Below are 55,674 nucleotides of genomic sequence, written 5' to 3' on the forward strand. Positions count from 1 at the left end.
ACACGCTGCACATCCTGCTGCTGCCGGGGATCATGCTGGCGCTGGTCGGGGTGCACCTGGCGCTGGTGTGGTACCAGAAGCACACCCAGTTCCCGGGGGTGCGGCGCAAGGAGACCAACGTCGTCGGGGTGCGGATCATGCCGTACTTCGCGCTCAAGGGCGGCGCGTTCTTCACCCTGGTCATCGGGGTCCTGGCACTGATGTCGGGGCTGTTCCAGATCAACCCGGTGTGGAACTTCGGGCCCTACAACCCCACCCAGGTCTCCGCCGGATCCCAGCCGGACTGGTACATGGGCTGGGCCGACGGGCTCCTGCGCGTGTGGCCGCCGTGGGAGCTCTACCTCGGCGACCACACGGTGCCGCCGGTGTTCTTCGCCGGTGCCATCGGCATCGCCGTCCTGGTGACGCTGCTGCTGAGCTACCCGTTCATCGAGCGGAAGCTGTCCAAGGACACCGCGCACCACAACCTCCTGCAGCGCCCGAGGGACGCCCCCGTCCGCACGTCCATCGGGGCGATGGCGATCACCTTCTTCGCCGTGCTCACGCTGTCCAGCTTCAACGACATCCTCGCCGTCCAGTTCGACCTCTCGCTCAACGCGATGACCTGGGCGGGCCGGATCGGGCTCCTCGTCGGGCCGCCGCTGGTGTACTTCGTCACCTACCGGCTGTGCGTCGGGCTGCAGCGGGCCGACCGCGAGGTGCTCGAGCACGGCGTCGAGACGGGCATCATCAAACGGTTGCCGCACGGTGAGTTCATCGAGATCCACCAGCCGCTGGCCCGGGTTCCGCTGGACTACCAGGGCGCCCCGGTGCCGAAGAAGATGAACAAGCTGGGCTCGGCCGGGCACGCCGTGCCGGGTTCGCTGCTCAGCCCGGACCCGCCCGAGGAGACCCGGGCCCTGGACCGGGGCCGTCGATGACCGCGACCCTGCCGCGGACCGCCACGGCGACCCGCCTGACGCACCGGTTCGCGCAGGCGTGCGCGGTCGCGGCCGCGGTGCTGTCCGCGGTCGCCACGACGGTCAGCCTCACGTGGTCGCCCCTGGAGTCGGTGCTGCCGGCCGCGTGCGTGGCCCTGACCGTCCACGCCGGACTGAACCTGACCATTGTGGACAGCCGCGACGCGCGCCTGCGCGGCACGGCGATCGTGGTCGGCCGCGCGCTGGCCGCTCTCCTGGTCGCCGGGTCGCTCTGGGCCGCCACCCGGCACTTTCCCGGGCAGCCCCTGGCGATCCTGAGCTGCGTCCTGACCACCACGGTCGGCCCGCTCGCCGTGCTCGCCGTCCACCCACCACCCGGGAGGACTCCTTCGTGAGCCGCGACCGCAGCCCCGTCCTCATCACCACGGCCGCCCCCTCGGCCGACGACCAGCTGGCCCGGCGCCGCCGCAAGTACGTCCTGATGATGGCCTGCCGGATCCCCTGCCTCGTGCTCGCCGGGCTCACCGCGCACATCTGGTGGCTGGCCCTCGCCTTCCTGGCGATCTCCGTCCCGCTGCCGTGGGCGGCGGTGCTGATCGCCAACGACGTCCCGCCCCGCCGCAGCGACCACGCGAACGGCTACCGGCCCCGGGAGACGCGGCGGCGGCTGACGCGGTCAGCCGCCGAAGCCGGCCAGGGACGCGGTGAATGACGGCGGCAACGGCTCGCCCACGGTCGGCAGGCCCCGCCAGCCCGGTCCGGCCGGGCGGACCGGCACGCCGTCGCCGTGCAGGGCGCGCAGGATCCGCACGTCCGCGGACGGCGACGTCATCGACCACACCACCACCTCGCTCGGGGTGAACCGGGCCGTGACCACGCGCAGGACGTCGAGCGACACCAGGCCGCCGAGGAACATCGCCGGCGCGCCGACGTCGCTCAGGGCGGCGCTGAGCATCTTGACCGGCAGCTCGTGGCGTTCCGCCGGACCGCACACGAAGATCACCGGTGCCCGGCCCGTCCGGGCCGGCGCGGGCGCCGGGTACCGGTCGAGCGCTCCCGACGCCGCGGTGGCGAGCGCCCATTCCGCGGCCATCGCGGTGCGGTCGCCCAGCTGCGCCCAGCGTTCCCCGATCGCGCGCAGCACCGGGGAGACGACCTCGGTCCACGCCGTCGCCACGCCGAGGGTGCCGAGCGCGTCGTCGACCAGACCGCCCATCGTGGCCAGGTCGAGCAGCTCCGCCGTCTCGGCGAGCCGTTGCCGCCGCTGCCCGGAAGTCACTTCGGCGGCGGACCGGTCGAGCACCAGCCGGGCGGCGTCGCGCGCGCTCGTCCCCTGTGCCTGCAAGGCCCGCATCCGGCGCAGCCGTTCGACGTCCTCCGGCGTGTACCGCCGCCGGCCGTTGGCCTCCCGCTCCGCGGCGCCGATCCCGTAGCGCTGCTCCCAGGTGCGCAGCGTCACCTGGGACACGCCCAGCATCCGCGCCACCTCATTGGAACCGAGCGACCGCGCGCCCGCGGTACTGCCCATCCGGCCTCCTCGCTTGAACCCGTATTGAAACACGGAGCCGGAGACGGGTCGCGGTTCGTGACAGCAGGCTCGACGCATCGATCGGACGGCTCACGTGAGCGCGTCGGCCACCAGGTAGACCGCGGCCGAAACCGCGGCCGCCGCCGGGAACGTCAGGACCCAGCCCAGCACGATGTCGCGGGCGATGCCCCACCGGACCGCCGACAGGCGGCGGGTCGCGCCGACGCCCATGATCGCCGCCGTGATCACGTGGGTCGTCGAGATCGGGGCCTTCACCGCGAACGCCGTCACGTACAGCACCGACGACGCCACCGACTCCGCGACGAACCCGTGCGGCGGGTCGAGCGGGAACACCCGGCGGCCCAGCGTCCGCATGATCCGCAGGCCGCCCGAGTAGGTGCCCAGGGACAGCGCCGCCGCGCACAGCAGCGTGACCCACAACGGCACCGCGAACGTCGCCTGCTGCCCGGCCGCCACCAGGGCCAGCACGATGACGCCCATGCCCTTCTGCGCGTCCTGCAGGCCGTGGCCGAGCGCGAGCGCCGACGCCGAAAGGATCTGGAACCGGCGGAACACCCGGCCGCTGCGGTGCGGGTTCGCGCGGCGCAGCAGCCACAGCGTGCCGACCATCGCGAGGTAGCCCAGACCCAACCCGAGCAGCGGCGACGCGACCATCGGGATCAGCACCTTCTCGGCGATCCCGGCCCAGTGCACGGTGCTCGCCGCCGCCAGGGCCGCGCCGACCATCCCGCCGATCAGCGAGTGCGAAGACGACGACGGGAGCCCGAAGTACCACGTCACGAGGTTCCAGGTGATCGCCCCGGCGAGCGCGGCGAAGACGACCGTGAGCGCGTCCGGCCCGGCCGGGACGTCGATGATGCCCTTCGCCACGGTCGCGGCGATGCCGGTGGACAGCAGCGCGCCGGCCAGGTTCATCACCGCCGCCAGCACGAGCGCCGCGCGCAGGGTCAGCGCGCGCGTCGACACCGCGCTCGCGATCGCGTTCGCCGCGTCGTGGAAGCCGTTGGTGTAGTCGAAGAACAGCGTCAGGACGATCACCACGACCAGGGCGGCCGTGCCGCTCACTACGACTCCTTGACCGCGATGGTCTGCACCACGTCGGCGACGTGCTCGAAGGCGTCCGCGGCCAGCTCGAACTGCTCCACGACCTCCTTGGTCTTGAGCACTTCGAGGGCGTCGCCGCCCGGCTCGAACAGGTGCGCCAGGATCCGGCGGTAGATCCGGTCGGCCTCGTTCTCCAGCTCGTTGATCTCGATCCAGTACGGCTCGAGCTCCCCGACCTTGGCCAGGCCGGGCATCGAGTTCGCGGTGAGCTCGGAGGCGCGGCACAGCACCCGGACCATCAGGTCGGTGCCGGGCGGGAAGGCGTCGATCCGGTACAGGACGGCCAGGTCCGCCGCGGTGTCCATGAAGTCGAGCACGTCGTCGATCTTCGCGGCCAGCGCCTGGATGTCCTCGCGGTCGAACGGCGTCACGAACGAGCTGTTCAGCTCCACCATAATCGTGTGCGTGAGCTCGTCGCCGCGGTGCTCGACCTCGTGCAGGCGCTTGGCCAGGGCCTCCCGGTCGCCGGGCTCGGCGGTGGTGAGCTCACGCAGCAGCGCGGCCGCGGCCACCAGGTTTCCCGCCGCGTCGGTGAGCAGGTCGAAGAACCGGGTACCCCGTGGGGTGAAGCGCATGGATGGACGTCCCTTCGTCGGCGCGCGCCCACCTCTTACCCCGCCTCACGGCGCGTCAACCAGCGCGCTACTCCTTTCGGGTGAGTCTCTTGCGCCGGACGAGTGTGGCGCGGGCCACGGGGTATGCGGGCGGGACCTTCGATCCCGTCAGGGGGCTCCACCGTGCCCAACCGAGTCATGATCAGCCGCGACAGCAGGCCCATCCCGTGCGAGGAGTGCGGGCTGCCCGCGTTGCACGTCGCCCGGCTGGTGGCCGGGGACGGCACGCTGCTGGGCCAGACGGTGGTGTGCACGGCCTGCCGCCGCCACCGCTCCGAAGCGGAGGCCGTCCCGCTGCCGTAGCTCAGGTCGGCTGGTCCGCCATCGCGTGCAACGGGCGGACCGTGGCGTCCGGGTGGCGGGTCAACGGCTGCAGCGGCAGGTCCGGCGAGTCGGCGACCCGTTCCAGGTGGCGCAACAGGATCCCTTCCCGCAGCGCCCACGGGCAGACCTCCACAGTGGACACGTCCAATGCGGACAGCGTCGCTTCGGCTCCCAGCGCTCCGGCCACCACCTGACGCGCGCGCGGGCGCGAGATGCCGGGGAGCCCGGCACGTTCGGCCGCGGGGACGCGGGCCAGCCGCGGGATCCACTTGCGCAGGTCGGCCGTCGCCAGCTCGCGCGCGACGAACGGGCCCTTGCGCTGCGGGGCCGCGCCGGCCAGGCGGGCCAGCTGCTTGAACGTCTTCGACGTCGCGACCACCCGCCGCGCCGGGCCCTCCCAGCGCAACCGGTCCAAGACCTCGGACAGGGTGTCGCGCACGTGCCGGCGCACCGCCTTGAGCTGCTTGCCCGTGGGCGGATCGGCCGTCAGGAACTCGCGGGTGAGCCGGCCCGCGCCCAGCGGCAGCGAAATCGCCAGCTCGGGTTCCTCGTCGCGGCCCAGGACCAGCTCCATCGACCCGCCGCCGATGTCCACGAGCAGCAGCCGGCCCGCCGACCAGCCGTACCAGCGACGGGCGGCGAAGTACGTCAACCGCGCCTCTTCCTCACCGGACAGGTACTGCGGCCGCAGCCCGGAATCCGCCTGGATGCGGTCGATGACCTCTTCGCGGTTCGCCGCGTCGCGCACGGCCGCGGTGACGAAGGGGTACAGGTGGTCGACGCCGAGCCGCACCGCCGCGTCGACCGACCGGCCCACCGCGGCGGCCACCCGCTCGATCCCGGTTTCGCTCAGCGCGCCGTCGGGCAGCAGCTCTTCGGCCAGCAGGGTCGGTTCCTTCACCGCGTGCGCCGGCAGCGGCGGCGCCCCGGCGGAGACGTCGACCACCTGCAGCTGGGCCGAGTTCGACCCGATGTCCAGTACAGCCAATCTCATCGGGACGGGGTACCCCCGGCTCCCCGCGTTTAGTCCCGGCGCGATCCGCGTCGACCGGCCCGCCGGTGGGTACGCGGACGTGATGAGCACCGGCCGGACCTCGATCGCCCTGTTCACCCGCGACCTCCGGGTGCACGACAACCCCGTGCTGCACGCCGCGGCCACGGCCGAGCGGTGCATCCCGTTGTTCGTGGTCGACGACGCCATCGGCCGCGCGTTCGGCAGGCCCAACCGGACCGCGTTCCTGGCCGGCTGCCTCGAAGACCTCGACCGCGGCGGCGCCTTGGTGGTGCGCAAAGGGAACCCGCTCGACGAGGTCCTCGCGGTCGTCCGCCGGCAAGTACGCCCGGCAGCGCGAAGACGCCCTGGCGGAGCACCTCGGCGAGCTCGGCGTCGACCTGCACGTCCACGACACGGTCACCACCGCCGTGGCTCCGCTGTCCCTCACCCCCACCGGCGGCAAAGACCACTTCGCCGTCTTCACGCCCTACTTCCGCAAGTGGGCGTCGGTCCCGCGCCGAGCAGCTGTGCCCCGGCCGGACGTCCCCGGAGCTGCCCGTGGGTGGCGAAAAAGCCGCCCGCAAGCTCGTGACGTCGTGGCTGCGTGACGGCCTCGACGACTACGCCGCCCAGCACGACGCGCTCGCCGGCGACGGCACCTCGCGGTTGTCGCCGCACCTGCACTTCGGCACGATTTCGGTCACCGAACTCCTCGACCGTGCCGGCGACGGCTCGGAGGGGACGCGGGCGTTCGCGCGGCAGCTGGCGTGGCGGGACTTCCACCACCAGGTGCTCGCCGCGCGCCCGGACTGCGCCCGCGAGGACTACCGGCCCCACGGCGACCGGTGGCGCCGCTCGGACCGCGACCTCGCGGCCTGGCGCGACGGCCGGACCGGCTACCCGATCGTCGACGCCGCCATGCGCCAGCTCGCCCGCGAAGGCTGGCTGCACAACCGGGCCCGGCTCATCGCGGCGAGCTTCCTGGCCAAGACGCTCTACGTGGACTGGCGCCTCGGCGCCCGGCACTTCGCCGACCTCCTGGTCGACGGCGACGTCGCGAACAACCAGCTGAACTGGCAGTGGGTCGCCGGGACCGGCCCCGACACCCGGCCCAACCGCGTCCTCAACCCGCTGGCCCAGGCCCACCGCTACGACCCGGACGGCGACTACGTCCGGCGCTACGTCCCCGTGCTCGCCGGCGTCCCGGGCGGCGCCGTCCACGAGCCCTGGAAGCTCGACGACGTCGGCTACCCCGGCCCCATCGTCGACCTGCGCGACGGCGCGCGGCGCTTCAAGGCCGCGCGGGACAAGGGCTGACCGCCCGCCGGGCCCCGGCTTGACGCGTCACCAGCCGAGTGCCGCGACCATCGCTTTCTCCAGCACCGGCGAGAGCGTGGTCATGAAGCTCGCGGTGACGTGGTTGTCGTCCATGTACACCAGGACGTTCCCGACGACCGGGCGGCACAGGCTGTGCCCGCAGAAGTAGTCGCTGAAGTCGAGCACGGACACCGACGGCGGGATGCCGGCCACCGCGGCGTACGGCGGCGGCTCGGCCAGCAGGGTCTTGCGCGGCACGCTGCACTCGGGCGCCTTGGTGCCGCGGGTGTCGATGCACGTCGTCGGGGAGAAGCCCAGCCGCGGGTTGTCGCGGACCGCGACGACCGGGATGCCCGCCCGGTCCAGCACCTTCCACTGGTCGACGAAACCCTGCGGCGTCCGTTCGGTCAGGCCCGGCCGCACGTCGCGGCTGGCGAGCGTCAGCACCGCGTCCGGGTGCAGCGCGAGGATCTCCCGCTGGGCCGCCGAGTTCCACGCGAGGCAGCCCGGATCGTCCGGCATCGCCTCCGACCGGGTCGAAAACGGGCACGCGCCCTTGAGCATGAACGTGATCTCGTAGCCGTTCTTCTCGGCCATCGGCTTGAGCGCGGCCAGGTACTGCTGGATGTGCGAGTCGCCGACCGCGACGATCCGCTTCACCGGTGTCCCTTCGGGGCGCGCCGTGCACACCTCGAGGATCTTGTCGAAGCGCGACGGGACGCACGTCGCGCCCGGGATGCCGCCCCAGTCGTTCGGCACGGCGATCAGCGGCGGCACGACGTTCTTGCCGGGCAACGTCTTCTTCGGCGAGTCCGGGTCGCGGGCGAGCGCGCCCGGGTGGTCGTCGTCGTCCAGCGCGATCGAGAAGGCGGCCTTCTTCGTGCTCACGACCTGCCAGCTGAACGCGACCAGCAGGACGGGCAGCAGCGCGAGCACGCCGAACCGGTAGGCGCCCCAGCGCGTCCGGTCGCCCACCTTCGAAGCCCGCACCGGCTGTTCGACGAGGTGGTGCGTCGCGGCGGCGAGCAGCACCGACAGGCCGATCACGACCGCGCCGCCGAGCGGTCCGACGGCTTCGCGGTGCCGGGCGATCAGGTAGAACAACAGGACCGGCCAGTGCCACAGGTACAGCGCGTAGCTGAGGTTGCCCAGGTACTCCAGCGGCCGCGAGGACAGCAGCCGGTCGGCGCCCGCGCGGCTGCCGGTGGCGCCCGCCAGGATCACCAGCACCGCCGACAGGGTCGGCCAGAGCGCCGCCCAGCCCGGGAACACCTCGCCGACGTTCAGCACGATCCCGCAGGTCACCAGGCCGGCGAGGCCGGCCCAGCCCAGCAGGACCCGCAGCACGCGCGGCAGCACGACCCGGTCGACGACCAGCACGAGCAGGCCGCCGAGCGCGAACTCCCACACCCGCGTCAGCGAGTGGAAGTAGGCCAGCGGCTGGTTGACCGCGGTCAGGTGCACCGAATACGCCAGCGACCCGGCGAACAGAACTCCGAGCGCGACCGCCACGGACGCGGTCAGCGAGCGGCGCAGCCGGGCTGCGACCAGGGCGACGAGCGCGATGAGCAACGGCCACGCGACGTAGAACTGGCCCTGGATCGACAGCGACCAGTAGTGCTGGACGACGCTGGCGGTGTTGTGCTGCGCGAAGTAGTCCACCGAGTCCGCCGCCAAGCGCCAGTTCTCGACGTACAGCGCCGAGGCGAACACTTCCTTGATGGTCTGGAACCACCGGTCCTGCGGCAGCAGGACCATCCCCGCCACCAGCACCGCGAACAGCACGGTCAGCGCGGCCGGGAAGAGCCGCTTGATCATCCGGCCCCACATCGGCGCGAAGGCGATCCGCCCCCGCCCGGCGGCCCGGACCAGCTGCCCGGTGATCAGGAAGCCCGAGATCAGGAAGAACACGTCGACGCCGCCGGAGATCCGGCCCAGCCACACGTGGTAGACGACGACCAGCAGCGCGGCGACCGCGCGCAGCCCCTGCAGCTCCGGCCGGTACCGCCGCGCTTCCCGCGGCCGGGCCACGTCGGTCGATGGCATGCGCAGTCCTCACGAGACGACCTTGTCCGGACAAATCGTGCGAACCGGATGAAGGTCGCAGATTTGTTCACAGCCTAGATCGTTACGGAGTGCAAGTATCCGCCGGGCGGCGCATCACTCCGCTTCGCCGGCCGAGGCCAGGAACGCCGAGAGGTCGTCAGTGAAGCGCAGGAGCAGGGAATAGAAGGTTTCGCGGTCCTTCGCCGACCACCCGGACAGCGCGTCGCCGAACCAGCCGAGCAGCGTCGTGACGTACCGGCCGGCCAGCTCGGCACCTTCCGGAGTCAGCTCGACCAGGCGGGCCCGGCGGTCGTCGGGGTCGGCCAGGCCGTGCACGAGCCGGCGGCGTTCGAGCACGTGCAGGTGGCGCGTGACGTGCGGCCCGGCGACCTGCATCCGGTCCGCGATCTCGCCGACCCGCATCGCCTTCCCGGTCATGTGCAAGGCGAGGATGATCGACAACCCGGGCCGGTCGAGGTCGGCGCCGATGCTCTTCAACGCCCGCTCCCCCAGGCCACTGCGGTTCAGCAGGTTGCCCAGCTGGATGATCCGCGGCAGCACGGACCGCAGGTCCGCCGCGTCGCCGGTGACCGCCATCACACCCCTTAGATAGCTAACTTAGGTATATATTTGACCCTGTCGCCGGAGCGAACCCGGGCATTGTCGCATCCGGCAAACAGATACCTAACTTAGCTATCGGAGGTTGCGATGACCACCCGAGTTCTGATCTCCGGCGCGAGCATCGCCGGCCCCGCGCTCGCCTACTGGCTGCGGCGGTCCGGGTACGCCGTGACGGTCGTGGAGAAGGCGCCGGAACTGCGCGCGAGCGGCTACCCGATCGACATCCGCGGCACCGCCCTCGAGGCCGTGCGTCGGATGGGGATCCTGCCCGCCCTGCGGGACCTGCACATCTCGACCCGCCGGCTGACCTTCCTCGACGTCGACGGCAGCGAAGTGGCGTCGCTGGGTCCCGAAGAGGTCGCCGGCGGAGTCGAAGGCCAGGACGTCGAGATCCGCCGTGGCGACCTCACGCGGACGCTCTACGACCTGGTGTGCGACGACGTCGCCTTCCGGTTCGGCGAGAGCGTGGAAACCCTGGCGCAACACGAAGGCGGCGTCGACGTCACCTTCCGCGGCGGCCGGCAGGAGACCTACGACCTGGTGTTCGGCGCGGACGGCCTGCACTCGCACACCCGCGGCCTGGTCTTCGGCGACGAGCGGCCGTTCCACCACTACCTCGGCTACTGCTTCGCCGGGTTCACCCTGCCGAACGACTTCGGGCTCCACCGCGAAGGGCTCGTGTGGAGCACGCCCGGCAAGGGCGCGGCGCTCTACGCGGTGCGCGACAGCCCGGAGATCCACGGGTTCCTGGTCTTCGCCCGCCCGGACGCGCCGATCGAGGCGTTCCGGAACCCCGAGGCACAACGCGACCTCGTCGCGCGCACGTTCGCGGGCGAGGGCTGGGAAATCCCGCGCCTGGTCCGGGCGATGACCGTGGCCGACGACCTCTTCTTCGACGTCGTCAGCCAGATCCACCTGCCACAGTGGACGAACGGCCGGGTCGCCTTGGTCGGCGACGCCGCGTACGCGCCGTCGTTCCTGACCGGACAGGGCACCAGCCTCGCTCTCGTCGGCGCCTACATGCTGGGCCACGCCCTGGCCACCGTCCCGGACCACACGGCGGCCTTCGCGGCCTACGAAACCGGCGTGCGGGACTTCGTCGAACGCAACCAGGCCACCGTCGGCGCAGGCCGGGCCACGTTGTTCCCCACCACGGCGGAAGCCCTCGCCCAGCGCAACTCCGCGCTCCGGCAGCGCGCCGCGGCGCCCTCGGCCAAGCCACGCCCCGAGCACTCGGCGCTGACGCTACCGTTGACCGCGTGACTTTCGGACGAGTGCTGGTGATCGGTCTCGACCCGGCCAAGCTCGAGGGCTGGGATCCCGAGCCGGTCCAAGCGGCGGTGGCACGCGGCCGGGCCCGGTTCGACGGCCACGGCATCGACGCGGACTACTGCCTGCTGACCGTCGACGAGCACCCCGAAGCGGATGTCGTCGAAGCCTTGCGGGGCAACGACTACGCCTGCGTCGTGATCGGCGGCGGCATCCGCGCGCACGAACCGCTGCTCGGGCTCTTCGAACGGGTCGTCAACGACGTCCGGCGGTACGCGCCGAACGCGGCGATCGCGTTCAACACCAGCCCCGAGGACTGCGCCGACGCGGCCCTGCGGTGGTTGCGCTAGGTCCTGGCGGCGGCCCACGGCATGAGCTTTTCGGCGAGCGCCCGGCTGTACGGGCGGACCAGCGTCTGCAGTTCGACGCAGGCGGACTCGCCGATGTGGGCGTAGGGCGCGACGCTGTTTTCGTCGGTCGCCTGCTCGATTTGCGCGCGGCGGGCGGCGCCGGCGGGCGTGAACGCCGGGTCGGCGTCGCCGGTGAGCCAGTCCCGCTCGCGCAGGCCGCTGACGGCCCGGTTCCAGTCGTCTTCCGACCAGGACCGCGAAGTGCGCAGGGTTTCGGCGGGGACGGCCCCGGAGGCGGCGTGGGTGACGAGGGCTTCGATCCCGCTCAAGCCGGCCGTCAGCAGGGCGGCGACGTGCGCGTCACCGCGGTACTCCCGGAGCAGGGTCTGCGCGTGCCACAGGATCAGGTGGGGCTCGGCCGGCCACGGCAGGGCGGCGTGGGCGGCGAAGAGGGGACGGCCGGTGACGTCTTCGACGACCGTCTCCGCGGCCTCCCGCAGGAGCGCGGCGGCGCGGCGCATCTCGGGCGAGGTGACCGCGTCGCCGAGGATGCCGCGCAGGGCCTGGTCGGCCGCGGCGTAGCGGGCCTCGAGGACGGCGGCGGGTTCGGTCGCGGACCAGGCCGCGGCGATCGACTCCCCGACGAGGGCGGGGTTGAAGTTGTAGAAGGTCGCCACGACCACGGACGCCGGAACGGCACCGAGGGCGGCCGACCGGGAGGCGAAGTACCCGGCACGGCCGGTGACCCCGAGTTCCCGGTACGCGGCGGCGGCTTCCGGGGCGAAGTAGATCATTCCGTGGTACGGCTCGAGGTAGCGCCAGGTCCGGCGCGCCACTGCGATCACGGCGTCAACATACCATCCGGTCGGTACGGCGTGGATGATCCGGCAATGCCTTGACGGGCAAGGATCTTCGGGACGCCACGGAGCGATGAGCAGCCCGGACCCGGACGCGCCGGCCGCCGAACGGCTCGACACCGCTTCGCCCGGCTGGAAGACCGGCTCAGCCCGGACTACGCGGGCGTCCCTCCCCTGGCTGCACGTAGTCCCGAAAACGCCGTACAAGGCCACCTTCGGCGCTATACGGTGAGCCCATGCACGTGACGCCCCCTGTCGCCCGCCCGGCTGCCGCGCCCGTGTGGTGGCAGGTGATCGGCCCCGGGTTCGCCGCGCTGATCGGGTTGTTCCTGCTGACCGTGATCTACCGGTTCGACGGCGTGTCGGAGATCCAGCGCGCGCTGCACCTGTCCACCCACAGCCTGCTCCTGGGCGGGTTGGTCGCCTACCTCGCCGGGATGGCGCTCACGCTGCCCGCAGGGCTCCTGCTCGGCGCCCGCTTCCCCACCGCGGTGACCCTCCCCGCGCTCGGGTTCCTGCTGGTCGGCGTCCTGCTGGCCGCCTTCGCCGACGGCGGCGGCCTCCTGGCGGCCGGCCGCGTCTTCGCCGGACTCGGCACGGGCGCGGCCGCCGGCGCGACGGTCGCCCTGATCCTGAAGGTCCGCGAAAAGCGCGGCCTCATCGCCGGGGTGCTCGGCGCGCTGGCGGTGCTCGCCTTGGTGCTCGCGCCGGTCATCGGCCAGCTGGTCTCCGAGGCGATGGGGTTCCGGGTGATCCAGATGATCGCGGTGCTGTTCGTGCTCATCGCCCTCGTCGTCGCGGGCGTCCTCGGCATCGTCCGGCTCACCGCGGCCAAGCGCCCGGTCCCGTACGGCATGCCCTACCCGCCGGCCTGATCCGGGTCAGGCGGGCGGCAGCACCGGGTCCCGCCGGAGCTCCGCCTTCGCGATCGACCGCAGGTGGACCTCGTCCGGGCCGTCGAACAGCCGCATCGCGCGGTGCCACGCGTACATCGCCGCCAGCGGGGTCACGTCCGTGACGCCCGCGCCGCCGTGGACCTGGATCGCGCGGTCGATCACGCGGGTCGCCGCGCGGGGGAACGCCACCTTCGCCATCGCGACCAGGTCGCGGGCGGCCTTGTTGCCCGAGACGTCGATGACGTGACTCGCCCGCCGGCACAGCATCCGCGCCTGCTCGATCTCCAGCCGGGACTCGGCGATCTGCTGCTGCACCACACCCTGATCGGCCAGCGGACCGCCGAAGGCGACGCGGTCCCGCGCCCGCGAAACCATGAGCGCCAGCGCGCGTTCGGCCGCGCCGAGGGCACGCATGCAGTGGTGGATCCGGCCGGGGCCGAGGCGGGCCTGCGCGGCCGCGAACCCGCCGCCCTCTTCGCCGATCACGTTCTCCACCGGCACGCGGACGTCGTCGAAGCGGACTTCGGCGTGGCCGTGCCGGTCGTGGTGGCCGAACACCGGGAGGTCCCGCACGACCGTGACGCCGGGGGTGTCGCGCGGGACGAGCACCATCGTCTGCTGCCGGTGCGTCGCGGCTTCGGGGTCGGTCTTGCCCATCACGATGAAGAACGCGCACCGCGGGTCCATCGCCCCGCTGGTCCACCACTTGCGGCCGGTGATCACGTAGGTCTCGCCGTCGCGCACGATGCGGGTGGCGATGTTCGTGGCGTCGCTGCTGGCGACGTCCGGCTCGGTCATCGCGAACGCCGACCGGATCTCCCCCGCCAGCAACGGCGCGAGCCAGTCCCGCTTCTGCGCTTCACTGCCGAGCAGGTGCAGCCGCTCCATGTTCCCGGTGTCGGGCGCCTGGCCGTTGATGGCTTCGGGCGCCAGGTCGAGGCTCCAGCCCGACAGCTCCGCGATCGCCGCGTACTCCAGCTGCGTCAGCCCGGATTCGGCCGGGAGGAACAGGGTTCCACAGCTCCTGGGCGCGCGCCTCCGTCTTCAGCCGCTCGACGACCGGCGGGACGACGTGGTCGTCCGGGCCCGCGGCGCGGCGGTGCGCCAGGTACTCGGCCTCCGCCGGGAGGACCCGGTCCCGCACGAACGCCAGCATCCGCTCCTGCAGCTCGCGGGCGCGCGGCGACGGGGCGGGAAGATCGTAATCGAACACGCGTCACTCCTGAACAGGACCGGGCAATGGGCCGGACCGAGGTGCGGCTGCCTCACGTCATGAGCTCGCGTCGTGCGACGCTTGGCTTCCGGGTCGAGGGCGGCCCAGGTCGCGACGAAACGCCGAAGTTCCACTGACTGGAGAGCACGACATGACAGGACCGTTGACGGGGCTGCGCGTGGTCGAACTGGCCGGCATCGGCCCGGCCCCGCACGCGGCCATGGTCCTCGCCGACCTCGGCGCGGACGTCGTCCGGATCGAACGCCCCCAGGGCACCCTCGACCTGACCGGCGGCCGGCCCGACCACCTGCTGCGGGGCCGGCGCTCGGTGGCCGCGGACCTCAAGTCCGACGACGGACGCGCCTTGACGCGCCGCCTGATCGCCAAGGCCGACGTGCTGCTCGAAGGCTTCCGGCCGGGCGTCGCCGAACGGCTCGGCGTCGGCCCGGACGCGTGCCGGGAGCTGAACCCGCGGCTCGTCTACGCGCGGATGACCGGCTGGGGCCAGGAGGGGCCGCTGGCCCAGCGGGCCGGCCACGACCTCAACTACATCGGCCTCACCGGAGCGCTGCACGCCATCGGCCGCGCCGGCGAGCGCCCGGTGCCGCCGCTGAACCTGGTCGGCGACTTCGGCGGCGGCTCGATGTTCCTCCTCACCGGCATCCTCGCCGCCCTGTGGGAGCGCGAACGCTCGGGCGAAGGCCAGGTCGTCGACGCGGCGATGGTCGACGGCACCAGCGTTCTGCTGCAGATGCTGTGGACCATGCGCGGGCAGGGCACGTGGTCGGACGACCGCGGCGCGAACCTGCTCGACGGCGGCGCCCCGTTCTACGACACCTACACCTGCGCGGACGGCCGCTGGGTGGCGGTCGGCGCGATCGAACCGCAGTTCTACCGCGCCCTCCTCGACGGCCTCGGCCTCGACCCGGCCACGCTCCCCGGCCAGCTCGACCGCGCCGGCTGGCCGCGGCTGCGCGACCGCATCGCCGGCGTCTTCCGCACCCGCCCCCGCGACGAATGGGCCGAGGTCTTCGCCGGCACGGACGCCTGCGTGACGCCGGTGCTGGCCCCCGAAGAGGTGCCCGCCCACCCGCACCTGGCCCACCGGGAAACGATCATCGAGGTCGACGGCGTCCCGCAGGCCGCGCCGGCACCGCGCTTCTCCCGCACGGCCGCGGCCCGTCCGGCCTCCCCGCCCCGGCCGGGCGCGGACACCGACGCCGTCATCGCCGACTGGGAGGCCTGAGGGCAGCAGTGCGCGCGTTTGGTGCTCCGTTCGCCGGGTAGCCATGGAGCTGATGGCGCACCGCGACCGGAAGGAGCCGTCATGCCCGCACGGACCGCGGATGGCCCGGCTTTGCTGCCCGAGACCGAAGAACTCGCCACGGGCAAGAACTTCGCCGCCGTCACGACGGTGCTGCCGAGCGGACGGCTGCAGACCCAGATGGTCTGGGTGCACGTCGAAGACGGCGAACTGGTGCTCAACACCGAGGCCCACCGGGCGAAGAGCCGCAACGTCGCCCGCGACCCGCGGATCACGGTGCTCATCCGCGACGAACAGGACCCGTACCGCTACGCGGAGGTCCGCGGCAAGGTGACCGGCGTCGAGAACGGCGAACGCGCCCGCCGCCAGGTCGACGAACTGGCCCGCAAGTACACCGGCGGCGACTACCCGCCCGAGGCGATCAAGTCCGAGCGCGTGATCCTGCGCGTCACGCCCGAACGGCAGACCTTCATCGACCAGAGCAACGGCGTGGCCGACTGACGAACCGAGGAGCCCGACATGGTCGACGTGACCCGTACCTTCACCGTGGCCACCGCGCCGCGGGAAACCTTGGACTACCTCAAGGACTTCGCCAACGCCAAGGAGTGGGACCCCGGCACGCAGTCCTGTGAACGGCTCGACGGCGGGCCGGTCGCCGTCGGGTCGCGCTGGCGCAACGTGTCGAAGATCGCCGGCATCGAGACCGAGCTGACCTACGAGCTGACCCGGCTCGAGCCCGGCCGGGTGGTGTTCGTCGGCCGCAACGACACGGCGACGTCCACCGACGACATCAGCCTGACCGCGGACGGCGAGGCCACCAAGCTCACCTACCACGCCACGATCGAGTTCCACGGCGCGGCGCGGCTCGCCGCACCGCTGGCCAAGGCCGTGTTCGAGAAGGTCGGCGCCGACACGGAGAAGAGCCTCACCCGGATCCTCGGCGCCACGTCCTAGCCGCGGGATGAACTCGTAGCGAGGGGACGCGCGTCACTCTTACGAACATGTTCGTTGCGAACATGTTCGTCGCCAGCTATGGTGAACGAACATGTTCGTCATCGGCCCCGGCCTGCGTCGCCGATGACGAACGGCTCGACCCGCAGCTGCGCAGGTGAGCCCCTTCGCGCACACCGAAAAGGACCGGACCATGACCACCCACCACCCGATCGCCATCATCGGCGGGGGCCTCGGCGGGCTGACCGCCGCGCGCGTCCTGCACGTGCACGGGATCCCCGCGACCGTCTTCGAGCTCGAACCCGGCCGTGACGCCCGCGTGCAGGGCGGCATGCTCGACATCCACGAGTACAACGGCCAGCGCGCGATCCGCGCCGGCGAGCTGTGGGACGAGTTCGCCGGCATCATCCACCCGGGCGGCGAGGCCACCCGCGTCCTGGACTCCCGGGGCACCGTGCTGTTCGACGAGCACGACGACGGCGAGCTCCAGCGCCCCGAGGTCGACCGCGGCCAGCTGCGCGACATCCTCATCGACTCGCTTCCCGCAGGCACCATCCGGTGGGGGCGGCGGGTCGTCGACGTCGCCGCCGGAGAAGGCCGCTGGACGGTCCGCTTCGACGACGGCGAGACGATCACCACCGACCTGCTCATCGGCGCCGACGGCGCGTGGTCACGCGTGCGCCGCGTGCTGACCGACGCCTGGCCCGCCTACACCGGCATTTCCTTCGTCGAGGCCGACCTGCACGACGCCGCCACCCGGCACCCCGCCGAGGCCGAAGCCATGGGCGCCGGCGCGCTGTTCGCCCTCCACGGCGAAACCGGCATCCTCGGCCATCTCGAAACCGACGGCAGCCTGCACGTCTACCTCGGCCTGCGCGTGCCCGAGGACTGGATCGACACGGTCGACTGGGACGACGCCGAAGCCGCCAAGCGGGAGATGCTGGCCCGCCTCGAAGGCTGGGACGACGCGCTGCGCGGGATGATCGCCCACGCCGACACCGGCCTGACCCCGCGGCGCATCAACGCCCTGCCCGTCGGTGTCTCCTGGGACCGCGTCCCGGGCGTGACGCTGCTCGGCGACGCCGCCCACCTCATGTCCCCGTTCGCCGGCGAAGGCGCGAACCTGGCGATGTACGACGGAATGGCGCTGGCGCTGGCCATCGCCGATCACCCCGGCGACACCGAGGCGGCGCTGCTCGCCTACGAAACCGAACTGTTCCCCCGCTCCGCGGAATCCGCCGGCGAATCCGCGCGGAGCCTGGAGATCCTCTTCCGCGAGGACTCCCCTCAGGGACTGCTCGACATGTTCGCCTCCTTCGCCGCCGAAACGCGGTAACGGCTGAATCGCCCGCCCACGGCACGAGGACAGCCGAGCAGCTCACCCCGAGCGAATCGGAAGGTCGCCGGATTCGGCGAACTCGAGCCGTTTCGCGACGGAAACGGCTTGGTCCGCGAACCGTTCGTAAAACCTCGCCAGGAGCGCCAGGCTGGTGGCGGCCTGCACGCCGTGCGGCCATTCGTCCTTGGTGATCCGGCGCAGCACGTCGGCGTGCAGCGCGTCGACGACGTGATCGGTTTCGTCCAGCTCGTCGAACGCGCCGGCCGCGTCACCGGAAATCCGGTCCGCGAGCTGGTCGGCCATCCGCGCGGCGGTGGCACTCATGTCGGCGAACACGGGGTGCAGCTCGGCCGGGACGGCGCGGCCGGGATGGGTGAAGCGCGTGGTGTCGGCGATGTGCGCGGCGAGGTCCCCCATGCGCTCGAACTTCTCCGCGCAGTAGATCACGGCTAGGACGGTGCGCAGATCCCCGGCGACGGGCGCCTGCAGCGCCAGCAGCGAATGGGCGTGCGACTCGCATTCGACCCGCGCCCGGTCCAGGTCGTCGTCGGCACCGAGGACCCGCTCGGCCAGCGCGAGATCGGCGGTCAGCAGCGCGGTGCTGGCCCGGCGCATGGATTCCGCCGCCAGCCGGCACATCCGCGTCAGCTCTTCGCCGAGTTCAGCCAATTCACCGTGGAATTTCTCGCGCATCCGGACAGTATAGGACCGATTCCCCGGCACTATCGCCGCGTATGTTCACCGCTTTTCCGAACAATTCGCCGTCGCGACGCGCAATGACCATTCAATCGAGTGCGCCGGGCCGCCCGAACTCAGCAGAAGCCCGCGCGCACCTTCTCCCGGCCCACCCCCGACCCGTACTCGGCCGGCTGGCAGGTGGTTTCCAGCACCGACATCCACAGGTCGCCGTCGGGGTCGACCTGGTTGCGGCGGCTCGTCATCAGGGACAGCGGGACGTGCACGAAGCGGCGCCGCCAGCGGGCGACCGCCGCCTCCGTGTGGCCGGCCATCGCCGCGTGGACCGCGGCGTGGGCCAGCCGCAGGCAGTAGACGCTGTCGTAGGCGTTGGCGGCGATGCTGCGGACCGCGTAGCTCGGGTCGATGTACCGCATCGTGGGCACCAGCCCGGCCGCGGTCAGGTGCACCGTGATGCGCTCCTTGAGCAGCTCCCCGATGTTGCCGAGCTTGACGTTGCCCGAGGCGTCGGTGCCGCGGCCGTTGTGCTGCGGCAGGCCGTGCTCCTCGACGAGGTCCTGGCCCGCGCCCTCGGCGAGGACGATCACCACGTGGCCCTTGGCCCGCACGTGCTGCTCGATGTGGGCCAGCAGGCCGTCCGCTCCCCCGAGGGCGAACGGGATCTCGGGGATCAGGACGATGTCCGCGGCGGCCGCGGCCAACGCCGCATAGGCGGCGATGAACCCCGAGTGCCGCCCCATCAGCTTCACGATCCCGACGCCGTTCGGGCTCGCCGCGGCTTCGACGGAGACCGCCGAGATGAAGTCGGTGGCCCGCGCGAACGCGCTCTGGAACCCGAACGACTGGTCGGTGAAGGGCAGGTCGTTGTCGATCGTCTTCGGCACCCCGATGACCGCGATGTCGAGCCCGCGCGCCCGGATCGCCTCGCCCAGGAAGGTCGCGGCGCGCATCCCGCCGTCGCCGCCGATGACGAACAGGATGTCGACGCCGCGCGCGACGAGGGTGTCGACCATCTCGCCGGCGTCCTGGCCGCCGCGAGAGCTGCCCAGGATGGTGCCACCGGCGTTGTGGATGTCGCGGACGCTCTCGGGTGTCAGCTCGACGGTGTCGTACCGGTTCTCCGCGGTCAGCCCCCGGAGGCCGTTCCGGAAGCCCAGCACCCGCTTCACCCGGTAGTGCACGGAAAGTTCCTGGACGAGCCCGCGGATGACGTTGTTGAGACCGGGGCACAGGCCGCCGCAGGTGACGACGCCGGCGGTCACGTTCGCGGGGTCGAAGTAGATCTTCCGGCGCGGTCCGGCGGCTTCGAAGCTCGGCACCAGGCCCGCCGGGAGACCGTGCCCGGCCAGCATGGACACGGTGTCCTCGAGCAGGACGCGGTCGCCCTCCGCCACGTAGTGCGGCGAAGTCTCCTTGGTGGAGAGCGCCTCGGAGAACGGCGAATCGAAGCGGCACTCGCCGAGGCGGCGAACGCGGAGGTCGTCGAGGTGCAGCGTCACCGGATCTCCTCAGTCGAACGTCGTGTGCGTGATGTGCCGGACCTGACCCCGGGAGATCAGCAGCGACTCGGCGACCGTCGTGCCGCCGCCGCCGCGGCGCGGCCGGCCGAGCAGCGGTCCGCCGTTGACCCCGGTGGCGACGAAGAACGCTTCGCCGGACACGAGCTCGTCACAGTCGTAGATGCGGTCGAGGGACAGGCCGGCCGCGCGGAGGGCGTCGGCTTCCTCGTCGCGCTGCGGGGCCAGGCGGCCCAGCATGCCGCCGCCCAGCGCCCGGACCGCCGCCGCGGTCAGCACCCCTTCCGGCGTGCCGCCGACGCCGAGGAGCAGGTCGACGTCGAGGGTCGGCAGCAGCACCGCGAGACTCCCGCCGACGTCGCCACCCGCCGGTGTCTGCACCGAGGCGCCCGCCCGCAGCACGCGGTCGATCAGCTCCTTGTGGCGCGGCTTGTCCATGATCATGACGCGCAGGTCGCCGACCTGCTTGCCGAGCGCCTTGGCGACCCGCTCCAGCGTCCGCTCGGGCGGGTCGTCGAGGTCGATGACGTCCCTCGCCCGCGGCGGCACCACGATCTTGTCCATGTAGAACCCCGGGCCGGGCGACCACAGGGTGCCGGATTCGCCGAACGCGATCGTGGCCAGCGAACCCGGCAGGTCCCGCGCGCAGAACGACGTCCCTTCCAGGGGGTCGACGGCGATGTCGAAGTCCGGCCCGTACCCGGTGCCGACCACTTCGCCGTTGAACAGCATCGGGGCGTCGTCCTTTTCGCCCTCCCCGATGACCACGGTCCCCCGTCCCGGCGCGCCGGCCAGCGCCGCGCGCATGGCCGCGGTCGCCGCCGCGTCCGCGGCCTTCTGGTCGTCGCGGCCCACCCAGGCGTGGCTGGCCACCGCGGCGCTGCGCGTAGCGGCCAGCGCGACCGCTTCCAACGTGCTGATATCGGTGGCCGGCATCGGCGCTCCTCGGGGCAGAAGGGGTGTCGGGACGGGGGAATCCGCGGTGGTCACTCGAGGTTCGCGTGCAGGCGCCACAGCTCGCGGGCCTGGCTGCCGCCGGTCTTCCACAGCGTGTGGAACAGGGCGTCGGTGATCAGCAGGACGGACTGTTCGAACAGGCTGCCGGCGTACTGGACGGAGGCGGTCCCGTCGAAGTCCTGCTTGTCCGCGGCCGGGACGACGAGCGCCTCGGTCGCGATCTCCGCCAGCGGTGATCCGGGCGCTGTCGTCAGGGCGATCACGTCAGCGCCCTGGTCGTGGGCCGTCTGCGCGGCCCGCACCACCCGGCCCGTCGTCCCCGAGCCCGACGCCGCGACGAGGACGTCCCCCGCGCCGATGGCCGGCGCGGTCACCTCGCCGACGACGTGGGTGGGCAGCCCGAGGTGCATGAACCGCATCGCGGCCATCTGCAGCGCGAGCCCGCTGCGCCCGGTGCCGACGGTGAACACCTTCGGCGCGCCGAGCAGCAGTTCCCCGGCCCGCACCCAGGCCTCGGACCGGACCCCGGCCCGGACCCGGTCGACCTCGCCCACGACCGCGCGTGTCGCGTCCGAGAACAGACCGGCGTCGAGCTCCTTCTCGATCGACTTCGTCACCGCGACTTCCTCTCGCTGCGCCGGGCCGCTTCGACCACGGCCTCGGTGGTGATCCCGAACTCGCTGAACAGGGTCTTGAAGTCCGCCGAAGCACCGAAGTGCTCCAGCGACACGATTTCGCCCGCGTCGCCGGCGAACCGGTGCCACGGCTGGGCCACGCCCGCTTCGACGACCACCCGGGCCCGCACCGACGGCGGCAGCACCCGGTCCCGGTATGTCCGGTCCTGCCGGTCGAACCACTCGACGCACGGCATCGACACCACGCGGGTGGCGATGCCCTCGGCTTCGAGGACCGTCCGGGCCGCCACCGCCAGCTGGACCTCGGAGCCGGTGCCGATCAGCACCACCTCCGGGCGGCCCGACGAAGCCTCGGCGAGCACGTAACCGCCGCGGGAAACACCTTCGGCGGACGTGCCTTCCAGCGTCGGCACGTTCTGGCGGGTCAGCGCCAGCCCGGCCGGGCCGCCGGTGTCCTCCAGCACGGCCTTCCAGGCGTGCGCGGTCTCGTTCGCGTCCGCCGGGCGGACCACGGACAGGCCCGGGATCGCCCGCAGCGACGCCAGCTGCTCGACCGGCTGGTGGGTCGGGCCGTCCTCGCCGAGACCGATCGAGTCGTGCGTCCAGACGTAGACGACCGGCAGCCGCATCAGCGCGGCCAGGCGCACCGCCGGGCGCATGTAGTCGCTGAAGATGAGGAACGTGCCGCCGTACGGGCGGGTCCCGCCGTGCAGCGCGATCCCGTTGAGGATCGAGCCCATCGCGTGCTCGCGGATGCCGAAGTGCAGCGTCCGGCCGTACGGCTGGGCCGTCCAGGCGCCGGTCGAGATCGCGGCCGGGCCGAAGGAGTCCGCGCCCTCGATCGTGGTGTTGTTGCTCTCGGCCAGGTCCGCCGACCCGCCCCAGAGCTCGGGCAGCACCGGGCCCAGCGCGGCGAGCACCGCGGCCGACGCCTTGCGCGTCGCGACGCCCTTGCCGTCCGGCTCCCACTTCGGCAGGTTGCCGGCGAAGCCCGCCGGCAGCTCGCGTTCGGCGAGCCGGTCCAGCAGTGCCTTGCGCTCCGGGTTCGCCCGCGCCCAGGCGTCGAACTCGAGCTGCCACTTTTCGTGGTCGGCCCGGCCGCGCTCGGCGGCCTCGCGGGTGTGCCGCAGGACCTCGTCCTCGACCTGGAAGCTGCGTTCCGGGTCGAACCCGACGGCCCGCTTGACCCCGGCGAGCTCCTCGGCACCCAGCGCGGCGCCGTGCGCCTTGCCAGAGTTCATCTTCGTCGGCGCCGGGAAGCCGATCACCGTGCGGAGCACGATCAGCGTCGGGCGGGCGGTCTCGGCCTTGGCCCGCCCGACCGCGTCCAGGAACCCCGCGACGTCCTCACCGCCGTGGACCGTGAGGACCTGCCACCCGTAGGCTTCGTACCGCTTGGCGGTGTCTTCGGACAGCGCGATGCGGGTGTCGTCCTCGATGGAGATCTCGTTGCTGTCGTAGACCACCGTGAGGTTGCCGAGCTGCTGGGTGCCGGCCAGCGACGAGGCCTCCGACGTGACACCCTCTTCGATGTCGCCGTCGGAGGCGATCACGTAGACGTGGTGGTCGAACACGCTCTTGCCCGGTTCGGCGTCCGGGTCGAAGAGGCCGCGCTCGCGGCGGGCGGCCATCGCCATCCCGACCGCGTTCGCCAGGCCCTGCCCGAGCGGGCCGGTCGTGGTCTCCACGCCCGTGGTGTGCCCGTACTCGGGGTGGCCCGGCGTCCGCGAATCCCACGTGCGCAACGCCTTCAGGTCCGCCACCTCCAAGCCGTACCCCGCGAGGAACAGCTGGATGTACAGCGTGAGGCTCGAATGCCCGGCCGAGAGCACGAACCGGTCGCGCCCGAGCCACCGCGCGTCACCCGGGTCGTGCCGCATGACCCGCTGGAACAACGCGTAGGCGACGGGCGCGAGGCTCATCGCGGTGCCGGGGTGGCCGCTCCCGCAGTGCTCGACCGCGTCCGCGGCCAGCACCCGGGCGGTGTCGACCGCGCGCTGGTCCACATCGGACCAGTCTTCGGGAAGCCGCCGGGTGGTCAGGCGGACGACCTCGTCGGCGGAGTGGTTCGGTGCCATGGACACGCGCTCCTCGGGTGGTTTCGGTCAGCGGGTCGCGTGCTTCTTGAGTTCGGCCGCGGCCGCACCCGGGTCGGTGGCGTTGTAGATCGCACCACCCGCGACCGCCACGACGGCACCGGCTTCCCGCACCGAGCCGATCGTGCCGGCCTTCACGCCCCCGGCGATCGAAAACGGCACCCCCGCGAGACGGCCGTCCTCCAGCAGCTGCTCGATCGAGTAACCCGGACGCGCCTGCTCGTCCAGTCCCGCGTGGATCTCCACAAAGGACACTCCGAGCTTGGCGACCTCGCGGATCCGGGCCACCCGGCCGTCGACGACGCCGATCATGTCCGCCACGACCTGCTTGCCGTACTTGCGGCCGGCCGCGACCGCGCCGCGGACGGTGTCGTCGTCGACCGACCCCATCACCGTCACCAGGTCGGCACCGGCCTCGAAGGCCAGCGCGGCTTCCAGCTCCCCGGCGTCGGCGGTCTTGAGGTCCGCGAAGACCAGCTTGTCCGGGTGCGCGGCCTTGATCGCGGTCACCGCCGCGATCCCCGCCGACTTCACCAACGGCGTGCCCAGCTCCAGGATGTCCACGTGCTCGGACACCTGGTGGGCCAGGGTCAACGCCGAAGGAAGGTCCAGGACGTCCAACGCCACCTGCAACTGCACGGCACTCTCCTCATCGGTACGGGAACTGCGAAGTCCCCCCAACCATCGCCCGGCCTCGCGAGCCGCGGCAATACACCGGCACATGCGAAACGGCAATCCCCCGATACACAGCACCGATAACCGCGCACCGGCCGAGGCTCCTACGCTCGAAACGTGACGAACCAGCCGTTGATCGCCCCGTCCATCCTCTCCGCCGACTTCGCCCGGCTCGCCGAGGAAGTCGCCGCCGTGCAGGGAAACCGCGGCGCGGACTGGCTGCACGTGGACGTCATGGACGCGCACTTCGTGCCGAACCTGACCCTGGGCCTGCCGGTCGTGCGTTCACTGCTGGCGACCACCGACCTGCCGGTGGACTGCCACCTGATGATCGAGAAGCCGGACCACTGGGCGATCGGCTACGCGGAAGCGGGTTCCTACAACGTCACCGTGCACGTCGAGGCCGCCGAAGACCCGGTCATGCTCGCGAAGAACCTGCGGGCCGCGGGCGCGAAGGCGGGGCTGGCCATCAAGCCGGGCACGCCGCTGGCGCCCTACCTCGACGTGCTCAAGCACTACGACACCCTGCTGGTGATGTCGGTGGAACCCGGGTTCGGCGGGCAGAAGTTCATCGCCGACGTCCTCGGGAAGGTGCGCGAGGCCCGCCGGCTCGTCGACACCGGCCACCTGAACCTGGTGGTGGAGATCGACGGCGGCATCAACGCCGGCACGATCGAGCAGGCGGCCGAGGCCGGCGTCGACTGCTTCGTCGCCGGTTCGGCCGTCTACGCGGCCGCGGATCCGGCGCAGGCCGTGGAAGGCCTGCGCCGGCAGGTGGAAGCCCTGTCCCGCTGACTCACACCCCGAGCATGCGCCGCAGATCCGGGGCGTGGCGCCGGGAAACGGGCACGAACTCGTGGGCCCGGGAGTCCATGATCAGGAACAGCTCCCCCTTGATGCCCCGCTCGATCTCCGCCACCCGGCGCAGGTTGACCAGGAACCGCCGGTGCACCCGGCGGAACCCGTAGGACGTCAGCGATCGTTCGACGTTGTCCAGGCCGCGGGTCGCCGCCTGGATCCGGCCGCGTTCGGTGACGAGCCAGACGACGTTCCGGTCGGCCTCGGCGTAGCGGATCTCTGACGGGGCCAGCAGGACGAGCCGGTCGTTGCGCATCCCGATGACGCACCGCGGCAGCGGGCCGACCGCGTCGTCGGAATTCCCTTCGTAGGGCTCGCCTTCCTGCACGCCGAACGCGCACAGCATGCCCACCACGTGGTTCGAGTCGACGACCGAGCGCATGGTCAGCGACGTGGGCTCTTCGCCCGGGCACACCGGCAGGCGCGCGTAGCCGCTCCACTCCGCGCTGCCCTGCGCCCGTTCCTTGGCCCACCGCAGCACTTCCGGCAGACCGGCGATGTCCGGGGTCCAGCGCTCGGCGGGCTCCGTCGCGCCCGCGACGATCGGGGTTTCGCCGGCCAGGCCGAGCATCGCGACGGCCGCCTCGTTCGCGGCGATCACGTTCCCGCCGCGGTCCATCGCCATGAACGAGCCGCTGGCCTGCAGGCACTTCCGGGTGAATTCGGCGATCACCTTGTCGGCTTCGTAGATGGCCCGCCGGTAGATCTCCTGCTCCACGCACGCGACCGCTTTCGTCAGCCACGGCGGTACGAGCTTGGACAACGACGCGTTCCAGCGCGAGATGTTGATCGACGCGACCGGCGAGCCGGTCACGACGTCGCGGATGGAGATACCCGCGCACGCCCACTGGTGGAACGCTTCGCACCAATGTTCCGGGCCGGTCACGGTCACCGGGCCGGACACCTCGAGCGACGTGCCCATCCCGTTCGTGCCGGTGCACTCCTCCGACCACGACGACCAGGGCGCGAGGTTGTGCAGCTCGGCGCGCCGCTGCGCGGCCGGATCGCCCCACGCGCCCAGGACACGCCCGTCGCCGTCCGTCACGGTGACGACGGCGCCGTCGCGTTCGACTTCCCGGCCGGCCAGTGCGCCCAGGCCGCCGAGCGCGGTGAAGATGACGCCGTTGTCGATCCGCTGGGCCTCGTCGCCCCGGGCGCCCGGCGCGACGTCGAGTGTCCGGTCGACGTCGTAGCGATCCCGGCACCGGTACCACGACGCCAGGATCTCGGGCCGGACGCCGGTTTCGACGTCTTCGCCCGCGGCGAAGTTCTCCCACGCGCGAGCCACTTCCTTCGCCGACGAGGTGGCCACCAGGGAGCCGCCGGGCGCGCGGTCACGTCCACCGGGCCGGCTCGGTGCGATCACCAGCGGCGGCACTCTCCCGGTCATCGCGACCTCCTTGTCGCCGGGTGCGCCGGGGGCTTTCCGTCACCGCCGGGCACTGAAAGTCGTCACAAAGTAACTCGCTGCGGCAACGCTTTTCAAGACATGTTCACGTCGTTCGGCCGCATCGCTGTAGAACTACCCGATCGGACAGGTAGCCCGGCAGCACCACCGTTCCGGTTTACCAGCAAGGGCGTTCGCCCGCGCCACCCGACCGCTGGTGGGCGCCCGGGCGCCGCCGGTCCTCGCTTCACGACCGTTCGTCAGGTGTCCGCCGACCGTCATCCCACTCTCCTTGCCCTCGGTCCGGCCCGGGTTTTAGCTTGCGACGAAGGCGAATCACCACGTCCCGCCCCACGGACCAAAGGCGGTCTCCCATGCCCCAGGTACACCGGCTCGACCCGGGCTCCCGCGGCCGCGGCGAGGCGACCGTGTACCAGGCGTGGGAGCGCTTCGCGCGCGGCGAGGACGACCTCCGCGGCGTCCGGCCCGAGATCGCGATCTCCTGGCACCGGTGCCGGGACCAGTACGGGGTCGACCCGGGCCTGACCGCGGCCCCGGCGGCGGTCGCGGAGGTCGGCCACGCACTGGAGCACGACGTCGTGTTCGCCGAACTCGGCTTCCGCGCCGCCTCCCTGGCGCGCGAGGTCGGCACCCACGGCGGCATCGTGACCCTCACCGACGGCACCGGCCGGGTGCTCGCCCAGTGGGGCGACCAGGCCACCAGCGCCGTCGCCGCCGAAGCCAACCTCGCCCGGTGGTTCTGCTGGGCCGAAGGCGCCACCGGGACGAACGGCATGGGCACCGCGCTCATGTCCTACGCCCCCGTGCTGATCCGCGGCGCCGAGCACTGGTGCCAGGCCTTCCACGACTGGACCTGCGCCGGCGTGGCGGTCCGGGACGTCGTGACCCGGGAACCGGTCGCGGTGCTCAACATCTCGTGCTGGCGCGGCGACCTCCCCGCGACCGTGGGGGCCTGGCTCGGCAACGCCGCCACGATGACGCAGCGCATCCTGCGCCGGCGCGCCAAGGACGACGGCGCCGAGCTGATGGCCGCCTTCAACCACGCCCGGTCGGGCACGAGCGCGCCGCTCGCGGCCGTCGACGCCGCGGGCCGGGTCGTGCTCGCCGACGACACGGCGGGCGTGCTCCTGGGCATCCCGGGCTCCACGCCGGCCCCCGATCCCGCGGTGCGGTGGAAACCGGAACTGCCGGAGTTCATCCGGGCCGCCAAGTACGCCGCCGGGCAGGCGACCCGCAACCACGACTGGTCCGGCTCGACCCAGATCCTCACGCGCCTGGCCAACGAACCGACGTCGATCAGCTTCCGGCCGGTGTTCCTGACCGGGCACCTGGTCGGCAACGTCGTCACGTTCGGCGTCTCCGAAGGCGATCCGCTGCCCCGGGCGAGCGAGGATTCGCCGCTGCGCACGCAGCCGCACCGGATGGTCGCGACGCGCGAGAACCGCATGGTCCTGTTGCGGCTGCCCGAAGTCTCCTTCGCGCAGTCCGACGGCAACGACGTGTGGCTGTCCACCGACCAGGGCCTGCTGCGCTCGGCCTCGCCGGGTCTCGACCGGCTCGAAACCGAGCTGACCGACGCCGGGTTCCTCCGGGTCCACCGCCAGTACGTGGTGAACCTCAGCCGGATCCGGGAGGTCGAGCGCCGGAACAGGAGCGAGCTGGTCCTGGTCATGGACGACCCGGACCAGACGATGGTGCCGGTCTCCCGGCGGAACACGCCGACCGTGCGCCGGGCGCTGGAGATCTGACCCGGCCCGTCAGCCACGGTACTGGTGCACGTCGCAGACGCAGTACATCAGCCGGCATTCGAAGCACGCGGGCTTGCCCACGCACGTGATGCAGGGCCCGCACGCGACCGGTTCCGTGTGCCGCGCGACCTCGTCGGGCCCGTAACGTTCCCCGCAGTACAGGCACGGCAGGCGCTCCTGCTGCGGTGCGGACGGCTGGTTCATCGCCTCACCTTTCTCCTCGCCGGTGGCGGAAAGCACCGAGACCGGTGGCCGGGTCGCCGCGACGACCCGGCCACCGGCCGGCACACCTCGGGGGGACTCCCCGGTCAGAGCGAGAACACGATCAGCGCGGCGCCGTGCCCCTGGCCGGACATGCCGGGGACGATGCCCTCGAGCCAGCCACCCCAGCCGACCGGCACGGCGATGTGCTGCTTGCCGTCGACGGTGAAGGTGCTCGGGCTGCTGTGGTGCCCGCTGCCGCACTGGAAGCTCCAGAGCTTCTCGCCGGTCTCGGCGTGCAGCCCCAGGAACTCACCCTCGGGGGTGCCGGCGAACACGACCTTCCCCGCGGTGCTGAGGGTCGACGCGGCCATCGGCATGTTGTTCATGCGGTGGCGCCACTTCTCCTCGCCGTGGGAGTCGAACGCGCTGACCGAGCCGGCCATGTTGTCGATGTCGACCTCGACGGCGGCACCCCAGTAGGGCATGCCCTCCTTGAACTCGCGGCGCCGCCGGGTGGCCGTGGCGCCCACGTCGGCGACCGGCACGTAGAACAGGTCGAGGTCCGGGTTGTAGGAGGCGTGCGTCCACTCCTTCGCGCCGGCGGGGCCGGGGTAGAAGTGGCAGGGCTCGCCTTCCTTGTCCGGGTACTTCCGCGGCGTCACCTTGCCGTCGCGGGTGATGACGCCCCAGTCGATCCGGTCCACGAACGGCGTCACGTGCTGCAGCTCGCCGTTGGTGCGGTCGAGGACGAACATGTACCCGTTCTTGTCGAAGTGGGCCAGCAGCTTCTTGCCGTCCCGCTCGAACAGGGTCATCTCCATCGTGGAGTCGTAGTCCCACAGGTCGTGCGGGGTGAACTGGTAGTGCCACTTGATCTCGCCCGTGTCGACGTCCAGCGCGACCACGCTGTCGGTGTAGAGGTTGTCCCCTTCACGGACCTCGCCGTCGAAGTCGGGCGCCGGGTTCCCGGTACCCGCGTAGTAGAGGTTCAGCTCCGGGTCGAAGGTGCCGGTCACCCAGTGGTTCGCGCCGCCGCGCTGCCAGGCCTCGCCGTCGGCGGGCCAGGTTTCCGAGCCGGGCTCGCCCGGCTTCGGCACCGTGTAGGTGCGCCAGCGCTGCTCGCCGGTTTCCAGGTCCCAGCAGTCGATGTGGCCGCGGACGCCGTACTCGCCGCCGGCGGAACCGGTGATGAGCGTGTCCTTGATGACCAGCGGGGCGATCGAGGCGCTCTCGCCCGCGCGCACGTCGCCGATGGTCTTCTGCCAGACCTTCCGGCCGGTGGTGGCGTCGAGCGCGACCAGCTGCGCGTTCTGGGTCACCATGTACACCTTGCCGTTGGCCACCGCGCAGCCGCGGTTGACGTTGGCGCAGCACAGCGTCACGTCGATCGGGATCGCGTGCTTGTAGCGCCACAGCTGCTCGCCGGTCTTCGCGTCGAGCGCCCACAGCCAGCCGTCCCAGCCGGTGACGAACATGACGCCGTCGACGACCAGCGGGCAGGCCTCGAACGCGTAGGTCGAGGTCGAGGCGATCATGCCGGTCGCGCTCGCCTGGAAGATCCAAGCGACCTTCAGGTTCTTGACGTTGTCGACGGTGATCTGGTCGAGCAGGCTGTGCCGCTTGCCGTCGTAGTCGCCGTAGTAGGTGATCCAGTTGTCGGCCTCGCTGCGCGCCCGGAGGATGCGCTCGTAGTCGACGCCGCGCGTCACGTCCGGCGCGCGGTGCGGCAGGTTGGACAGCTTGCTGTGGTCGAACGCCTTGCCGGCGTCGACGTATTCGAGGGTCATGGTGGTTCCTGCCTTCCTACGGCCGCGGCTGGGCGGGTCGGTCGAGCTTGGCTTCCGGCGGCACCTCGCCGGTCACGACGATGGCGGCCTGCAGGCCGCGGCCCTCGTCGTTGCCGGCCGGGGAGCCGTACCAGTAGCAGCCGGGGCCGTCCAGCTCGAGGGTCGCGCTGCCCTTGGAGTGGTTCAGCAGCCCGATGAACTGCCGGTCGCCGTTGCTGGGCAGCAAGCAGGCGTGGGTGTTCTTGTCGTCGTTGATGATCGTCAGCTCGAGGGTGCCCGCGTGCGGCATGATCAGCACGCCCGGCTCCCACGCCATCGCGTCCTCCGGGATCCGGATGGTCGCCTCCATCGTCCCGTCGGGACGTTCGGTCGCCTTGGCGATGGAACCGGTGCCGAGCACGGCCCCGATGGTCGCCTTGTTCTGCCCGTTGAGCTCGGCCAAGAGATCTTCGCGTTCCTGGGCGATCGTCATCGGACTTCACCTCCTACAGCGGCTGGTTCGCACTTTTCGTTGTCCTGCAACGCGTTCGGACACTACCTCCGGCGGAGTGGTTCCGATATCCTTTGCCACACAATGGCTCTGCTCCACCGTTCACCCGGCGAGAGGTACCGTTCAACGGAGGTCGAACCGGTCGAGCTCCATGACCTTCCCCCACGCCGCGGCGAAGTCCCGGACGAACTTCCCGCCGGCGTCCTCGCTCGCGTAGACCTCCGAAAGCGCTCTCAGCTCGGAGTTCGATCCGAACAGGAGGTCGACGCGGCTCGCCGTCCACTTCGGCTCGCCGGTCTCCCGGTCGCGGCCCTCGTAACGGTTGCCGTGCTCGCCCGGTGTCCACAGTGTCCTCATGTCGAGGAGGTTGACGAAGAAGTCGTTGCTCAGCACGCCCGGCGACGAAGTCAGCACCCCCACCGGAGACCGGCGGTGCGTGGCGCCCAGTACCCGCAGCCCGCCGACCAGCACCGTCATCTCGGGCGCGCTCAAGGTGAGCAGGCTCGCGCGGTCGACCAGCAGGTGCTCCGGGGGCAACCGGAACCCGTCGCCCAGGTAGTTCCGGAAGCCGTCTGCCGTGGGCCGCAACGCTTCGAACCACTCGACGTCGGTCCACTCCTGGGTCGCGTCGGTGCGCCCGGGCCGGAACGGGACGTCGACCTCGTGGCCACCGGCCGCGGCGGCGTGTTCCACCGCGGCACACCCGCCGAGCACGATCAAGTCGGCCAGCGAGACCAGCTTGCCTTCTCCCCCGGCGTCGAACCGCTCCTGGATCCCCTGCAGCACCGGCAGCACCACGGCCAGCTGCCCGGGTTCGTTGACCGCCCAGCCGCGCTGCGGTTCGAGCCGGATCCGCGCCCCGTTCGCCCCGCCGCGCTTGTCGCTGTCGCGGTAGGTCGAAGCCGACGCCCACGCCGTGGCCACGAGCTGGGCGACGGTCAGGCCGGAGGCGAGGATTTCGCTTTTGAGGGCGGCGATGTCGTCGCTGTCCACGAGCTCGTGGTCCACCGGCGGCACCGGGTCCTGCCAGATCAGCCGTTCGGTCGGGACGAGCGGCCCCAGGTACCGCTCGATCGGGCCCATGTCGAGGTGGGTCAGCTTGAACCAGGCCCGCGCGAACGCGTCCTCGAACTGGTCCGGGTGCGCCAGGAACCGCCGCGAGATCGCCTCGTAGCGCCGGTCTTCCTGCAGCGAGAGGTCCGTGGTGAGCATGACGGGGTGGTGTTTCACGTCCGGGTCGAAGGGGTCCGGCACGGTGCCCTCGCCCCCACCCTCCCGCGGGATCCACTGCCACAGGCCCGCGGGGCTGAGCTCGACGTCCCACTCGTACTCGAACAGCGTCTCGAAGAACGTGTGGTCCCAGTGCACGGGCGTGCGCGTCCACATGCCTTCCAGTCCGCTGGTGACCGTGTCGGCCGCGATGCCGCGGCCGTGCCCGCCGGCCCAGCCCAGGCCCTGCGCGGTGAGGGGCGCGCCCTCGGGCTCGGGGCCGCAGACGAGGTTCGGGTCCGCCGGGCCGTGCGTCTTGCCGAAGGTGTGCCCGCCCGCGATGAGCGCGACCGTCTCCTCGTCGCCCAGCCCCATCCGCTTGAAGGTTTCGCGGATGTCGCGGGCCGCGAGCCGCGGGTCGGGGTTGGTGGCCGGGCCCTGCGGGTCGACGTAGATCAACCCCATTTCCGCGGCCGCGAGGGGTTCGTCGAGCTCACGCAGGCCGCGGTAGCGGTCTTCGGCCAGCCACTTGAGTTCCGGGCCCCAGTACGTCTCGTCGGGCTCCCACACCTCGGGCCGGCCGCCGCCGAACCCGAAGGTCTTGAACCCCATCGATTCCAGCGCCCGGTTGCCCGCGAAGACCATCAGGTCCGCCCACGAGATCTTGCGCCCGTACTTCTGCTTCACCGGCCACAGCAGCCGGCGTGCCTTGTCCAGGTTGCGGTTGTCCGGCCAGCTGTTCAGCGGGGCGAAGCGCTGCATCCCGGCGCCCGCACCGCCCCGGCCGTCGCTGACGCGGTAGGTGCCCGCGGCGTGCCAGGCCATGCGCAGCACGAGCGGCCCGTAGTGCCCGAAGTCGGCGGGCCACCAGTCCTGCGACGTCGTCAGCACTTCGTCGATGTCCCGCGCGACCTCGCCGAGGTCCAGCGACGCGAACTGCCCGGCGTAGTCGAAGTCCGCGCCCAGCGGGCCGGCCTCGGGCAGGTTGCGGCGCAACGGCTTCAGGTCGACCCGCTCCGGCCACCGGTCCGCGGTCGTGCGGCGCGCCGCCGGCCGGGTCTCGCCCAGGATCTTGTCGTAGGTGCGGTAGGTGTGGGTGTCGGGGTTCTCGGGCATCGGATTCCTCGCCCCCCAAGGGTTCAGCCGAACACGAGCGGCAGCAGGATCGCCGCGCCGACCAGGGAAATCCCGCTGAAGAGGTCGGCGCGGACCCGGACGACCTTGGCGGCCATCCGCCCGATGTACAGCCCGGCGAACGACATGAGCACGGTCATCGCCCCGAACGTCAGCATCGGGATCACGAGGGAGAACCCCGCGATGCCGAGGCCGGCTCCGGCGATGAAGTTGTCGATGGTCAGCGAAAGCGGCATCCCGAAGAGCGTCACCCACGGGTGGTCCATGTCCTCCGGCTCCGGGTTCCGGATCGCGCCGACGATGAAGTACACGCCGTACAGCCCGAGCGCGGCCGCGCCGATGTACTCCGCCGAGTCGCCGAGGAAGTCGCCCAGGTAGTGCCCCAGGAACCCGCCCGCCAGCGGGCCCACGGCGTCCCACACCCCGAAGACGAGTGCCACCTGCAGCGCGCGCCGCCAGCCGAACGGGATGGTGCCGATGGCGATCGACGAGCGGAAGTTGTCGAGGCTGAGCCCGAAGGCGAGGGCGAGCAGCGGAAGAAATTCAAGAGTCACTTGAACCACCTCGAAAGGAAGACCAGGGTGCTGCGGGGAGAGCGGCTGGCTGCGCATGGCACAAGGCCCCGGCCCGAGAAGGTTTCCGGGATCCGGGGCCTTGCGCCGGCGCGGGGCGACACGGGCTCTGCGGCCCGGCGGTCAGCCCCGGTAGAAGTAGCCGGTGGCCTCGGCGCAGACCTCGACGACCGTGTACTCCGGGGTTTCCCACTTCATGTCCTGCTCCTCCTGTCGACCGGGCATTCGTGTTCCGCGCAACTCCGAGGACAACGTCGCGAAATTTCGCGGTCATCAAGGAGCATCTTGGATTTAACGGAGCAGCCGCAACCGACCTCGAACCAGTGGTCGGCAACCGGTGCCGAACGGCACCCCGGGACCCACGAGCGGGGAGGGCGGGGGCACCGGCGGTGCCGGCGCGGGCGGCCACGGAGGCTACGCTGCGTGACACGGTGCGGGGCATGGGAAAAGCCGAAGGCCCACCCGGCAATTGCTATGACACTACACCCGATTTGCGGACTTAGACTTCGGGTGTGCGCATCTACCTCGGCTCCGATCACGCCGGCCTCGACCTGAAGAACCATTTCGCCGCACGGCTTTCCGCACTCGGCCACGAGGTGACCGACGTCGGCCCCCACACCTACGACGCGGAAGACGACTACCCGCCGTACTGCGTCGAAGCGGCGCGGAGCGTCGTCGCCGACCCGGGCAGTCTCGGTGTCGTCATCGGCGGTTCCGGCAACGGGGAACAGATCGCCGCGAACAAGGTGCCCGGCGCCCGCGCCGCGCTGACGTGGAACGTCGACACCGCCCGGCTGGCCCGCCGGCACAACAACGCGCTGCTGGCCGCGCTCGGCGCCCGGATGCACCCGGTCGAAGAGGCCGAGCGCATCGTGGACGCGTTTCTCGCGGCGGAGTTCGAAGGTGGCCGCCACCAACGCCGGATCGCCCTGCTCGACGACTACGAACGCACCGGCGAGCCACCCGCCCTCCCCTGACGGCCCGCCCGTCGTGTGCGTAAACGGCCGCCCACCGCGAGAAGATCACCGTGGCACGGTCCGGTCGCGAGCACGCCGCCCGCCAGCCGTCCGGGAAGTCCCGACACGAATCGGTCCGTGAGGTCCTGGGACAGCACACCGCTCACGACCGCAGGCGGTGTTCGATCCGCTCCCACAGGCCCGGGTGGTCGGAGACCGCGCGGCCCGCGTCGCGGGCGGCCCACGCCGAGGCGACCACGGCCGCGAGCAGCTCGCCGTGGTCGCCGGTGTCCGGCACGCGGAGCACGCCGTCCGGCCCGATGCCGAGCCGTGCCTCCCGCGGGACGGCCCGCAGCGGCCGGGCCGGTTGCAGCAGCCCGCTCAGGTCGCCCGCGACGTACGTCGGACGCGTGGCACGCCCGGCGAAGGCCAGGTCGCGCAGCCGCGAAGACCCGCTCAGGACGAACAGCGAGTCGAGGCCGGCCGAGTTGGCGCCTTCGATGTCGGTGCCCAGCAGGTCCCCGCACACCAGGGTGCCCGGCCGGTCGGTGCCGAGCCGGGCGCGGGCGAGGTCGAACAACGCGGCCTGCGGCTTGCCGACCACGTGCGGCGACGCGCTGGTCGCCGACTGGACCACCGCCACCAGCGCGCCGTTGCCGGGCGCTCGCCCCGAGGGCGTGGGCAGGGTGAAGTCGACGTTCGTCGCCACCCAGGGGACGCCCGCTTCGGCCAGGTGGCCCACCGCCGCGAGCTCGCGCCAGGTGACGTCGGACCCCAGTCCCTGCACGACGGCTTCGACCGGCTTGTCGGCCAGGTCCGCGACACGCACCGGCGTCAACCCGGCTTCGGCGAGGGCCTGCGCGACGCCCGGCCCGCCCACCGCGCACACGCGTGCTCCCGGGGCCAGCCGCCGCGCCAGGTGCGCCGCGGCCGCCTGCGCACTGTTCACCACCGACCAGCCCTGTCCCGCGACACCGAGTTCGCGGAGGTGGTCGCCGACGTCGGCGGGGGCGCGGGACGCGTTGTTCGTCGCGAACACGACCGGCACACCGTCCGCCGTGACCCGGTTCAGGGTCGCCACGGCGTGGGGAACGGCCAACCGGCCGCGGTAGACCACGCCGTCGAGATCGCAGATGAGGCCGCGATACCGGGCGACGAGCGACGTCATGCGAACCGGTGCTCGGACTTGACCATCCGCACGGTGTCCGGCCGGGAGCTCAACACCATCGACTGCGTGGTGCCGCGGCCCCAGTGGTGCTGGACCCCGCGCAGCAATTCGTTGGTGGTGACGCCGGTGGCGCAGAACAGCACGCGCTCGCCACGCACCAGGTCGCCCGTGTGGAGGACCGTGTCGAAGCCTTCGGGCCGCAGCCGGGCCTGCAGCGCCCCGCCCAGGCAGGTCAGGGCGGCCGCGGCGAGAACGCCCGCCGCCGCTCCCCCGGTGCCCATCAGCAGGTCGATCGCGCTCTCGGGACGCGCCGCCGCGATCGCGCCCGCGACGTCACCGCCCTCGAGCAGGTGGACCCGCGCGCCGGCGTCGCGGATTTCGTTCGCGAGCTCCCGGTGCCGTGACCGGTTGAGCACCGCGACGACCACGTCCGACACCCGGACGTCCTTGGCCTCGGCGACCGCGCGCAGGTTCTCCGCGACCGGCCGGGCGATGTCGACGACGTCGGCGCACTCGGGGCCCACCGCCAGCTTTTCCATCACGGCGTCCGGCGGGGCGTCGTAGAGCGCACCGCGTTCCGCCACGACGACCGCGGCGAGCGAGTCCGGCACGTCCCGGACCGGCGACAGCGCGCCGTCACCCGCGAGGACGGCGAGGTCGCACACCGGCCCGTCCCCGCACCCGACGTCTTCGCCCCGCAGCTCGTCTTCGCCGGCCACCACGACGCCGCGCATCGGCACGGCCATGAGGTGTTCGCGCAGCGCGCCGGTCGCGGCGGCCTTGGCGCTGTCCCGTTCGACGCGGCCGGTCCACCGGCCGGCCGCGATCGCGGCGGCTTCGGTCGCCCGCACGAGTTCGAGCGCGAGCGCCTGGCCGGGTCCCCGGGAAACGCCGGTGGCGACCCGTTCCTGAGTACTCATCACTCTCGATTCACTCGCACGGTCGAGGGGTGGATACCGCGGACGGCCGGATCGGGACCACTGGGAAGGGTTCCGGCCGCCCGCGGCGGTTCGGGGGTCAGCGCGCGGCGGCGTTCGCGATCGCGCGCTCCGAGAGGGCTTTCTGCGCGGCGGCCCGGTTGTCCTCGTCGCCCCGCCAGATCTCCAGCGCGGGCCCGACCAGGGCGCGGCCGAAGGAGAACGTGAGTTCCCACGGCCGCGGGCCGAGGTGCTGCATCGCGCCGAGGTGCTGCGTCGCCACCTCCGGATGCTGCCCGCCGGAGAGGAAGGCGATGCCCGGCACGGACGCCGGCACCGTCTCGCGCAGGGCCTCGACCGTGGCCTCGGCGACGTCGGCGACCGAGGGCCGCTCACCGCTGCCGGTCCCGGCGACCACCATGTTGGGCTTGAGGACGATGCCGTCGAGCTGGACCCGCATCAGGTCGAGCTCCTCGAACAGCTCCGCCAGGACGGCGGTCGTCACCTGGCGGCAGCGCGCCAGCGAGTGGTCGCCGTCCATCAGCACCTCGGGTTCCACGATCGGCACCAGGCCGCCCTCCTGGCAGAGGCCGGCGTACCGGGCCAGGGCGTGCACGTTCGCGCGCACCGCGGTGGCGGACGGCGTGCCGTCGCCGATCGTGATCACCGCGCGCCACTTGGCGAAGGTCGCGCCGCCGCGCACGTAGTCCGCGACGCGTTCGCGCAGCCCGTCGAGGCCTTCGGTGATCTTCTCCTCCGGCGAGGCCGCCAGCGGCTTGGCCCCGGTGTCGACCTTGATCCCGGCGAGGATCCCGATGTCCTCGAGGTACTGCGGGAACGTGCGCCCGTCGCTCAGCTGCTGGTGGAACGTCTCGTCGGCGAGGATGACGCCGCTGATCGACTCGGACAGCCGCGGGGTCGTGACGATCAGCTCGCGGTACGCCCGGCGGTTCTCCGCGGTGGCCTCGACACCGACCTTCTCCAGCCGGGCGGACATCGTCCCGATGCTCTCGTCGGCGGCGAGGATGCCGCGGCGGTCGGACACCATGGTTCGCGCGATCTTGTTCAGGGCAGACACTTTCCTTGCTCCTCCTGCGGTCGGCGCTCAGGCGATGGATTCGTGGACGTCGATCGCCAAGCTGGGGTTGCGCGGCCTCGGCCGCTTGCGCGAGCCGGCTTCTCCCGGTTTTCGCCCCGGCACGACGACGGGCACGGGAGCGCCCTTCGACGCGGCGATCTCCACGAGCTCTTCCGCGTGTTCCGGGAGGCCCCGGCGCTCGCTCCACGCCGCGTAGAGGGGCTTGGCGGGCATTTCCCGGTCGACGGGCACCAGGTGCAGCCGCCCTTCCGCGAGCTCGGCGCGCACGGTGGAGACGTTCAGCACCGTCACCCGCCGGCTGGTCGCGACCGCCTGCTTGATCGCGGACGTGGACGGGAACTCGACGTAGCTCTGCGGCACGCCCGCGGTTCCGAGCAGCTCGTCGGTGAACTCCCGGAGCCCGGAGCCGCGCTCACGCAGCACCAGGGGCGCGGCCGCCAGCTCCGGCACCGTCAACGGGGTGCTTCGCGCCGCCCACGGATGCCGCGAGCCGACCACCACGGCCAGCTTGTCGTCGCAGATGTACCGGGTCACGAGCTCGTCGCGGGCCTGCTGCCGGGGTCCGCCGGCCTGGCACCAGCCGTCGATGAAGGCGAGGTCGACGTGGCTCGCGCGGATCAGCTGCCGCAGCGAGTCGACGCTGCCGGTCTGCACCTCGACCCGGGCCTCGCCGAAGGAGAACCCGAGCCGGTTCAGCCATTCGGGGATCAGGTGCTCGGCGATGGCCGGGCTGCCAGCGACGCGAAGCCGTTTCGCTTCCGAAGACCTTGCCCCGGAACCGAACTCCAGCAGCTCGCGCGCCGCCTGCATGACGTTGCGGGCGTACTTCGCCAGCATCTCGCCGTCTTCGGTGAGCTTCGAACCCGCGGGCGAGCGTTCCAGCAGCCGGAGCCCGAGCCGGCGTTCCATCGCGCTGATCCGGATACTGGCGGCCGGCTGGGAAAGGCTGTGCGCCTGCGCGGCTTTTCCCACGCTGCCGTGACTTTCCACCGACAGCAGCAGATCGAGGTCGGCGAGCTGAGGCATCTTGGACGGAAGAACCATGGTTTCACCCTCTCGCTCGGAACCTGCGACTCGCGGTCGGCAACGACCTTGCCCGGCAACGGAATCCGTGGTCAACGGGCCGGGCACGAACAGACGGGGCACAGGCACGAACGGCGCGCGAAGGGCCTTCTGCGGGCCCGTTCGCCGTTCAGGGGGTCGTGACGCGGCTCACGGTCCCGTTCGTGGCACCGCCGGCGCCGTTCGTCCTCGGCGGACCGCCGCTCGTTCGGGCCGCCCGCATGATGAGCAGTTCGGCACGCTCGTCCCGCACGGCCTTCAGCACCTCTTCGGACAGCGGTTCGCGCTCCAGGAGGGCATCGGTGTCCGCCAGCACGCGCGGCTCGACGGTGGTGAACCGGGGGTAGAGCGCCCGGGCGAACTCGGGCCGCGCGCCGTCCGCCAGCGCCCGGAAGTAGCGGTCCGCGTACGGGGTCAGCAGCGCCTCTTGCCCCGGCTGCCGGAATCCCGCCATGACGGCCTTCTTCTCCGCCAGCGAAAGGTCGTCGCCGAGCAGCCGGGCCCACGCTTCTTCCTTCGCGGCCTCCGTGGACCGTGCGGCTTCGGCCGTCAAGGCGTTGCGGCGACCGGCTTCCCCGGGGTCGGCTTCCCGCGCGACGTCCAGCAGCCCGTCGATGTCCCCTCCGGTCGACGCGAGCCGGACCAGGCACCGCCACCGCAGATCCCGGTCCACGGCCGGCTGCGCCCAAGGCGACCGCCCGCACACCATGTCCCGCAGCAGGCCGTGCTCGTCGGCCTCGGCGACAGCGACGAAGGCCCGCACGAGCACCAGCTGCCGGTCACTGCCCGGACGGGCACCGGCCAGCCGCTCCCGCACCCGGCCGGCCAGCACGCGACACGCCGCGGGATCCTCGTAGACTTGGACCGCCGTGACGGCACGTTCCAGAAGCGTCTCCAGGACGCCGTCGCTCTCCACCAGTCCGTGCCGGACCACGGCGGACGCGTAGTCCCGGGCGGGCAGGCGCGCGTCGAGCACGTCGTCCCACAGTGCTCCCCAGACGACCGCACGCGCGCGCGAGTCATCCACCGTGGACAAACCGCGCAACGCCGAACGCCGCGACCGCGGGTCCAGCCGGACCTTGACGTGGCACGCCGCGTCGGCGTTGGGCACCAGAAGATCATCGAACGCGGCGATCCGCAGGTCCAGGTCCCGCGGCGGGACGCCGGGCAGCTGCCTCACTCGACCGTCCACACGGGACACCTCGACCGTGTTGACGCCGGGCCGCAGCAGCCACTCGGCCACCCAGCGGTCCACGTCCACGTCCGACACGTCCCGCAAAGCCGTCACGAAGTCCTCCAGGGTGGCGTTGCCCCACGCGTGCGTGCGCAGGTACGTCCCCACCCCGGCGTAGAAGGCCTCCCAGCCCATGCGCTCGGCGAGGTCGTAGAGGACGGCCGCGCCTCGCTTGTAGACGATCGGGCCGAAGTTCACCCGAGCCGCCTCCGTGTCGGGGGTGTCGGCGCGGATCGCGTGGCTGGTGGGCAGCCGGTCGGCGTGGCGGGCCGCGGGCAGGGCGTGGTGGGCGTACGCCGTCCAGCCTTCCCCGAACCGCGTGACCTCGGGCTGCGCGACGACCGACATCAGCTCCGCGAAGGCCTCGTTCAGCCACAGGTCGTCCCACCAGCGCAGCGTCACGTAGTCGCCGAACCACATGTGCGCCATTTCGTGCAGCAGCACTTCGGCCCGCCGCCGCCGCTCGTCCTCGGTGACGCGGCCGGCGAACAGGAACCGCTCGTTGAGCGTCACGCAGCCGGGGTGTTCCATGCCCCCGAACGCGTACTCCGGCGCGAAGACGTGGTCGTACTTGGCGAACGGGTACGGGAGGGCGAACCGCCGGCCGTAGTGGTCGAGGCCGCGGCCGACCACGGCGAAGATCTCGGGCGCGTCGCCCGCGAGCTCCTCGGAGAGCGACTTCCTGGCGTAGAGCGCCATCGGCACGCCGCGGTGCGCCGACCTCACCCGGTGGAACGGGCCCGCGCAGAACGCCACCAGATACGGCGGCAGCGGGGGCGTCCGGCCGAACCGCCACTTCGCACCGGACTCCGCCGGGTCGGTGTTGGCGACGACGACCCAATCGTCCGCTACCGCGACGGAAAGCTCGACCGTCGCCTTCAGGTCGGGCTGGTCGAAGCAGGCGAACACCTTGTGCGCCGCGAACGGCTCGAACTTGGTGTGGAGGTAGACCCGGCCGTCGAGCGGGTCGCGGAACCGGTGCAGCCCCTCGCCGGTCCGCGAGTACTGCGCCGTGCCGGTCACCCGGACCGTGTTCGCGCCCGGCCGGACGTCGAGCCGGACGCGCGTCCCCGCGTGCGCGTCCGGCACCTCGAACCCGTTGCACGACACCGACTCGACCGCACCCTCGAAGTCGAGGAAGACGGGCGCGCCGGTCCGCGCCCGGAACCGGACCACCGTGCTCGTCGCGAAGTCCCGCTCCCCGGCGGTCAGGTCGAGGTCCACTGTGTACTCGACACCGAAGACCTCGGCCGACCGCGCGGCCGCCTCGTCCCGGGTGAGGGTCATCGGCCTCGTGCGGACACCGTCGGCCGGCGGTACTTCGGCTCCCCGCCACCGGCGTCCTCCTGGTTCGCCCGGACCAGGGCGTCCTGCACCAGGTGGTGGTCCGGCGAGTGCTGGCACACCGGGTCGGTCCGGCCCGCGTCGCCGGTCAGGGCGAAGGCCTGGCACCGGCAGCCGCCGAAGTCCAGCTCCTTGCGCGGGCAGCTCCGGCAGGGGTCCGGCATCCAGTCCGTGCCCCGGTACGCCTCGAACGCGGGCGACTCCCCCCAGATCCACCCGAGGTCGTGGTCGCGCACCGAAGGGAACTCCATCGTCGTGATCTCCGCGGCGACCGGGCACGGGTAGACGACGCCGTCGGGGGCGACGGTCAGCGCGTTCTGCGCCCAGCCGCCCATGCACGGCTTGGGGTACGGCTCGTAGTAGTCCGGGAGGATCCAGAGCAGCTCCGTGCTCCGCGCGAGTTCGGCCTTCCGGCGTTCGTAGACGCCGACCGCCTCGTCCAGCTGGGTCTTGCTCGGCATCAGCAGTTCGCGGTTGCGCAGCGCCCAGCCGTAGTACTGGGCGTTGGCGAGCTCCAGCCGTTCCGCGCCCCACCGCACGCAGACGTCGATGATCGCGTCGAGCCGGCCCAGGTTCAGCCGGTGCAGGACCACGTTCATGTTCAACGGCAGCCCGGCGTCGCGGATGATCCGCGCGGCGGCTTCCTTCTTGTCGAACCGCTTGCTCGCCGCGACCAGGTCCGTCGATTCGGCGGCGTCGCCCTGGATGCTCAGCTGGGCGCTGTTGAGCCCCGCCGCGACGAGCGACGCCGCCCGCTTCTCCGTGAGCCCGAGGCCGCTGGTGATCAGGTTCGTGTACAGGCCCAGCCGGCGGCACTCGGCGACCAGCGACTCCAGATCGCCGCGGACGAGCGGTTCCCCGCCCGAAAAGTGGACCTGCACCACGCCGAGCTCGGCCGCCTGGCCGATGACCCGGATCCAGTCCTCGGTGGCCAGCTCGTCCGGCCGCTCGATCAGCGCCAGGGGGTTCGAGCAGTAGACGCAGTGCAGCGGGCACTGGTGGGTGACCTCGGCCAGCAGGCCGAACGGCTGCGGGGTCACGGGACCACCACCCAGCCGCGGCCGCTGGCGTCCTCGAGGAACGACATGACGTCGTTGGTGAGGTCGGTCGCCTCGAAGTCGCGCTCGAGCTGGTCGACCAGCTGCCGCACGGTCCGGCTGCCGTCGCACAGGCCCAGGATCGCCGCGCCGGACTTGTTCAGCAGCACCACCCGTTCCGGGAGCAGGAGCAGCTCGACGTCCCGGACGCTGTCGTGCTTGAGCATCGCCTTGGTCGCCAGCCGGGGCATGGCGGTGAGGTCGTCCGCGTCCATCACGAGCTCTTGCCGTAGGCGAGTTCGACGGCGTCGAGCAGGCTCCAGAGGACGTCGCACTTGAACTCCAGCGCCCGCGCGCACGCGTCCTGCTGCTCCCGGGACGTCGCGTGGCCGAGCACCAGCTCGAGCAGGTGCGCGATGTCCTTGGGCTGCTGCGTGAGCCGCGCCCGGAAGTACTCCAGGCCGTCCGGCGCGATCCACGGGTAGTGGTGGCTGACGTCGGTGATCCGCCGGCTGAGCAGGTCCGGCGCGAACAGTTCGGTCAGCGCCGAGGCCACGGACTCCAGCCACGGCTGCGTGCGGCAGAAGTCCACATAGGCGTCGACGGCGAAGCGGACGCCGGGCAGCACCGTGCCGGTGTCGAACAACTGCTCACGGGTCAGGCCGACGGCTTCCCCGAGCCGGACCCACTTCTCGATGCCGCCTTCGTTCCCGGTGCGGCCGTCGTGGTCGATGATGCGCTGGATCCACCGGCGCCGGTCGTCGCGGCCGGGCAGCTTGGTCAGGATGAACGCGTCCTTCACCGGCAGGTTCACCTGGTAGTAGAACCGGTTGCGGACCCACCCCCGGAACTCCTCTTCGGTCAGCGAGCCCGCGTGCATCCGTTCGTTGAACGGGTGCAAATGGTGGTACCGCTTTTCTCCGATCGACCGCAACCGCGCTTCGAACTCTTCCGCGGACCAGGCGTTCATACTTCCACCTCCAGACCGGCTCGGCCGACCTCGATGCCCAGGCTCGTCAGCCACTGCCGCTCCTGGGACCCTTCGTCGAGGATCGGGTTCGTGTTGTTGATGTGCGTGTAGATCTTCCGTTTCGCGGTCAACGCGGCCAGCGCGCGAGCGGAGCCGTCGGCGCCGCCGACCGGCAGGTGGCCCATCGAGCGGCCGGTGCGGTTTCCCGCGCCCCGGCACGACATTTCGTCGTCGGTCCAGAACGTGCCGTCCACGAAGACGCAGTCGGCCGAGGCCACCTGCCGGGCGAAGTCCGCGTCCCACCGGGGCAGCGTCGGCGCGTACACCACGGTTCCGCCCGTGACCTTGTCTTCCAGCCGGAAGCCGATCTCCCACTCCGCCGTGGCGCGCTGCGGCGCGTGCCGCGAACTCCCGACGTACCGGGGTGCCTTGGACCCGGTGAGGAACGCGGTCGCCCGCACCCGGTCGTCCAGGTCCAGGGGCGTGCCGACGTCGATCCGGGACCAGGTGAGGTCCGCGTAGTCGCCGAGCAGCTCCCGGACCGGGAAGAACGAGGTCAGCGCCTCGAGCACGGGCGCCGTCCCGTACACCGTCAGCGCCGAGCCCTCGCGCAGCACCAGCAGGCCGATCGTGTGGTCGAACTCGGCGTCCGTCAGGAGCACCCCGGCGACCGGCGTCTCCCGGATCCCCGGGCCCGGGTGCAGCGCGGGATCCGCCGCGATCTGGTGGTGGACGTCCGGGGTCGCGTTCAGCAGGAACCACCGCTCGCCGTCGCCGGAAACGGCGATCCCGGCGTGGTTCGTCGCGGCTTCGGGCTTGGCGCGCGCCTTCCGGCAGCCGGCGCACGCGCAGTTCCACTGTGGATAGCCGCCGCCCGCCGCGGCGCCGAGGCAATGGACGAACACCACCCTCACCCCTCCCGCACCGTCGACCTGACCACCACCTTCCGCGCCCGCGCCGGGACGGGGCAACCGCCCGCGAACGACCGGCGCCGGATCACGGACGAACGGCGACCGCCCGGCCACGAGCGGCGCGCGGTCCGGCCGGGTATTCGATCCGCGCATCGGGGGATTGCGTTTTCGCATGTCCGGGGCGGTTGCCGGGGTTCGGGTGCGGCGGTGATGGTGGGTGGACTCAGCCGTTCCCGTACCGATGAGGAGAACATCGTGCAGTTGCAGGTGGCGTTGGACGTCCTGGACCTCCCCTCGGCGCTGACCCTGGCCCACCAGGTGTCCGAGCACGTCGACATCCTCGAACTGGGCACCCCGTTGGTGAAGTCGGCGGGGATCGCGGCGGTGACCGCGATCAAGGCCGCGCACCCGGACAAGCTGGTCTTCGCCGACCTCAAGACCGCCGACGCCGGCGAACTCGAAGCCGCGCTGGCCTTCGAGGCCGGTGCCGACCTGGTCACCGTGATGGGCACCGTCGACGACGACACCATCCGCGGCGCGGTCGCCGCCGGCCGCCAGCACGGCAAGCAGGTCGTCGCCGACATGATCGGCGTCGTCGACGGCCGCGTCGCCCGCATCCGCGAAGTCGCCAAGCTCGGAGTGTCGTTCGTGGAGATCCACGCCGGACTCGACGAGCAGGCGCGTCCGGGTTACTCGATCGAGCAGCTGCTCGAAGACGGCCGTCTCGCGGGAGTGCCGTTCTCCATCGCCGGGGGCGTCAAGGCCGGCACCATCGCTTCCGTCCGCGAAGCCGGTGCCGTCGTCGCCGTTGCGGGCGGCGCGATCTACAACGCCCCCGACCCCGGCGCCGCCGCGGCCGAACTCAAGCGGCACGCCACCCGCTGAACCTCGGGAAGGAGCCGGCGTGGAAGACCGGAAAACACGTGCCCGCGACACCTACAGCTCCTTGATGCTGCAGGCCGCCGGCGTGCTTCGGTTGCGGTACGTGGAATGCAGCCAGGACACCAGCCTGTCCCCCGCCGCGGCGAACGAGCTGGCGGACGTCTTCGAGCGCGTCGCCCACGGGGACCCGGCCTTCGACCAGGTCGACCCGAAGGAGGCGATCGCGCTGGCGAACCGCCTGCTCGACGACGACCACCCCGAGCTGTCGGGGATGTGGCCCCAGCCCCGGTGAGGACCGACGCACCCGAAGATCGATCGCGCTCAACGAGGAGTACACGATGACCACCACCGCCGTTGCCACCGAAGCCCCCGCCCGCTCCGCACCCCCGGGCGATCCCGCCCTGATCGGCGTGCCCACCTTCATCGTCGGCGCGACCGCGCTCGGCCTGGTGCTGACCGGGTACGTCCCGGCCGCCGCCGTCGGCGCGTCGATCGCGATCATCCTGCCCGCGACGGGCGTGGGCCAGCTCGTCGCCGCCGTGTGGGCGGCCGCGCTGGGCGAGAGCGCCGTCGCCGCGGTGTTCGGGGTGTTCGCCGGGTTCTGGCTCAGCTACGCGGCGCTGGTCCTCGGCCTGATCCACGGCTGGTTCGGCGTCTCCCCCGACGCGGCGGTCGCGACGCAGGGCCTGTTCCTGATCGCCTGGCTGGTCACGATCGTCCTGCTGACGCTGACGACGCTGCGGCTGCCGGCCGCGTTCACGGTCCTGTTCGCGCTGGTCGACCTCGCGCTCGCACTGGTGCTGTACGGCACGGTGACCGGCTCGACGACGGCGACGACCTTGGGCGGCTACGCCGTGTTCGCGTTCACCGCGGTCGGCGTGTACCTCTTCGCGGGCGCGGTGTCCGCCGCGACGGGCGGCAAGCCGCTGCCGCTGGGCCGTCCGGTGCTCGCCTGAGGCGAGCCGCTTCAGCCCGCCTGGGTCCGGATTCCGGCCAGGCGGGCTGCCGCGGCGAAGCCGTCGTCGGTGCCGGGCCAGTGGGCGCGCACGGCGTCGATCCCCGCCCGGCGGACGACCCCGCGCAGCACGGCGGTGGCGATGATCGCGTCGTCGGCGTGGCCCAGCAGGGGGATGAAGTCGGGGATCAGGTCGATCGGCAGCGCGAGGTAGGCCAGGAGCAGGGCGAGCCGGATCCGGACGCCGCGGGGCAGGGCGGGGTCCGCGGCCAGGCGCCGGATGAGCCGCAGCACGTCGGGCAGCAACCGCAGCGCCTCGCGCAGGAGCCCGCCCCGCGGCCGGACGAGCACGAGCGCGACGATCAGCGCGACCCACGCCAGCACGAGCGCGGCGCCGGCCCCGATCAGCAGGTCCGCCCAGAACGAACCGGTCACCGCTCGTCCACGACGCGCAGGCGGGGCGCCGGACGGTCGGGCGCTTCGGCGTGCAGGGCGGCTTCTTCGAAGTCGGCGAGTTCGGTGGCGGCCAGGTCGACGGCCTCGCGGGCGGCCTGGCCACCCGGCGCGCCGAAGTAGTCGCGGGCGGCGATCTTGTCCAGCCAGCTCCGGAAGCGCTGCAGGTCGGCCTCGGACTCCTCGACTTCGGCGTAGGTGACGTTGCCGCGCGCCCGTTCGTCGGCGAGTTCGCGGCGCAGCGCGGGCAGCCGCTCGAGGACTTCGTGGTACTCGACGTCGCGGGCGGCGTCGAGCTCGGCGATCACGGCCTGTTCCTCGGCCGGGTCGGTGAACTGCATCGGCAGCACCCGTGCGGTCCCGCCCTGGTGGCGGACCCGGTCGGCCAGGCGGCGGATCTCCCGCACCACCTCGGGCCGGGCGGGCAGCAGGCACACCGACTGCTGCAGGTAGAGCGCGCCGAGCGAGCGGAGCTTCCGCCAGACCTGCACGCGCAGCGAGTCGGGGGCGCCGGCCGTCGACACGCTGATCACCAGCCAGCCCCGGGCACGGGGTTCGATGCTCATGCCGCCAGGTTACGTTCGTAACATCAGACTGGTCCAGTCGTAACAACGGACGGCCGCTCCAGCCACACCGAATCCGGGCCGCCGTCCGCGTCGCTCTCCCGCCTCAGGTACGTGAAGCCGTGGTGGGCGTAGAACTTCGCCGCCCGCTCGTTCCCCGCGATGTGCGCGAGCCGCACGGCCCGGTGCCGCCCGGCCGCGTCGCCGAGCACCTTGCGCAGCAACGCGGACCCGGCGCCGGTGCCCTGCGCCTCCGGGACGACGTACAGCTTCCACACGACCAGGACGTCGTCGACCGGCCCGAAGCTGGTCATGCCGACGATCTCCCCCGCGGCGTCCTCCGCGACGAAGGTGCGCGCCACGGCCTGGCGGAGGAGGTCGCCGGACCACCACCGGGCCAGCCCGTTCGCGACGTAGTCCTTGCCCGCCAAGGGTTCGTAGGTGGGTGGCCAGGTCCGGTGCCCGACCGCGGCGATGGCGGTGACGTCGGCCTCTACAGCCCTTCGGATCAGCACGGTTCTTCTCCTCACGTGTGGTAGCTGCCGATGTTCGCGGTCGCGAGCGTGCCCAGCGCGGCGGGGACGCGGTCGAAAAGCCGCCCGGTGCCGCCCAGGTGTCCCGCGACCTGCCACGAGTGTGCGGGATCGCCGACGGCGTGCCCGAACGCCAGCGCGTCCGCCTGCCCGCTCCCGAAGTCGAGCGCCGCGAGCACCGACGAGAGCAGCACGTTCCGCGCGTTCTCCATCCACCGGGGGACGTCGTGGTGGCCGAGCACGCGCTCGGTCGCGTCGCGCACCTCGGCCGCGCGCCCGGTGGGGAAGCCCAGTTCGAGCCACGCCCGCGTGGCGCCCGGCCGGCACTGGACGCTCGTGCGCAGGCCGTAGCTGATCCCGAGATCGTCCCGCAGCGCCTGGTAGAGCGGCGCGAACGGCGCTCCGGCCACCCCGAACAGGAACAGCTCCGCCGCCGCGGCCTGTTCGGCGTCCACCGGCGGCAGGTCCCAGCACACGGCGTACCAAGCCTGCCCGCCCGTTCCGTCCTGGTGCGTTTCGCCACCGCGCCTCGGCCGTGCGGTGGTGGCCGGCGGCTCGCGGACCGCGAGAGGCTCGGGCGTTCCGTCGAGGTCCGCGAGGACCGTGAGGTGTGTCCCGAGCGGGCCGTCCGCCCGGACGCACGGGTCTTCACCCACGGCGAGGCGCCGGGCGGCCAGCCGCGGGCTCCCCGCGGGCCCGGTGCCGGCGACGTCCAGATCCGCCCAGGTCAGCGCCGTGCCGCCGAGGAACCCGAGCAGCTCGCCGAGCCGGTCTTCGGTCACGGTGAACGACAACGCCGGGCGTCCGGCGAGCACCTTCGTGCCCACCCCGGCGCCGGTGTTCGCGGCCGTCCCCCGCCATCCCGGACGCGCCACCAGCGCCCGCTTCCACGCCTCGGCAACCTTGGCGGACGCGCCGGTCGCGTCCAGCGTCCAGCGGACGTGCGCCAGCCCGGACGCGATCCCGGACCGGTAGACGTCGGCGGGCCACCCGGTCGCGATCCGCTCGGGCAGGCAGTCCAGGACGGCGGTCACAGCACGATCTCCCGGCCACCGTGCGCGGCCAGCTCCACCGCGGCCTTGGCCACCCGCTCACCGTCCACATCGGACAGCGCGGCGAGGTGGTCGCCGACGGAGGCCCCGGCGAACATCCGCAACCAGGTGGCGGCGCGCGTGCGGGGCACCGGCCGGTCGAACCGCTTGAGCGCCCCGGTGCGCACCCACCGCGCGGCGTCCGCCACCACCTCCGGGCCGGGCCCGCCGGCGAGCACCCCGAGCGCCGAGCCCAGCGCGTCCGGCAGCCAGTCCGGCTCCCCCGTCGCCTCCACGGTCAGGCAGGTCGGCGAGCGGTCCTCGTTCGGGTCGCCGCTGATCCCGACGCGTGCCGTCACGCTCGTCCCCGCGGGCGCGTGACGGCCGACCAGGGACCGTGCGCCACCCTGGCCCAGCAGCGCCGCGACGACCTGGGCCACCGCGAGGTCGGTCAGCCACCGCCCGCTCCGGACCACCGGGAAGCACACCGCACGGGCGTGCGGCGAGTCGTCGGCCCGCCCGATCCGGACGACCCGCGGCCCGCTCGGCTCGTGGGGACGCGGCGCGCCCGGCACGGCGCTCCCGTCGAGCACGTCGAGCACCGGCGACAGCTGCTCGGCCACGTCGTCCGGCCCGAGCGGGCCGACGCTCGCGACCTGCGCGACCGCCGGGTCGAGGAAGAACCGGAACGCGCGGTCCAGGTCACCGGGCGTCAGTTCCCGCAGCGCCGGGTTGTCGACGAAGCCGGTGTGCGCGTTGGGTTCGTCGTCGAACAGGGCCGCCCGGTTGTACTGCACGCTGAACCCGCGCTGCGGGTGCCGCAGCACCTTGAGCGCCACCTCCTGCGCGATCACGTCGAGTTCGCGCCGCACGGCGGCCGGCTCGTGGACCGGGTCGGCGAGCTGCCGCCGGGCGATCCGCGCCCACCGGCCGAGCCCGGCCGGGGGCACGCTCACCCAGAACTGGACGTAATCGGCGCCCGTGTAGGCGTTGCAGATCGCCCCGGCCGTCCGCAGGGAGGCGAAGAACTGTCCCGACCCGGCCCGCCCGCGGCAGTGGAACACGTGCTCCACCAGGTGTGCCAGGCCCGGCAGCGGCTCGTCACGCTGCCCGCGCCCGAAGGTGAGGCACACCGTCTGCAGCGCGCGGCCCCGCTGCCGTTCGACGACGATCACCGGACCGCCGCGAGCGCGACCGGCGCGTCGACGGGGGCCGGGCGGACCAGGGTGCAGGCCCCGGCGGCCGCCGCGCCGCACGCCGCCGTCACCAGCCACACCACCGCCCCGCCCCGGGCGGTCAGCGACAGCATGACCACCGGCCAGAGCAGCCCGGCGGCGGCCCAGCCGAGCTGGTAGGCCGCCATGTACTGGGCGAGCCGGGCGGGCGGCGCGATCCGGGCCACGAAGTCGTTCATCACCGACGTGCTCAGCAGCTCGCCGGCGGTCATCCCGACCATGCCGAGCACCGCGCACGCCGCCGTCCCCCCGGACGGCAGCAGGAACCCGGCACCCAGCACGGCGGCCCCGCCCGCGATCGACAGCGCGGCCGCGATCATCACCGTGCGGTGGGCGTATCGCTCCACCCGCCGCGACACCACGGGCAGCATCAGCACGAGAATCACGACGTTGAGCGCGATCAGCACCCCGGCGAGCCCGGCACCCCACTGTCCTCTTTGGACGAGGGACAGCGTCAGGACGGACGGCATCGCCAGCAGGGGCACCACGAGCAGCACCGAGGCGATCAGGAAGAAGCTGAACTTGACGTCCGCGTAGACGGACAACGCGCGCGCCGGGCGTTCGGAGCCGGCGACCCGCGGCGTCGTGCGCACTCCGCGCAGCAGCACGGCCGCGACCACGAACGACACGGCGTTCAGCGCCATGAACACGGTCAGCCCGCCGCTCCCGGCGAACCCGACGGCGAGCCCGCCGACCAGCGCCCCGAGCCCCATCGCGGCATTGCGGAGACTGCCTTCCAGCGCGTACCAGCGGCGCCGCTGGTCGCCGGTGATGTCGGCGACGAACGTCGAGTTCCCGGCCCAGAACGCGTTGTCGCCCGCCGTCGACAGCAGCAGGACGACCAGGGCGAGCACCCGGCTGGTCGCGAACAACGCGCCGACCGCGGCGAACGCGCGCACGTAGTTGATGGCCACGAGGCAGCGCGCCGAGCCGAACCGCCCGACGAACCGGCCGGCCAGCGTCCCGGCCGGCAGGGCCAGGACCGCGGCCAGCGTCATCAGCACGCCCACCTCGGCCTGGGAAAGCCCGGCCCGGAAGACGAAGTACAGCGGCACGAACGGCAGCAGCGCACCGGTGGCGACCGAGTCGATGGCGACGGAGGCGAGCACGGACCGCCCGCGCGGGATGCGGGTGAGGTCGAGCTGCGTCCAGCGGGCGAACATGCTGCCTCCTCAGTAGTGGGCCAGGGGAAAGCGGTTCAGCCCGGACTCCGGCAGGGGCGTTCCGCGCCAGCCGAGGTCGACGGCGGCGCGGCTCACCCGCTCCCGGCCCCACTGCGGGAACGCCGCCGGGAAGTTCGGCACCAGGCCGGGGCTGAGCACGCGCACCGCCGAGAACCCGGCCTCGGCGATGTCCGGGGTGGTCAGGTCGACGGCGATCGGCTCTTCGCCGAACTCAGCCCGCAGGTCCCCGGCGATCCGCTCGATCACCGCGTCCGCGGACTGCGGTGCGTGCGCCGGCTCGGCCGGGCGGGGTCCGGCGGGGACGTCGAGCGTCCACGGCGAGACGTGCGCGGCCGCGCGCGGGTCCAGGTAGATCTGCAGCTGGCAGGACAGGTCCTTGACGTCCCGGAAGTCGGCCCGGTAGGAGTCCAGGTACCGCCCGTCCTCGCGGAACGGCTTCAGGTTCCGTTGCGCGGAAAGGACGTTCGCCTGCGCGCTGCCCGGTCGCGCCCCCGCCATCGTCAGCCCGGTCCACTGCAGACCGATCCCCTCGGCCAGCGCTTTCCGCCCCGCTTCGGCGAAACCGGGCCGGGTCGCGAACCCGATGGCCAGGAAGTCCGACCGCACGTCCTGCACGCAGGCGGCCGCGGTGGCCATGCCGTACCGGTCCGAGATCGGGATGATCGCCGTCCGGAACCGGTCGCCGAGCTCGGCGGCGAGCTCCGGCGCGAAGTCCTCGAGCGGAACCCGCGGCAGCACCGGCGTGTTCGCCCACCAGACCATGGACGCGTCGCGTTCGACCGTCTCGGACAGGCCGTTCGCGACGGCTTCCGCCCAGGTCCGCCCGCCCGCGATGCCGGACAGGTTCGGGTAGAGGTGGCGCTGTTCGCCGTCCGGCCGGACGGAGTTCCACGACACGTACACCCAGCACGCCGGGACCCAGCGCTCTTCGCCGCTCAGCAGCCCGCGGCCGGGCACCCACGCGACGGTCGTGTGCTCGTCCAGCGGCGCGAACGGGAACCCGCGTTCCGCGTGCTGCTGCGCGGAGTACCCGACCAGGCTGCCGGGTGCCACCGCGGCCAGCCCGCGGCGCGTCAGTTCTGCGTGGCTCGCCGACACCCTCGGCGTCCGCGGCGAAACCCAGTTCGCGCAGTACCGCTCGATCAGCTCGCCGATCGCCGGGCCTTCCGCGGCCGCGGCGCTTTCCCAGCTGGAGCCGAACGCCGTCAGGTCGTTGGGGAAGTCCATCACCCGGCGCATGTCGGCCGCGCGGGCCACGGCGATGTGCAGGGACCGCGGGAAGTGCGCCGGCGTCGGCTGCGCCTTCACCGAGCGGATCACCCCGGCCTCGGGATCGCGCAGGTGCCACGCGTCGGTGCGGCGGACCGCGCGACGCCGATCGCCCTGGTCGGGCAGGGCGAGGATGCCGTGGTGCTCGACGTTCAGGTGCGCGCAGTCCAGCACCAGCTCGGCCGACTGGATCTCCGCGCGCGCGGCCCCGGCGAGCCAGCGCTCGGCCTGGACGGCCAGCGTCGAGGCGGCCCAGCGCAGTTCCGCGGGCCGCACCGCATCCGGCTCGGCCGGCGGCGGATCCCGGTGCTCGGCCTGGAACAGGGCCGGCGACGCCGCGGCGGCCTCCCGGCGGCGGTAGACGTCCGACATCGTCGCGCCGGTCCCCGGTTTGATCACCGGCCCGGCGAAGACCTTGTGGTCGAGCAGCCGGACGACCAGCCGCAGCGCCTCGAGCCGTTCGAGCTCGTCGTCGAGCGCGATCACGGCCTTCGCCGGCGCGTGGCTGAACACCGGGCAGACGACGAGGCGCTCGTCGAGCGCCTGTTCGGCGGCGGCGAGCAGGCCGTCCTGGGCACAGGCCCGGGCTTCGGCCCGCAGGCCGGCGGCCTGCCAGGCCTCGGCCAGCACCGACACGGGCCCGGCGGGGCCGAGCCAGAGGAACCTGTAGTCGTGGAGCCGCTGCGTGCGCAGGGCCTGGGGAAGCAGCCGGTACCAGGACCGGTCCCGGGTGTCGGCGACCGGCTGGACGCAGCCGTCGCGGGTCAGCGCGGCCCAGACCTCGGCGAACTCACCCGGGTCGGGCGCCGCGGCCAGCAGTTCGTCCTCGGTGCGGGTCCCGTCGAGGAGGGCGAGCCAGTCCCGCATCCGCCCGGCGGCGACGCGCACGCGGAGAATGGTCCGGCTCGGCGGCACCAGGAGGCAGCGGTCCGGCCCCTCGGCGACGACCCGGACGTGCCCGGCGATCCACTCAGGTGACATCTGCTTCCTCCACGCTGCTGCGCGCGTTATCCTGGACATGCCGGTTGGTCCCCGGGGTGTGCTACGGACGCACCCCGGGGACCAATCCGATCAGCGGGTGATCAGTCTTCGTCCCAGCTGAACTCGATCTCCGGGGCGACGTTGTTGTTCGCCAGGATGGCGAGCTCGTTCTCGTTCTCGATGGACTCGAAGATTTCCAGCATGTGCGGGGTACTTCCTTCCTCGATCGGTAATGGACTTCGCCCGGCGCGGAGGCTGCTTCGGCGTGGCCCACTCCGGGTGCGACTCACTGCCGTTCATGTGCGTTCCTCATGGGTTCGCCGTGCGTGTTCCCATAGTGGCGACCGGCCGGAACACGCACGTCTCCTCGATTGCGGCGCCCGTGGCCAGGTGCGCGACAGCAAGGCTTGTCCATCGCGACCGGGAGCCGGGAACCCTGGTCGCCAGTCGCGCGGAAAAGCGTCCGTTCCCCCTCGTGAAGACGATCCGCGCCGCCGCGGTGAACCTAGTACTTTCGGCCGATGTCGCACGGCGAAAACCCTTCGAAAGGCGTGAGCCATTCCGGGGTTCTCGGGCCGGTGCCGGTTCTGCCGTCAATCTCCGCCCTAACGTGGCGGTGCTTCGTGATCTTGAACCGGCGCAGAAGAGGGGAACCACCTTGCCAGACCGGACCCGATTTTTCGGCAGAACGCTCGCGGCCGCGGGCACGGCGGCGGCGCTCGCGCTCGCCACGGCCGTGCCCGCGGCGGCCGCGCCGTCCACCGTCGAGCAGGACGTCGCGCAGCTGTACCAGGACGTCGTCGACCTCTACAACGGTCTGCCCGCGAGCGCGGTGCGCGGCGTCGACCGGCTCATCGAGTCGCCCATCCCGCCGATCGGCCCGCAGCGCCGGGCCGCGGCGGGGCCGATTCCCGGCTGCACCGAGGGTTCGCTGCTGACCTACGCGAACAAGCTCGCCGCGCAGCTCACCCCGCTCGAGAACCAGGCGTTCAACGCGCTGTCGGGGCTCAGCCAGCTCTACGTCCAGGGCGTCGCGTCCGACAAGACCCCGCAGTTCTTCGGCACCGACGGCCAGTACACCCCGCGCGCCACCCGGACCATCGACAAGCTGCGCGGCTTCTGGGACATCGAGAGCTGGAACATCCAGCTCGTCGCCTGGAAGGGCACCGACCTCGGCAGCCAGGCGAAGATGGCGCAGACCTTCGCACTCGGCCTCGCGCCGGCGAAGGTGAAGGACGCCGCCGCTCTCGCCACCAAGGTGCTCTACGAAGTGCCGGCCCTGCAGGGCGGCCGCCACCCGCTGCTCACCCTGAACGCGTTCTCCGCCCCGGCCGACAGCCTCGGCGGCAAGCGCGTGGCCCTCGGTGACGGCCTGCTCGACACGGTCAACTTCCTCGGGTTCGACGATGTCTCGGTGGAGTCGGTCGTCGGCCACGAGTACGGCCACCAGGTCGACTTCGCGCACGACAACCACCCGCGCAACGAGTCGTCCGAGATGGGCCCCGACGCCTACGGCGGCTACTTCGTGGCGCACGCCAAGGGCTTCGCGTGGGACGCCCGCACCCAGCAGGAGGTCACCTACCTGGACGCCTCCATCGGCGACTGCTACCACAGCCACGGCACGCCGGACCAGCGCAAGGCCGCCGGCGCGTGGGGCGAGAAGCAGGCGACGAGCCAGGGCAACCCGAACCGGATCGTCCCGACCGCCACGATGATCGAGAAGTTCCAGAAGGAATACCCGAAGCTGATGCCGCCGGCCACCGACCGGACAGTCGCGGTGGCGCACGGCTGAGCCGCGCCGGCGGGCCGTCTCCCTCACTCCGAGGGGGACGGCCCGTCGCGCCTTTGTATGCTGAACTCCGGTGCAGGCGACGGGGGGCCGGCGAGTGCGGATCGTGATGACGTTGCTGGTGCGCGACGAGGCCGACATCGTGGCGGCCACGGTCGAGCACCACCTCGCCGCGGGCGTGGATTTCGTGGTGGCGACCGACAACGGGTCCGTCGACGGCACCACGGAAATCCTCGAACGCTACCGCGACGCCGGTGTGCTCGAGCTGTGGCACGAGCCGGGCCGCGACTACGAGCAGGCCCGCTGGGTCACCGCGATGGCCCGGCGCGCCGCGGAGTCGCACGGCGCCGACTGGGTGATCAACGGTGACGCCGACGAGTTCCTCTGGCCCGGCGCGGCCGCCGAAGCCGGCCGGACGGCCATCGCGGACGCGCTGGCCGCCGTCGACAGCCGGTGCGGCACCGTCGAAATGGTCCGCGACAACCTG

55 protein-coding genes and 2 pseudogenes (1 of these 57 only partly in view) are annotated in these 55,674 nt (G+C 72.2%); 21 read left to right on the top strand and 36 right to left on the bottom strand.

All coding sequences use genetic code 11. The annotated features are described in order from the left end of the window. The 3 genes from ACYVLJ_RS44145 to ACYVLJ_RS44155 all read left to right on the top strand — a co-directional run. A partial coding sequence (locus tag ACYVLJ_RS44145; RefSeq protein ID WP_460443187.1) for a cytochrome b occupies nt 1-920 on the top strand: 920 nt, incomplete at its 5' end. Next, the gene (locus ACYVLJ_RS44150) at nt 917-1,315 is read left to right on the top strand and encodes a hypothetical protein (RefSeq protein WP_451976552.1); all 399 of its coding nucleotides are present in this window, start codon (nt 917-919) and stop codon (nt 1,313-1,315) included. The genes ACYVLJ_RS44145 and ACYVLJ_RS44150, both read left to right, overlap by 4 nt. Further along, complete coding sequence (locus ACYVLJ_RS44155; RefSeq protein WP_460443188.1) at nt 1,312-1,632, top strand: DUF3099 domain-containing protein; 321 nt, start codon at nt 1,312-1,314, stop codon at nt 1,630-1,632. Before ACYVLJ_RS44150 ends, ACYVLJ_RS44155 begins: the two co-directional genes overlap by 4 nt. Here ACYVLJ_RS44155 and ACYVLJ_RS44160 read toward each other — a convergent pair. The 3 genes from ACYVLJ_RS44160 to ACYVLJ_RS44170 all read right to left on the bottom strand — a co-directional run bounded on the left by ACYVLJ_RS44160 (nt 1,597) and on the right by ACYVLJ_RS44170 (nt 4,148). Continuing rightward, a complete protein-coding gene (locus ACYVLJ_RS44160; protein ID WP_460443189.1) occupies nt 1,597-2,448 on the bottom strand; it encodes a MerR family transcriptional regulator in 852 nt (283 codons plus the stop codon). The genes ACYVLJ_RS44155 and ACYVLJ_RS44160 overlap by 36 nt on opposite strands. 90 nt (nt 2,449-2,538) lie before the next feature. Continuing rightward, nucleotides 2,539-3,534, bottom strand: coding sequence for an inorganic phosphate transporter (locus ACYVLJ_RS44165; RefSeq protein WP_460443190.1), 996 nt, complete (start codon nt 3,532-3,534; stop codon nt 2,539-2,541). Beyond that, a complete protein-coding gene (locus tag ACYVLJ_RS44170) occupies nt 3,534-4,148 on the bottom strand; it encodes a DUF47 domain-containing protein (protein ID WP_451976540.1) in 615 nt (204 codons plus the stop codon). The genes ACYVLJ_RS44165 and ACYVLJ_RS44170 overlap by 1 nt, the downstream gene beginning before the upstream one ends. A 162-nt stretch (nt 4,149-4,310) precedes the next feature. Between ACYVLJ_RS44170 and ACYVLJ_RS44175 the strand changes: the two genes are divergently transcribed. After that, nucleotides 4,311-4,490, top strand: a complete 180-nt coding sequence (locus tag ACYVLJ_RS44175) for a hypothetical protein (RefSeq protein WP_460443191.1) — start codon at nt 4,311-4,313, stop codon at nt 4,488-4,490. A gap of 1 nt (nt 4,491) precedes the next feature. On the opposite strand, the gene ACYVLJ_RS44180 is transcribed toward ACYVLJ_RS44175, so the two are convergent. After that, nucleotides 4,492-5,505: a Ppx/GppA family phosphatase gene (locus ACYVLJ_RS44180; RefSeq protein ID WP_460443192.1), complete on the bottom strand. Its 1,014-nt coding sequence runs from the start codon at nt 5,503-5,505 to the stop codon at nt 4,492-4,494. 82 nt (nt 5,506-5,587) lie between these two features. Between ACYVLJ_RS44180 and ACYVLJ_RS44185 the strand changes: the two are divergent. Both ACYVLJ_RS44185 and ACYVLJ_RS44190 read left to right on the top strand, forming a co-directional pair. Then, a pseudogene (locus ACYVLJ_RS44185) lies at nt 5,588-6,113 on the top strand (deoxyribodipyrimidine photo-lyase). After that, nucleotides 6,064-6,822, top strand: a complete 759-nt coding sequence (locus ACYVLJ_RS44190; RefSeq protein ID WP_460443193.1) for a cryptochrome/DNA photolyase family protein — start codon at nt 6,064-6,066, stop codon at nt 6,820-6,822. Before ACYVLJ_RS44185 ends, ACYVLJ_RS44190 begins: the two are co-directional and overlap by 50 nt. A gap of 27 nt (nt 6,823-6,849) precedes the next feature. Here ACYVLJ_RS44190 and ACYVLJ_RS44195 read toward each other — a convergent pair whose 3' ends face one another. Beyond that, the gene (locus ACYVLJ_RS44195) at nt 6,850-8,868 is read right to left on the bottom strand and encodes an acyltransferase family protein (RefSeq protein ID WP_460443194.1); all 2,019 of its coding nucleotides are present in this window, start codon (nt 8,866-8,868) and stop codon (nt 6,850-6,852) included. 114 nt (nt 8,869-8,982) lie between these two features. After that, nucleotides 8,983-9,465: a MarR family winged helix-turn-helix transcriptional regulator gene (locus ACYVLJ_RS44200; RefSeq protein ID WP_451976523.1), complete on the bottom strand. Its 483-nt coding sequence runs from the start codon at nt 9,463-9,465 to the stop codon at nt 8,983-8,985. Between the two features lie 111 nt (nt 9,466-9,576). On the opposite strand from ACYVLJ_RS44200, the gene ACYVLJ_RS44205 reads away from it, so the two are divergent. Further along, nucleotides 9,577-10,752 carry a Rossmann-fold NAD(P)-binding domain-containing protein gene (locus ACYVLJ_RS44205; RefSeq protein ID WP_460443195.1) on the top strand — a complete coding sequence of 392 codons (1,176 nt, stop codon included), beginning with the start codon at nt 9,577-9,579 and terminating at the stop codon, nt 10,750-10,752. Next, nucleotides 10,749-11,108, top strand: coding sequence for a hypothetical protein (locus ACYVLJ_RS44210; RefSeq protein WP_451976518.1), 360 nt, complete (start codon nt 10,749-10,751; stop codon nt 11,106-11,108). The genes ACYVLJ_RS44205 and ACYVLJ_RS44210 overlap by 4 nt, the downstream gene beginning before the upstream one ends. Here the strand turns inward: ACYVLJ_RS44210 and ACYVLJ_RS44215 are convergent. Next, nucleotides 11,105-11,953: an SCO6745 family protein gene (locus ACYVLJ_RS44215; protein WP_460443196.1), complete on the bottom strand. Its 849-nt coding sequence runs from the start codon at nt 11,951-11,953 to the stop codon at nt 11,105-11,107. The two genes, ACYVLJ_RS44210 and ACYVLJ_RS44215, sit on opposite strands and share 4 nt — an antisense overlap. A 248-nt stretch (nt 11,954-12,201) precedes the next feature. Here ACYVLJ_RS44215 and ACYVLJ_RS44220 point away from each other — a divergent pair, with 248 nt between their 5' ends. Next, entirely contained in the window at nt 12,202-12,840 is a 639-nt protein-coding gene (locus ACYVLJ_RS44220; protein ID WP_460443197.1) for an MFS transporter, read from the top strand. 6 nt (nt 12,841-12,846) lie between these two features. Here ACYVLJ_RS44220 and ACYVLJ_RS44225 read toward each other — a convergent pair. Then, nucleotides 12,847-14,017, bottom strand: a pseudogene (locus ACYVLJ_RS44225) (acyl-CoA dehydrogenase family protein). Between the two features lie 208 nt (nt 14,018-14,225). Here ACYVLJ_RS44225 and ACYVLJ_RS44230 point away from each other — a divergent pair. The 4 genes from ACYVLJ_RS44230 (at nt 14,226) to ACYVLJ_RS44245 (ending at nt 17,625) form a co-directional block, all read left to right on the top strand. Beyond that, nucleotides 14,226-15,320: a CaiB/BaiF CoA transferase family protein gene (locus ACYVLJ_RS44230; protein ID WP_460443198.1), complete on the top strand. Its 1,095-nt coding sequence runs from the start codon at nt 14,226-14,228 to the stop codon at nt 15,318-15,320. A gap of 81 nt (nt 15,321-15,401) precedes the next feature. Next, nucleotides 15,402-15,839 (top strand): PPOX class F420-dependent oxidoreductase, encoded by a 438-nt coding sequence (locus tag ACYVLJ_RS44235; protein WP_460443199.1) that lies wholly within the window; start codon nt 15,402-15,404, stop codon nt 15,837-15,839. An 18-nt stretch (nt 15,840-15,857) separates the two neighbouring features. Beyond that, entirely contained in the window at nt 15,858-16,292 is a 435-nt protein-coding gene (locus tag ACYVLJ_RS44240) for an SRPBCC family protein (protein ID WP_451976499.1), read from the top strand. Nucleotides 16,293-16,482: 190 nt separating this feature from the next. Then, the gene (locus ACYVLJ_RS44245; protein WP_451976496.1) at nt 16,483-17,625 is read left to right on the top strand and encodes an FAD-dependent oxidoreductase; all 1,143 of its coding nucleotides are present in this window, start codon (nt 16,483-16,485) and stop codon (nt 17,623-17,625) included. 42 nt (nt 17,626-17,667) lie between these two features. On the opposite strand, the gene phoU is transcribed toward ACYVLJ_RS44245, so the two are convergent. From phoU to hxlA (ACYVLJ_RS44275), 6 genes are all read right to left on the bottom strand, one after another. After that, nucleotides 17,668-18,321, bottom strand: coding sequence for a phosphate signaling complex protein PhoU (gene phoU, locus ACYVLJ_RS44250; RefSeq protein WP_451976494.1), 654 nt, complete (start codon nt 18,319-18,321; stop codon nt 17,668-17,670). Between the two features lie 119 nt (nt 18,322-18,440). After that, nucleotides 18,441-19,823: a 6-phosphofructokinase gene (locus ACYVLJ_RS44255; RefSeq protein ID WP_460443200.1), complete on the bottom strand. Its 1,383-nt coding sequence runs from the start codon at nt 19,821-19,823 to the stop codon at nt 18,441-18,443. Nucleotides 19,824-19,832: 9 nt separating this feature from the next. Next, nucleotides 19,833-20,777: a fructose-bisphosphatase class II family protein gene (locus tag ACYVLJ_RS44260; RefSeq protein ID WP_460443201.1), complete on the bottom strand. Its 945-nt coding sequence runs from the start codon at nt 20,775-20,777 to the stop codon at nt 19,833-19,835. A gap of 50 nt (nt 20,778-20,827) precedes the next feature. Beyond that, a complete protein-coding gene (hxlB, locus tag ACYVLJ_RS44265) occupies nt 20,828-21,415 on the bottom strand; it encodes an SIS domain-containing protein (protein ID WP_460443202.1) in 588 nt (195 codons plus the stop codon). Beyond that, nucleotides 21,412-23,511: a transketolase family protein gene (gene tkt / locus ACYVLJ_RS44270; protein ID WP_460443203.1), complete on the bottom strand. Its 2,100-nt coding sequence runs from the start codon at nt 23,509-23,511 to the stop codon at nt 21,412-21,414. The genes hxlB and tkt overlap by 4 nt, the downstream gene beginning before the upstream one ends. A 27-nt stretch (nt 23,512-23,538) precedes the next feature. Next, nucleotides 23,539-24,168 (bottom strand): 3-hexulose-6-phosphate synthase, encoded by a 630-nt coding sequence (hxlA, locus tag ACYVLJ_RS44275; RefSeq protein WP_460443204.1) that lies wholly within the window; start codon nt 24,166-24,168, stop codon nt 23,539-23,541. 168 nt (nt 24,169-24,336) lie between these two features. Here hxlA (ACYVLJ_RS44275) and rpe point away from each other — a divergent pair, with 168 nt between their 5' ends. Further along, on the top strand, nt 24,337-24,999 hold the full coding sequence (gene rpe, locus ACYVLJ_RS44280) for a ribulose-phosphate 3-epimerase (protein WP_460443280.1): 663 nt from the start codon (nt 24,337-24,339) through the stop codon (nt 24,997-24,999). Between the two features lies 1 nt (nt 25,000). Here rpe and ACYVLJ_RS44285 read toward each other — a convergent pair whose 3' ends face one another. Further along, the gene (locus ACYVLJ_RS44285) at nt 25,001-26,452 is read right to left on the bottom strand and encodes a DNA-binding protein (RefSeq protein ID WP_460443205.1); all 1,452 of its coding nucleotides are present in this window, start codon (nt 26,450-26,452) and stop codon (nt 25,001-25,003) included. A gap of 371 nt (nt 26,453-26,823) precedes the next feature. Here ACYVLJ_RS44285 and ACYVLJ_RS44290 point away from each other — a divergent pair, with 371 nt between their 5' ends. Beyond that, on the top strand, nt 26,824-28,218 hold the full coding sequence (locus ACYVLJ_RS44290; RefSeq protein ID WP_451976473.1) for a DNA-binding protein: 1,395 nt from the start codon (nt 26,824-26,826) through the stop codon (nt 28,216-28,218). 9 nt (nt 28,219-28,227) lie between these two features. On the opposite strand, the gene ACYVLJ_RS44295 is transcribed toward ACYVLJ_RS44290, so the two are convergent. The 5 genes from ACYVLJ_RS44295 to ACYVLJ_RS44315 form a co-directional block, all read right to left on the bottom strand. Next, entirely contained in the window at nt 28,228-28,422 is a 195-nt protein-coding gene (locus ACYVLJ_RS44295) for a recombination activating protein 1 (RefSeq protein WP_460443206.1), read from the bottom strand. A gap of 104 nt (nt 28,423-28,526) precedes the next feature. Continuing rightward, on the bottom strand, nt 28,527-30,209 hold the full coding sequence (locus ACYVLJ_RS44300; protein ID WP_451976467.1) for a PQQ-dependent dehydrogenase, methanol/ethanol family: 1,683 nt from the start codon (nt 30,207-30,209) through the stop codon (nt 28,527-28,529). A gap of 16 nt (nt 30,210-30,225) precedes the next feature. Further along, nucleotides 30,226-30,681: an MSMEG_3727 family PQQ-associated protein gene (locus ACYVLJ_RS44305; RefSeq protein ID WP_460443207.1), complete on the bottom strand. Its 456-nt coding sequence runs from the start codon at nt 30,679-30,681 to the stop codon at nt 30,226-30,228. Between the two features lie 141 nt (nt 30,682-30,822). Further along, nucleotides 30,823-33,024, bottom strand: coding sequence for a catalase/peroxidase (katG, locus tag ACYVLJ_RS44310; protein ID WP_460443208.1), 2,202 nt, complete (start codon nt 33,022-33,024; stop codon nt 30,823-30,825). A gap of 23 nt (nt 33,025-33,047) precedes the next feature. Further along, a complete protein-coding gene (locus tag ACYVLJ_RS44315; protein ID WP_460443209.1) occupies nt 33,048-33,596 on the bottom strand; it encodes a manganese efflux pump MntP in 549 nt (182 codons plus the stop codon). A gap of 530 nt (nt 33,597-34,126) precedes the next feature. Between ACYVLJ_RS44315 and ACYVLJ_RS44320 the strand changes: the two genes are divergently transcribed. Further along, nucleotides 34,127-34,591 (top strand): RpiB/LacA/LacB family sugar-phosphate isomerase, encoded by a 465-nt coding sequence (locus ACYVLJ_RS44320; RefSeq protein WP_460443210.1) that lies wholly within the window; start codon nt 34,127-34,129, stop codon nt 34,589-34,591. A gap of 142 nt (nt 34,592-34,733) precedes the next feature. On the opposite strand, the gene ACYVLJ_RS44325 is transcribed toward ACYVLJ_RS44320, so the two are convergent. From ACYVLJ_RS44325 to pqqB, 9 genes are all read right to left on the bottom strand, one after another. Further along, on the bottom strand, nt 34,734-35,738 hold the full coding sequence (locus ACYVLJ_RS44325; protein WP_460443211.1) for an HAD-IIA family hydrolase: 1,005 nt from the start codon (nt 35,736-35,738) through the stop codon (nt 34,734-34,736). Then, a complete protein-coding gene (locus tag ACYVLJ_RS44330; protein WP_460443212.1) occupies nt 35,735-36,658 on the bottom strand; it encodes an FIG domain-containing protein in 924 nt (307 codons plus the stop codon). Before ACYVLJ_RS44330 ends, ACYVLJ_RS44325 begins: the two co-directional genes overlap by 4 nt. 97 nt (nt 36,659-36,755) lie before the next feature. Beyond that, on the bottom strand, nt 36,756-37,733 hold the full coding sequence (locus tag ACYVLJ_RS44335; protein ID WP_460443213.1) for a fructose-bisphosphate aldolase: 978 nt from the start codon (nt 37,731-37,733) through the stop codon (nt 36,756-36,758). A gap of 27 nt (nt 37,734-37,760) precedes the next feature. Further along, nucleotides 37,761-38,798: a LysR family transcriptional regulator gene (locus ACYVLJ_RS44340; protein WP_460443214.1), complete on the bottom strand. Its 1,038-nt coding sequence runs from the start codon at nt 38,796-38,798 to the stop codon at nt 37,761-37,763. A 148-nt stretch (nt 38,799-38,946) separates the two neighbouring features. Next, complete coding sequence (locus ACYVLJ_RS44345; protein ID WP_460443215.1) at nt 38,947-41,337, bottom strand: M1 family aminopeptidase; 2,391 nt, start codon at nt 41,335-41,337, stop codon at nt 38,947-38,949. Continuing rightward, nucleotides 41,334-42,434 (bottom strand): pyrroloquinoline quinone biosynthesis protein PqqE, encoded by a 1,101-nt coding sequence (gene pqqE / locus ACYVLJ_RS44350; RefSeq protein ID WP_460443216.1) that lies wholly within the window; start codon nt 42,432-42,434, stop codon nt 41,334-41,336. The genes ACYVLJ_RS44345 and pqqE overlap by 4 nt, the downstream gene beginning before the upstream one ends. Next, entirely contained in the window at nt 42,431-42,706 is a 276-nt protein-coding gene (gene pqqD, locus ACYVLJ_RS44355) for a pyrroloquinoline quinone biosynthesis peptide chaperone PqqD (RefSeq protein WP_451976435.1), read from the bottom strand. The genes pqqE and pqqD overlap by 4 nt, the downstream gene beginning before the upstream one ends. After that, entirely contained in the window at nt 42,706-43,401 is a 696-nt protein-coding gene (pqqC, locus tag ACYVLJ_RS44360) for a heme oxygenase-like domain-containing protein (protein WP_460443217.1), read from the bottom strand. Before pqqC ends, pqqD begins: the two co-directional genes overlap by 1 nt. Continuing rightward, nucleotides 43,398-44,309, bottom strand: a complete 912-nt coding sequence (pqqB, locus tag ACYVLJ_RS44365) for a pyrroloquinoline quinone biosynthesis protein PqqB (protein WP_460443218.1) — start codon at nt 44,307-44,309, stop codon at nt 43,398-43,400. Before pqqB ends, pqqC begins: the two co-directional genes overlap by 4 nt. A 258-nt stretch (nt 44,310-44,567) precedes the next feature. Here pqqB and hxlA (ACYVLJ_RS44370) point away from each other — a divergent pair, with 258 nt between their 5' ends. Genes hxlA (ACYVLJ_RS44370) through ACYVLJ_RS44380 form a run of 3 tightly spaced genes read left to right on the top strand, consistent with a single transcriptional unit; the run spans nt 44,568 to nt 46,150 of the window. Further along, the gene (gene hxlA, locus ACYVLJ_RS44370; protein ID WP_460443219.1) at nt 44,568-45,197 is read left to right on the top strand and encodes a 3-hexulose-6-phosphate synthase; all 630 of its coding nucleotides are present in this window, start codon (nt 44,568-44,570) and stop codon (nt 45,195-45,197) included. Nucleotides 45,198-45,216: 19 nt separating this feature from the next. Continuing rightward, a complete protein-coding gene (locus ACYVLJ_RS44375) occupies nt 45,217-45,486 on the top strand; it encodes a hypothetical protein (protein WP_451976423.1) in 270 nt (89 codons plus the stop codon). A gap of 46 nt (nt 45,487-45,532) precedes the next feature. Further along, entirely contained in the window at nt 45,533-46,150 is a 618-nt protein-coding gene (locus ACYVLJ_RS44380; RefSeq protein ID WP_460443220.1) for a GPR1/FUN34/YaaH family transporter, read from the top strand. Between the two features lie 11 nt (nt 46,151-46,161). Here the strand turns inward: ACYVLJ_RS44380 and ACYVLJ_RS44385 are convergent, their stop codons facing one another. The 7 genes from ACYVLJ_RS44385 to ACYVLJ_RS44415 are packed head-to-tail and all read right to left on the bottom strand — an operon-like array spanning nt 46,162 to nt 53,398. Beyond that, nucleotides 46,162-46,584: a YkvA family protein gene (locus ACYVLJ_RS44385; RefSeq protein ID WP_451976417.1), complete on the bottom strand. Its 423-nt coding sequence runs from the start codon at nt 46,582-46,584 to the stop codon at nt 46,162-46,164. After that, nucleotides 46,581-47,168: a Chromate resistance protein ChrB gene (locus ACYVLJ_RS44390; protein ID WP_460443221.1), complete on the bottom strand. Its 588-nt coding sequence runs from the start codon at nt 47,166-47,168 to the stop codon at nt 46,581-46,583. Before ACYVLJ_RS44390 ends, ACYVLJ_RS44385 begins: the two co-directional genes overlap by 4 nt. 23 nt (nt 47,169-47,191) lie before the next feature. Next, the gene (locus ACYVLJ_RS44395; protein ID WP_460443222.1) at nt 47,192-47,680 is read right to left on the bottom strand and encodes a GNAT family N-acetyltransferase; all 489 of its coding nucleotides are present in this window, start codon (nt 47,678-47,680) and stop codon (nt 47,192-47,194) included. Nucleotides 47,681-47,691: 11 nt separating this feature from the next. After that, nucleotides 47,692-48,732 (bottom strand): peptidase M16 family protein, encoded by a 1,041-nt coding sequence (locus tag ACYVLJ_RS44400; RefSeq protein WP_460443223.1) that lies wholly within the window; start codon nt 48,730-48,732, stop codon nt 47,692-47,694. Beyond that, nucleotides 48,729-49,904: a M16 family metallopeptidase gene (locus tag ACYVLJ_RS44405; RefSeq protein ID WP_460443224.1), complete on the bottom strand. Its 1,176-nt coding sequence runs from the start codon at nt 49,902-49,904 to the stop codon at nt 48,729-48,731. The genes ACYVLJ_RS44400 and ACYVLJ_RS44405 overlap by 4 nt, the downstream gene beginning before the upstream one ends. Further along, nucleotides 49,901-51,127, bottom strand: a complete 1,227-nt coding sequence (locus ACYVLJ_RS44410; RefSeq protein ID WP_460443225.1) for an MFS transporter — start codon at nt 51,125-51,127, stop codon at nt 49,901-49,903. The genes ACYVLJ_RS44405 and ACYVLJ_RS44410 overlap by 4 nt, the downstream gene beginning before the upstream one ends. 9 nt (nt 51,128-51,136) lie before the next feature. After that, complete coding sequence (locus tag ACYVLJ_RS44415; protein ID WP_460443226.1) at nt 51,137-53,398, bottom strand: YcaO-like family protein; 2,262 nt, start codon at nt 53,396-53,398, stop codon at nt 51,137-51,139. A 658-nt stretch (nt 53,399-54,056) separates the two neighbouring features. Between ACYVLJ_RS44415 and ACYVLJ_RS44420 the strand changes: the two genes are divergently transcribed. Next, entirely contained in the window at nt 54,057-55,190 is a 1,134-nt protein-coding gene (locus ACYVLJ_RS44420) for a hypothetical protein (RefSeq protein WP_460443227.1), read from the top strand. 70 nt (nt 55,191-55,260) lie between these two features. Next, nucleotides 55,261-55,674: the beginning of a glycosyltransferase family 2 protein gene (locus tag ACYVLJ_RS44425; RefSeq protein WP_460443228.1), read on the top strand. 501 nt of this gene lie beyond the right edge of the window; the window shows 414 of its 915 coding nt (coding positions 1-414); the start codon lies at nt 55,261-55,263; the stop codon falls past the right edge of the window.

The organism is Amycolatopsis stemonae, assembly GCF_054781455.1.

Excerpts from the sequence above, each read along its gene's own strand:
- ACYVLJ_RS44340 (WP_460443214.1), bottom strand. The coding sequence starts at position 38,798 with ATGGTTCTTCCGTCCAAGATGCCTCAGCTCGCCGACCTCGATCTGCTG.
- ACYVLJ_RS44345 (WP_460443215.1), bottom strand. The coding sequence starts at position 41,337 with ATGACCCTCACCCGGGACGAGGCGGCCGCGCGGTCGGCCGAGGTCTTC.
- ACYVLJ_RS44295 (WP_460443206.1), bottom strand. The coding sequence starts at position 28,422 with ATGAACCAGCCGTCCGCACCGCAGCAGGAGCGCCTGCCGTGCCTGTAC.
- ACYVLJ_RS44180 (WP_460443192.1), bottom strand. The coding sequence starts at position 5,505 with ATGAGATTGGCTGTACTGGACATCGGGTCGAACTCGGCCCAGCTGCAG.
- ACYVLJ_RS44290 (WP_451976473.1), top strand. The coding sequence starts at position 26,824 with ATGCCCCAGGTACACCGGCTCGACCCGGGCTCCCGCGGCCGCGGCGAG.
- tkt (WP_460443203.1), bottom strand. The coding sequence starts at position 23,511 with ATGGCACCGAACCACTCCGCCGACGAGGTCGTCCGCCTGACCACCCGG.
- ACYVLJ_RS44305 (WP_460443207.1), bottom strand. The coding sequence starts at position 30,681 with ATGACGATCGCCCAGGAACGCGAAGATCTCTTGGCCGAGCTCAACGGG.
- phoU (WP_451976494.1), bottom strand. The coding sequence starts at position 18,321 with ATGCGCGAGAAATTCCACGGTGAATTGGCTGAACTCGGCGAAGAGCTG.
- pqqC (WP_460443217.1), bottom strand. The coding sequence starts at position 43,401 with ATGAACGCCTGGTCCGCGGAAGAGTTCGAAGCGCGGTTGCGGTCGATC.
- ACYVLJ_RS44240 (WP_451976499.1), top strand. The coding sequence starts at position 15,858 with ATGGTCGACGTGACCCGTACCTTCACCGTGGCCACCGCGCCGCGGGAA.
- ACYVLJ_RS44380 (WP_460443220.1), top strand. The coding sequence starts at position 45,533 with ATGACCACCACCGCCGTTGCCACCGAAGCCCCCGCCCGCTCCGCACCC.
- ACYVLJ_RS44200 (WP_451976523.1), bottom strand. The coding sequence starts at position 9,465 with ATGGCGGTCACCGGCGACGCGGCGGACCTGCGGTCCGTGCTGCCGCGG.
- pqqD (WP_451976435.1), bottom strand. The coding sequence starts at position 42,706 with ATGGACGCGGACGACCTCACCGCCATGCCCCGGCTGGCGACCAAGGCG.
- ACYVLJ_RS44415 (WP_460443226.1), bottom strand. The coding sequence starts at position 53,398 with ATGTCACCTGAGTGGATCGCCGGGCACGTCCGGGTCGTCGCCGAGGGG.
- ACYVLJ_RS44245 (WP_451976496.1), top strand. The coding sequence starts at position 16,483 with ATGACCACCCACCACCCGATCGCCATCATCGGCGGGGGCCTCGGCGGG.
- ACYVLJ_RS44330 (WP_460443212.1), bottom strand. The coding sequence starts at position 36,658 with ATGAGTACTCAGGAACGGGTCGCCACCGGCGTTTCCCGGGGACCCGGC.
- ACYVLJ_RS44390 (WP_460443221.1), bottom strand. The coding sequence starts at position 47,168 with ATGAGCATCGAACCCCGTGCCCGGGGCTGGCTGGTGATCAGCGTGTCG.
- ACYVLJ_RS44260 (WP_460443201.1), bottom strand. The coding sequence starts at position 20,777 with ATGCCGGCCACCGATATCAGCACGTTGGAAGCGGTCGCGCTGGCCGCT.
- ACYVLJ_RS44410 (WP_460443225.1), bottom strand. The coding sequence starts at position 51,127 with ATGTTCGCCCGCTGGACGCAGCTCGACCTCACCCGCATCCCGCGCGGG.
- ACYVLJ_RS44195 (WP_460443194.1), bottom strand. The coding sequence starts at position 8,868 with ATGCCATCGACCGACGTGGCCCGGCCGCGGGAAGCGCGGCGGTACCGG.
- ACYVLJ_RS44205 (WP_460443195.1), top strand. The coding sequence starts at position 9,577 with ATGACCACCCGAGTTCTGATCTCCGGCGCGAGCATCGCCGGCCCCGCG.
- ACYVLJ_RS44325 (WP_460443211.1), bottom strand. The coding sequence starts at position 35,738 with ATGACGTCGCTCGTCGCCCGGTATCGCGGCCTCATCTGCGATCTCGAC.
- ACYVLJ_RS44285 (WP_460443205.1), bottom strand. The coding sequence starts at position 26,452 with ATGACCGGGAGAGTGCCGCCGCTGGTGATCGCACCGAGCCGGCCCGGT.
- ACYVLJ_RS44235 (WP_460443199.1), top strand. The coding sequence starts at position 15,402 with ATGCCCGCACGGACCGCGGATGGCCCGGCTTTGCTGCCCGAGACCGAA.
- ACYVLJ_RS44230 (WP_460443198.1), top strand. The coding sequence starts at position 14,226 with ATGACAGGACCGTTGACGGGGCTGCGCGTGGTCGAACTGGCCGGCATC.
- ACYVLJ_RS44170 (WP_451976540.1), bottom strand. The coding sequence starts at position 4,148 with ATGCGCTTCACCCCACGGGGTACCCGGTTCTTCGACCTGCTCACCGAC.
- ACYVLJ_RS44160 (WP_460443189.1), bottom strand. The coding sequence starts at position 2,448 with ATGGGCAGTACCGCGGGCGCGCGGTCGCTCGGTTCCAATGAGGTGGCG.
- katG (WP_460443208.1), bottom strand. The coding sequence starts at position 33,024 with ATGCCCGAGAACCCCGACACCCACACCTACCGCACCTACGACAAGATC.
- ACYVLJ_RS44220 (WP_460443197.1), top strand. The coding sequence starts at position 12,202 with ATGCACGTGACGCCCCCTGTCGCCCGCCCGGCTGCCGCGCCCGTGTGG.
- ACYVLJ_RS44300 (WP_451976467.1), bottom strand. The coding sequence starts at position 30,209 with ATGACCCTCGAATACGTCGACGCCGGCAAGGCGTTCGACCACAGCAAG.
- ACYVLJ_RS44150 (WP_451976552.1), top strand. The coding sequence starts at position 917 with ATGACCGCGACCCTGCCGCGGACCGCCACGGCGACCCGCCTGACGCAC.